Genomic DNA, 49,748 nt, shown 5'->3' on the forward strand with positions numbered 1-49,748 from the left:
GAATCCGAACAATAATACTTTAAGTCCTTAAAAACAGAAAGGTTTCACTCATGACATTTGATGCTATTGATCAGTTGGCAGTAAACACTGTCCGTACGCTCTCAATTGATGCCATTCAGGCAGCCAATTCAGGTCACCCAGGCCTTCCAATGGGAGCTGCACCTATGGCTTACGTTCTTTGGAATCATGTAATGAATGTTAATCCAAAGACAAGTCGTTCTTGGTCTAACCGCGACCGTTTCGTATTGTCTGCAGGTCACGGTTCAGCTCTTTTGTATAGCCTACTTCACTTATCAGGCTACGATGTAACAATCGATGACTTGAAGAACTTCCGTCAATGGGGTTCAAAAACACCAGGTCACCCAGAAGTTAACCACACTGATGGTGTAGAAGCAACTACAGGACCACTTGGTCAAGGTATCGCTAACGCTGTTGGTATGGCAATGGCAGAAGCTCACTTAGCTGCTAAATTTAACAAACCAGGCTTTGATATTGTAGACCACTACACTTATGCTTTGCATGGTGATGGTTGTTTGATGGAAGGTGTCAGCCAAGAAGCTGCTAGTCTTGCAGGTCACTTAAAACTTGGTAAATTAGTCCTTCTTTACGATTCAAATGACATCTCACTTGATGGTCCAACATCAAAAGCCTTTACAGAAGATATTAAAGGTAAATTCGAAGCTTACGGTTGGCAACATATCTTGGTTAAAGATGGTAACGACCTTGAAGCTATTGCTAAAGCTATCGAAGAAGCTAAAGCTGAAACAGAAAAACCATCTATCATCGAAGTGAAAACAATCATTGGTTTCGGTGCTGAAAAACAAGGTACATCAGCTGTTCACGGTGCCCCTCTTGGTGTTGATGGAATTGCTTATGCTAAAAAATCTTACGGTTGGGAATATCCAGAATTCACAGTACCAGAAGAAGTTGCTAAACGCTTTGAAGTTGGTATTAAATTCCGTGGTGAAGCTGCTGAAAACGCATGGGAAACTAAATTCCGTGAATACGAAGCTGCTTACCCAGAATTAGCTGCTGAATACAAAGCTGCATTTGCTAACAAACCAGTTGACGTGAAACTTGACGACTTCGAACTTGGAACTAGCCTTGCTAGCCGTTCATCAAGTCAACAAGCTATCCAACAAATCTCAGCTCAAGTCCCATCATTCTGGGGTGGTTCAGCTGACCTTTCTGCATCAAATAATACAATGGTCAAAGTAGAATCTGATTTCCAACCAGATAACTACCTTGGTCGTAACATCTGGTTTGGTGTTCGTGAATTCGCTATGGCTGCTGCAATGAACGGTATCGCTCTTCATGGTGGTACTCGTGTTTACGGTGGTACATTCTTCGTATTCTCAAACTACCTACTTCCAGCTGTTCGTATGGCTGCTCTTCAACAATTACCAACTGTCTATGTGATGACACACGATTCAATCGCTGTTGGTGAAGATGGTCCAACACACGAACCAGTTGAACAATTAGCTAGCGTTCGTTCTATGCCTAACCTTAACGTTATCCGCCCAGCCGATGGTAACGAAACAAACGCTGCATGGAAACGTGCTCTTGCTGAAACAACTCGTCCAACAATGCTTATCTTAACTCGTCAAAATCTTCCTGTTCTTGAAGGAACAAAAGAATTGGCAGAAGAAGGTTTGAACAAAGGTGCTTACATCCTTTCAGAAGCTAAAGGTGACCTTGACGGTATCCTTATCGCTACAGGTTCTGAAGTGAAATTGGCTCTTGATACTCAAGCTGCTTTGGAAGCTAAAGGTGTTCACGTTCGCGTGGTTTCAATGCCAGCACAAAACATCTTTGACGAACAAGATGCTGCTTATAAAGAAAGCATCCTTCCATCTAACGTTACAAAACGTTTGGCAATCGAAGCTGGTTCAAGCTTTGGTTGGGGCAAATATGTTGGTCTCCAAGGTAAGACTCTTACTATCGATACTTGGGGAGCTTCAGCACCAGGTGCTAAAATCTTTGAAGAATATGGATTCACAGTTGATAACGCTGTTAGCCTTTTTGAATCATTGTAATCCTTAATAAATCATGATAGAAAGTCCTTGCTTTTGGCAAGGGCTTTTTATAATGATTTGACAAATGGTGTAAGAAAGGGTAAGATATTGTAAAGATTATTTGTGTTATTTCAATAGTACAAATGTATTTAATTTGGGAGAGGGGGAGATTTAATGGATGAAAGATGTAGTAAGCTATATTCAGCTATTAAAGTCGCTTATGAAGATATGGTCGTTAGACAGGACGTGAAATTATCTAAAATTTTGCTGTCGGCGTCTAATGAAGTGATTAAGAGTAGAGATGCTGGTTTATGCGCTTTGCATTTGGACCGTGACTTGAATCTTTACAGTGCTCATACTGATTTAACACTCCCACGAGGTGTTGAGGAATTAAAAAAATTAACTCAAAAGTGGGCAGCAGAATATTATGAAAAAAAGGAAGTTTCAAAGTGGATAAAGCCACTTTGAGGAGATTAGGAGGAAAGAAAAAATGATTCGTTTTGAACATGTTTCAAAATTATACGGAGACAAGGAGGCACTTAGTGATTTAAATGTAACCATTGAAAATGGGGAAATTTTTGGTTTGATTGGTCATAATGGCGCTGGTAAAACAACGACTATCAGCATTTTAACGTCAATCATTGATGCGACTTATGGTGAAGTTTACGTGGATGATTTGGCATTGTCTGAACATCGCGATGACATCAAAAAACGTATTGGTTATGTTCCAGATTCACCAGATTTATTCTTGAATTTGACAGCTAGTGAGTATTGGCATTTCTTGGCAAAGATTTACGGCGTTGCTGAAAAAGAGGTTGATGAACGTATTGACCGCTTATCACATTTATTTGATATTGCTGAGCATGTTAATGATTTGATTGAAAGTTTCTCACATGGGATGCGTCAAAAAGTCATTGTGATTGGAGCTTTGATTTCAAATCCTGATATTTGGATTTTGGATGAGCCTTTAACTGGTCTTGACCCGCAAGCTTCTTTTGATTTGAAAGAGATGATGAAAGAGCATGCGCGTGGTGGCAATACCGTTCTTTTTTCAACACATGTCTTGGCTGTTGCAGAGCAATTGTGTGACCGTATTGGGATTTTAAAAGAAGGCAAATTGATTTTTGTTGGTTCTTTGGATGAGCTAAAAGCAAATTATCCTGACAAAGATTTGGAAAGCATTTACCTAGAACTTGCTGGACGCAAGGTGAAAGAGGGGTGAGTGTATGAACTGGTCAACTGTTAGGGAACTCGTTAAGATTAATATTCTTTACTCAAATCCCCAAACTGTAACGGCGGTTAAACGTAAGCAAGAAAAGAATCCGAGAAAAAATTTTTCAACTTATAAAAGTGTGATTCGTCAGCAAATATTTTTAAGTTTGTTCTTTGCGGTGATTTACATTTTTATGTATGCTAATCTTAATTTTAAGCATTATCCTGGTTACTTTTCTTTTTACACAGCGATTTTCTTTATCATGGCAACCTTGAATGCTTTCTCAGCCATGTATAGCATTTTTTATGAGAGCGATGATGTGAAGCTTTATGCTCACTTACCGATTAAATCCAGTGAGCTATATTTAGCAAAAGTGATTTCAAGTTTTGGGATGGGCGTGACGTTTTTGATGCCTTTGTTATCATTATTTTTCATCGCTTATTGGCAAATGGCAGGGCTATTTGTGGCAATTATTGCTACCGTGATTGTTTTTGGAATTCTCTTTACAGCTTCGACAGTATTAGCACTTTATGTGAATAGCTTGGTTGGTGGGGTGATTGTTCGCAGCAATCATCGTAAATTGATTTCAACAGTCTTGATGTCTCTTTCAACGATTGGCGCTGTCGGAACGATTCTTTATATGAATGTTGTCAACAGTAAAAATATGGGAAGTGACAGCTTGACGATTCCTGATCGTCCAATTATTCCTTATTTTAGAGGCTTTTATGATGTGGTTCATGCGCCTTTTAGCTTGGCTGCGCTGTTAAACTTCTATTTACCTTTAGTCGTTCTTTTAGGCTTAATGATTGGTTTGGTTAAATGGGCAATGCCAAATTATTACCAAAGTACTTTGTATGCTAGTCCTAAAAAAGCTAAAACTAAGAAGCAGACGAAAAAAACGTCAAAGAGCTCAGCTTCTTTAACAAAGATGATGCTTCATCATCACCTTTCAACGCTTCAAAATGCAACCTTATTGACGCAAACTTATGTGATGCCTTTGATTTATGTGGTTGTTTTCCTAACACCAATGCTGACTAATGGGTTTACTTTAGCCAAGGTATCTACGGATTATTTTGGTATTGCTTTGTTAGTTGGAGTCATTTTGGGAACAACTTGTGCTATGCCAACAACTTTACTAGGTGTCGGCATTTCACTTGAAAAAGAGAACTATAACTTTTTGAGAAGTTTACCACTTAACTTTAAAGCTTTCCTTGTTCAGAAGTTTGTGGTTTTAGCAGGACTTCAAGCTCTTGTTCCTGCTTGTGTTTACCTAGTCGTTGGCTTAGTTTTCTTACAGTTAAATGTACTTTTGATGCTAGCCTTTTTGGTAGGCTTGTGTGCAATGATTGTTGTCCAAGGTCAATTAATGTACTGGCGTGACTATAGAAATCTGAATCTGCTTTGGCAAGATGTGACCCAACTTTTTAATCGACATTCAGGTCAGTGGCTTGCTTTTGCGATTATGATGGCAGCTTATCTTCTTGGTGGTGGCTTAGCAGTAGGTTTAGTTATTCTTGGCAATATCACACAGCAAATTCTACTGATTAACATGACGCTATCAATTGTTCTTTTGGTCTTAGCGCTTATTTCTCAAATCTTGATTAGTCATAAATTTTGGAAGAAAATCTCACATTAATTTCTAAAATCTCCTGAAATTAAGATGTGAATTAAAGTTAACTAAATACTTAGATAAAACCTTAGAAAAACAGTTCCTAGGACTGTTTTTTTAGTGTATAATAAGCGTATGAAACGTAATTTTGAATCAGTAAAACGCATTGTTATAAAAATCGGGACAAGTTCCCTTGTTATGCCAAATGGCAAAATAAATTTAGAAAAAATTGATCAGCTAGCCTTTGTTATCTCTAGTTTGATGAATAAAGGGATGGAAGTTGTCTTGGTATCATCTGGTGCCATGGGATTTGGACTTAATGTTCTTAATATGGATAAACGTCCAACAGAAATTGCACGACAACAGGCCGTATCAAGTGTCGGTCAGGTGGCCATGATGAGCCTTTATTCGCAAATCTTTTCACACTATCAGACAGAAGTTAGTCAGCTTTTGATTACACGTGATGTTATTGAGTATCCAGAAAGTTTGGCAAACTTCACCAACGCTTTTGAAACTCTTCTTTCAATGGGAATTGTTCCAATCGTTAATGAAAATGATGCTATCAGTGTTGATGAAATGGATCATGCCACAAAATTCGGAGACAATGACCGTTTGTCAGCCATTGTAGCTAAAGTGACTAAAGCTGATTTGCTAATCATGTTGTCAGATATTGATGGCCTTTATGATAAAAATCCAAATGTTTATGAAGATGCTAAACTTCGTGAACATGTTAGTGAAATCACTGATGAAATCATTAAATCAGCTGGCGGTGCAGGTAGCAAATTTGGTACAGGTGGCATGCTTAGTAAGATTAAGAGTGCCCAAATGATTTTTGACAATAATAGTCAAATGATTTTGATGAATGGAGCTAATCCACGCGATATTTTACGTGCCCTTGATGGTGCTAATATCGGAACATGGTTTTCACAATCTAAGTAATTAAGGAGGTCTTGAGATGGGCTATATTGATGAACTAGGGAAAAATGCAAAAATCGCTTCTCAAAGTCTAGTAAAACTTGGAACAGCAGAGAAAAATCGAATCTTGAATCTAGTTGCTAAGGCTTTGTTAGACGAAACAGATTTTATCCTGCAAGAAAATGTGCGTGATGTTGAAAAAGCGCAAGAAAATGGGATTTCACCGGTTATGGTAGACCGTTTGCGTCTTGATGCAAAACGCATTGAAGGCATTGTGGAAGGAGTTCGTCAAGTAGCTGATCTTCAAGACCCAATTGGTCAAGTTGTTCGTGGCTACACCAATCTTGATGGCCTTAAAATTGTGCAAAAACGTGTCCCACTTGGTGTTATTGCTATGATTTTTGAAAGTCGTCCAAATGTCTCTGTCGATGCTTTTAGCCTTGCTTTCAAAACAAGTAATGCCATTATTTTACGTGGTGGTCGTGATGCTATTCATTCAAATACAGCACTTGTAACAGTTATCAGAAAAGCTCTAGCTGGGGAAGGAATTGACCAAAATGTGGTTCAATTAGTCGAAGATACTAGCCATGCTGTTGCTGAAGAATTAATGCAAGCTGTCGACTATGTTGATGTGTTGATTCCACGTGGTGGCGCACGCTTGATTCAAACGGTTAAAGAAAAATCTAAAGTTCCAGTCATTGAAACTGGAGTTGGAAATTGTCACATTTTCGTTGATGAAACAGCTGATTTGGACATGGCGACTAAGATTGTCATCAATGCCAAAACACAACGCCCAAGCGTTTGTAATGCAGCTGAGAGTCTTGTGGTTCATGAAAAAATTGCAGAGCAGTTCTTGCCTCAATTAGAAGAAGCTATTAACAAGGTTCATCCAGTGGAATTCCGTGCAGACCAAAAAGCGCTAGCTATTTTTAAAGACGCAAAGGCAGCAAGTAAGGAAGACTTTGCAACAGAATACAATGATTACATCATGTCTGTTAATGTGGTCTCTTCACTTGATGAAGCCATTGATTGGGTAAATCGTTACACAACGCATCACTCTGAAGCGATTGTGACAAAAGACCTCGAGCACGCCGAACGTTTCCAAGATGAAGTGGATGCAGCAGCAGTTTATGTGAATGCCTCAACACGATTTACAGATGGATTTGTCTTTGGCTTGGGAGCAGAAATTGGAATTTCTACCCAAAAAATGCATGCGCGTGGTCCAATGGGCTTAGAAGCATTAACAAGCACAAAATTTTATATTAACGGTAAAGGACAAATCAGAGAATAATATTTTTCAGATGAGTAAGTACCAAGTGTCTTAAACACGAGATGCTTGGTTTTTCTTTTTATCTCTATCTTTTAAGGAAGAATCTTTCTATTTGTGTTATAATGAAAGGTATGACAAAAGACTTTCATCATATTACTGTACTTCTACATGAAACTGTTGATATGCTTGATATCAAGCCAGATGGAATCTATGTAGATGCAACGCTTGGAGGAGCAGGACACAGTGAATATCTCCTCTCTAAGCTTGGCCCGAATGGTCACCTTTATGCTTTTGACCAAGACCAGACGGCTATTGATAATGCACAAATTCGATTAAAAGATTATATTGAAAAAGGACAAGTCACTTTTATCAAGGACAACTTCCGCAATCTTGCTTCAAATTTAGCAATGCATGGAGTAACTGAGATTGATGGTATTTTATATGACCTTGGGGTGTCAAGTCCGCAACTAGATGAGCGTGAGCGTGGATTTTCTTATAAAAAGGATGCTCCGCTTGATATGCGTATGAACCGTGAGCAAGACTTAACGGCTTATGATGTGGTGAATACTTACGATTACCATGATTTGGTTCGTATTTTCTACAAATACGGTGAAGATAAGTTTTCAAAACAAATTGCGCGCAAAATTGAACAAGCTAGACAAGAAAAGCCGATTGAAACAACGACTGAGTTGGCAGAAATCATCAAATCAGCTAAGCCGGCTAAAGAGCTTAAGAAAAAAGGGCACCCTGCTAAGCAAATTTTCCAAGCCATTCGTATCGAAGTTAACGATGAATTGGGAGCAGCAGATGAATCTATCCAACAAGCGATTGACTTATTAGCGGTTGATGGTCGTATTTCTGTGATTACTTTCCACTCGCTTGAAGACCGTTTGACAAAACAATTGTTTAAAGAAGCGTCTACAGTGGAAGTTCCAAAAGGTTTACCTTTTATTCCAGATGATATGCAGCCAAAACTTGCTCTTGTAAATCGTAAACCGATTTTACCAAGTCAAGAAGAGTTGGAAGCCAACAATCGTTCTCACTCAGCAAAATTGCGCGTGGCTAGAAAGGTTCGTAAGTAATGACTGATAAACATCGTAACGAAGCCATTGCTAAGGCTCTTAAACGTCGTATTCGAAAATTTTCACGCATTGAAAAAGCTTTTTATGGTTCAATTATTTTAACGGCTATTACCATGGCGATTAGTATTATTTACCTTCAAAGCCGTAATCTTCAAGTACAACAGCAAATCACTGATTTAAATAGTCAGATTACTGAAGTACAGACAAATTACGACAATGCTAAACAAGAGGTTAACGAACTGTCAAGTCGTGACCGTGTTGAGCAAATTGCCAAAAATGCTGGTTTAACAAGCCAACAGGATAATATTAAACAGGTGGAGTAGTCTATGAAAAAATTAATGAATCGTTTTTTAGACTATGTGGTAAAGGACAGACGCACACCCGATAAGAATCGCGAGCGTGTTGGTCAAAATCTGATGATTTTGGCAGTCTTCCTTTTCTTTGTGTTTATTATCAATTTCGCGATTATTGTGGGAACAGATACCAAGTTTGGTCATAATCTATCTAAAGAAGCCTCAGATGTTTACCAACAAACAGTGACGGTTCAAGCCAAACGTGGTACGATTTATGACCGTAATGGTGTTGCACTGGCTGAGGATTCGACAACTTATAGTGTTTATGCTATTATTTCGAAATCTTATGTGTCAACAACTGGTGAAAAACTCTACGTTAAAAAATCTCAATACGATAAAGTTGCTGAGATTTTGAATGCCCAAATCGGTATTGATAAAGACGAAGTCTTAAAACAATTGAATCAAAGTGGGCTTTTCCAAGTGTCATTCGGAAGTTCAGGGTCTGGTTTATCATACAGTAAGAAATCAGAAATTGAAACAGCTATGAAGGACGCTGGAATTAAGGGAATTGGATTTGAATCAACACCTGGACGTATGTATCCAAATGGTGTCTTTGCTTCGCAATTCTTAGGACTTGCCCAATTAAAAGAAAACAAAGATGGTAAAACATCAAGCCTTGTCGGAACATCAGGTTTAGAAGCCTCATTAAACGATGTGCTATCAGGGTCAGACGGAAAAGTAACCTATCAAAAAGATAAAAATGGTAACTTGTTACTTGGTACGGAAACGACTGTTAAACGTGCTGTTGATGGAAAAGATGTCTACACAACACTTTCTGAACCATTGCAATCTTATCTTGAGTCACAAATGGATATTTTCCAAAATGATGCTCAAGGTAAATATGCCAGTGCGACAGTGGTTAATGCTAAGACAGGAGAAATCTTAGCAACGACACAACGTCCAACTTATAATGCACAGACAATGGAAGGTTATAATGAAGATAACCTAAAAACATGGAATACCCTTCTATATCAAAGCTATTATGAACCAGGGTCAACCATGAAAGTAATGACACTTGCCTCAGCTATCGATGATGGTATTTTTACGCCAAATGAAGTGATTTCAACAATCAACGGTATTACAGTTGCTGATACAAAAATCAATGACTGGAACGTCAATGAAGGTAATACTTCTGTTCAATATATGACGTATGCTCAAGGGTTTGCTTGGTCAAGTAACGTTGCTATGACAAGTCTTGAACAAAAAATGGGTAATGACAAATGGCTAAACTACTTGTCTAAGTTTAAGTTTGGTTACCCAACACGTTTTGGTATGGTCAATGAAGGTAGTGGCTTGTTACCATCAGACAATGAAGTAACCATTGCCATGAGTGCTTTCGGTCAAGGTATTGGTGTGACACAAGTTCAAATGCTTCGTGCCTTTTCTGCGATTTCTAATAAAGGGGTTATGCTTGAACCACAATTTATTAGTCAAATTTACGACCCAAATAATAATACAGCCCGTAAAGCTTCAGCTGAAATCTCTGGTAAACCTGTCTCAGAAAATGCTGCTAATCAAACACTTGATTACATGGTAACGGTTGGTACAGATTCACAATTTGGTACCTTGTATGATAGCACGGAAGGGGCACCGGTTATTCAAGTCGGTGATTACTCTGTTGCCGTCAAATCTGGTACAGCCCAAATTGCGGCACCTGCCGATCAAGGTGGAGGCTATTTGACAGGTGACAATGACTACATCAACTCAGTTGTTGCCATGGTGCCATCAGATGATCCTGATTTCATCATGTACGTCACTCTTCAACAACCCACAACAACTTTCAAACGTAATTTCTGGAAAGATGTTGTAAACCCTGTACTTGAACGTGCTATGATGATTAAAGATACTTTGACAAGTACAGCTGTGACTGGTACTGATACAGAAACAAAATATCAATTAAAAGATTATATCGGAAAAGCACCTGGTGATACCGCTCAGGAACTTCGTAATAATCTTGTTCAACCAGTTGTTGTTGGGTCAGGTAGCAAAATTAAGAAAATGTCTAAAAAAGTCGGTAGCAACCTTTCACAAAATGAACAAGTGCTACTTTGGACAGGAAAATTAAAAACAATGCCAGACATGTATGGCTGGACGAAAGAAAATGTTGAAAAATTTGCGAAGTGGACTGGAATCAAAGTAACCATTAAAGGCTCTGGTTCAAAAGTCACTAAGCAAAGTGTCGATACCGGAAAAGATATTGACAAAGTCAAAAAAATTAAAATTACTCTAGGAGACTAAACTAAAATGTTTTTAAGTTTAATTGCAGGTATTGTCGCCTTTGCCTTGACAGTATTTGCTATGCCGCATTTTATTCGTATTTACCAATTGAAAAAAATTGGTGGACAACAAATGCACGAGGATGTCAAACAACATTTGGCTAAAGCTGGAACACCAACAATGGGTGGGACAGTCTTTCTAACAGTTGCCATTCTTGTTAGTCTTGTCTTTAGTTTCTTTATTGAAAGACAAGCTGGTGCTTCGATGGGAGCAACCGTAGGAATTTTAATGGTTCTTTTGATTTATGGAATTGTTGGATTTCTTGATGATTTCTTGAAAATCTTTAAACAAATCAATGAAGGTTTGACACCTTGGCAAAAAATGAGTTTGCAAATTATTGGTGGTTTGATTTTCTATTTTGTTCACGTGCGTCCAAGTGGAACAGATGACTTGAATGTCTTTGGATTTGATTTGCACCTTGGCGTTCTTTATGTTGCCTTTGTTCTTTTCTGGATTGTTGGATTTTCAAATGCGGTTAACTTGACTGATGGGATTGACGGTTTGGCTTCAATTTCAGTAGCTATTAGTTTGGCAGCTTACGGTGTTATCGCAGTTGTTCAAAAACAATTTGACGTACTTTTGATTATTGTCACTATGATTGGTGCTTTGTTTGGTTTCTTTGTTTTCAATCACAAACCAGCTAAGGTCTTCATGGGTGATGTGGGAAGCTTGGCACTGGGTGCGATGCTTGCTGCAATTTCAATTGCCCTTCGTCAAGAATGGACATTGCTAATCATTGGATTTGTTTACGTTTTTGAAACAGCTTCAGTAATGCTTCAAGTATCTTACTTTAAATACACTAAGAAAAAATATGGTGAAGGTCGTCGTATCTTCCGTATGACACCATTCCATCATCATTTGGAACTTGGTGGTTTGTCTGGAAAATCAGAAAAATGGTCTGAATGGAAAGTTGATGCTTTCTTGTGGAGCGTCGGAGCTATCGCAAGCATCCTCACATTGATTTTCCTTTATGTCTTATAATAAGAAAAGCGAGTTGAGAAATTCTCAGCTCGTTTTTTTAGTTCTTAAAGCGCATAGTGCTTTGCTTTAATCCCCCTTTTAATGATATAATAGAAAGGAATGAAAAAATTCACCTAGCAGCTCTTAGCTAGGGATGAAACGATAAACAGATATAGAGAAATTTCAAGTAACACTTGATGAGATAAGAAATTGAGGTAAAACATGTCTTTTAACGATTTTAATTTTAAGCCCTACATCCGTGAGGCACTCGCAGAGCTTAAATTCAAAAATCCGACAGAAGTGCAACAAAAATTAATTCCTGTTGTACGTTCAGGTCGTGATTTGGTAGGTGAATCTAAAACAGGTTCAGGGAAAACACACACTTTCTTGCTACCAATCTTTGAAAAATTAGATGAAACAAGCGACAACGTTCAAGTTGTTATCACAGCACCAAGCCGTGAATTGGCAACACAAATCTATCAAGCTACAAAACAAATTGCGGATAAATCTGAAGCAGAAATCCGTGTAGCAAATTATGTTGGTGGGACAGATAAACTTCGTCAAATTGAGAAACTAAAATCATCTCAACCACATATCGTCATCGGAACACCAGGTCGTATTTATGATTTGGTTAAATCTGGCGACCTTGAAATCTACAAGGCACACACTTTTGTCGTTGATGAAGCTGATATGACGCTTGATATGGGATTCCTTGATACGGTTGATAAGATTGCTAGCACATTGCCAAAAGATGTTCAAATTTTGGTCTTCTCAGCAACTATTCCACAAAAACTTCAACCATTCTTGAAGAAATATTTGACAAATCCTGTCATGGAAAAAATCAAGACAACAACAGTTATCGCAGATACCATCGATAACTGGTTGGTATCCACTAAAGGTCGTGATAAAAATGCTCAAATTTTGGAAATCACAAAAGCCCTTAACCCATACCTTGCTATGATTTTTGTGAACACCAAAGAACGTGCGGATGAATTGCACAGCTACCTTGTGTCAAACGGTTTGAAAGTGGCTAAAATCCACGGTGGTATTCCACCACGTGAACGTAAACGTACGATGAACCAAATCAAAAAACTGTCTTACGAATACATCGTGGCAACAGATTTGGCAGCGCGTGGGATTGATATTGAAGGGGTTAGTCACGTTATCAACGATGCGATTCCACAAGATTTGTCATTCTTTGTTCACCGTGTTGGACGTACAGGACGTAATGGTTTGAATGGTATTGCGATTACTTTGTACCAACCAAGTGATGATTCAGATATTCGTGAACTTGAAAAACTAGGTATTAAATTTGTACCGAAAATGCTTAAAAATGGTGAATTCCAAGATACTTATGATCGTGATCGCCGTGCCAACCGTGAAAAATCATATCAAAAACTTGATACTGAGATGATTGGTTTGGTTAAGAAGAAAAAGAAAAAAATCAAACCTGGTTACAAGAAAAAAATTCAATGGAAAGTTGATGAAAAACGCAAACGCGAACGCCGTGCCGCTAACCGTGCTAAAGGGCGTGCCGAACGTAAAGCAAGAAAACAAACTTTCTAATATCAAAAGTAGTCTGAAACAAAAGTTTCAGGCTATTTTTTTAGGTTCAAAAAAAGCATAGAATACCGTGTCAAGAACTTAGCTTGATTTCATGATAGTTTTTCTCTATCGAGGTCATAGAAAATATATATTGGGCAGGCGCCTCTAAGTTTGGTAGACTGTAACAAAGATGATTAGAAAAGAGGAAGAGAGATGAAAAAGACAAACCTTTTAACAGTAGCCTTTTTAGCGGTAGTTGCTTTGGTGCTTTCAGCTTGCTCAACTCAGACGCAATCAGGTGGTAAAAAGCTCATCAAAGTAGCAACCGACTCAGATACAGCACCATTTACTTATAAGGAAAATAAAGCCTTTAAAGGTTATGATATCGATGTGGTAAAAGCTATTTTCAAGGACTCAAAGGAATACAAAGTGGAGTTTGTGACAACAGCTTTTGATTCTATTTTGACGGGTGTGGATGCAGACCGTTATCAAATTGCGGCAAATGATTTTAATTACAATGAAGAGCGTGCGCAAAAATACCTTTTTTCAGATCCAATTTCACATTCCAATTATGCGATTACGAGTGCTGAAGGGACAAGCTATGATAGTTTAGATGATTTATCGGGTAAAAAAACGGAAGTTATTTCAGGGTCAAATTACGCGCAAGTTTTGGAAAAATGGAACAAAGATAATCCAGATAAAGAACCGATTAAAATCAAGTATGCAGCAAGTTCAACTGGTTTAACGACACGTGTTCAACACATTGAAAATGGAACGATTGATTTTATTCTTTATGATGCCATTTCATCAAATTATTTGACTGAAGACCAAGGCTTTAATTTAACAGTAACTAATGTTAAAGAAAAAGTTGGTGGTGAAAACGATGGACTAGAATATCTCTTGTTCGCTGATACTAGTGATGGTAAAGAACTGCAAGCATTCGTTAATAAACGCCTTAAAACTCTAAAAGAAGATGGAACATTAGCTGAATTAAGTCAAACTTACTTTGGCGGTGATTTTGTCTCATCAGTTAAATCTTAAAAGAAGGAGTATTCATGTCTTTTACAATACTTACAACCGGCTTATCTTGGTATGATAAGTTAGTTGAAAAAATACCTGAAGGTCAGCTCTTTAGCTGGCGTGCGGTTTTTTATGCCATTCCTGATTTGCTGGGACATTTGCCGACAACTCTTGGATTGACTTTAGCAGGTGCTTTCTTTGGTTTGATTTTAGCTTTAGTCTTTGCTATTGTGAAAATCAATCGCCCAAAGATTTTGTATCCTATTCAAGCTGTTTTTGTTAGTTTTTTACGTGGAACACCGATTTTGGTTCAGTTGATGCTGACTTATTACGGCATTCCACTCTTTTTAAAATTTCTTAAACTAAAATACGGATTTGATTGGAATATCAATGCCATTCCTGCATCGGTCTTTGCTGTGACAGCATTTGCTTTTAATGAAGCTGCCTACACCAGTGAGACCATTCGTGCGGCCATTCAAGCTGTAAATGTTGGCGAAATCGAAGCTGCACGTAGTCTTGGAATGACTTCATTTCAGGTTTATCGCCGTGTGATTATTCCAAACGCTGCGGTGATTGCCACACCAACTTTGATTAATAGTTTAATTGGCTTAACTAAAGGAACATCACTAGCCTTTAATGCTGGAATTGTTGAAATGTTTGCCCAAGCTCAGATTTTAGGTGGGTCAGATTATCGTTACTTTGAACGATATATTTCGGTCGCTCTGGTTTACTGGATTATCAGTATTATTATCGAACAAATTGGGCGTTTAATTGAGAAAAAAATGGCTATTGATACTCCAAAAATAAGCCAAGATACGATAACAGGAGATATTCGCTAATGATTAAGATTTCAAATTTAACAAAAGCATTCTCTGGTCAGAAGGTTTTAGATGGTTTAGATGTGGCTATTAAAAAGGGTGAAGTCTTGGCCCTTGTTGGAGCATCTGGAGCAGGAAAGTCAACGTTTTTACGTAGTTTGAATTATTTAGAGCAAGCTGACTATGGGAGTATTGCTATTGATGATTTCAAGGTTGATTTTCAAAATATCACCAAAGAAGAAGTGCTTGAGTTGCGTCGAAAACTGGCCATGGTTTTTCAGCAATTTAACCTTTTTGAACGCCGCACCGCACTTGAAAATGTCAAAGAAGGCTTAAAGATTGTCAAAAAACTATCAGATGCTGAGGCAACTAAGATTGCTAAAGAAGAATTAGCTAAAGTTGGTTTGTCTGATCGTGAGAATCATTACCCAAGGCATTTATCTGGTGGGCAAAAGCAGCGCGTGGCCTTAGCGCGAGCACTTGCCATGAAACCTGATGTCCTTCTTTTAGATGAACCTACTTCTGCCCTTGATCCAGAGTTGGTCGGAGAAGTGGAAAAATCAATTGCAGATGCTGCAAAAGCAGGACAAACCATGATTTTGGTGAGCCATGATATGAATTTTGTTTATCAAGTGGCTGATAAAGTTCTCTTTTTGGATAAGGGACGTATTCTTGAAGCTGGTCGACCAGAAGAGATTTTTAAACATCCTAAAGAAGCAAGAACCAAAGAATTCTTTGCAAATTATACAAAAACGTATATTTAAAGACACAGATTTGATATAATAAGAGCTGAAAGTTTTTTTCAGCTTTTTTAGAGCAAAATAGAATACGAGTGCAAGGTGAAATATGTTTTTAGAAATTTTTAGTCTCTATATTCAGGGATTACTTTTATCAATTATCAGTGTTTTTTTAGTTGGTGTTTTTTGGAATTTTTGGCGAGCTAGACGCAAATATGATAAAACAGCCAAAGAACGCCAAGCTTTTTTGTATGATATTTTGATGATATCTATTATGGTCATTCCAGTTCTTTCTTTTGCCTTTATGGCCATTTTATTGATGTTTAAAGCATAATAATTGTGTTTTAGAGATGAGCTTGATAGAATAGAAAAATAATCGATAAAACGAGGTAAAAAATACATGTACGATACATTAATTATTGGTTCAGGTCCTGCAGGGATGACTGCTGGTCTTTATGCCGCACGTGCTAACTTGAAAGTTGGTATTATTGAACAAGGTGCTCCTGGTGGGCAAATGAATAATACATCAGAAATTGAAAACTACCCAGGTTACGATCACATTTCTGGACCAGAATTGTCAATGAAAATGCACGCACCGCTTGAAAAATTTGGTGTGGAAAATATTTATGGTATCGTCAAAAGCATTGAAGATGCTGGCGATGTTAAGCGCGTCATCACTGAAGATGCTACTTATGAAGCTAAGACAATTATTTTGGCGACTGGTGCTAAAAACCGTGCCCTTGGCGTAGCTGGTGAAGAAGAGTACACAAGCCGTGGGGTGTCATACTGTGCAGTTTGTGATGGAGCATTCTTCCGTAACCAAGATTTATTAGTTGTCGGTGGTGGTGACTCAGCTGTTGAAGAAGCTGGTTATCTAACACAATTTGCAAAATCAGTAACCATTATTCATCGTCGCGATGAATTGCGCGCGCAAAAGATTTTGCAAGACCGTGCCTTTGCTAACGAGAAAATCAATTTCATCTGGGATTCCGTTGTTAAAGAAATCAAAGGAAATGATATCAAGGTTTCAGGTGTTGTTGTAGAAAATGTTAAAACTGGTGAAATCAGTGAACATGAGTTTGGTGGTATTTTCATCTACGTTGGTGTTGACCCAGTTTCAAAAATGGTTGAAGGACTTGGTATTACAGATGAAGCTGGTTGGGTTATTACAGATGACCACATGAAGACAGCTATTCCAGGTATCTTTGCCATCGGTGATGTGCGTAAGAAAGAACTTCGCCAAATCACAACAGCAGTTGGTGATGGCGCTATTGCTGGACAAGGTGTTTATCAATATATTGAAAATATGAAATAACAGAAAACCGAGATTTTATCTCGGTTTTTTAGTGGCTGAAAAGGTAGAAAGATTGTGAAAAACTTTTCTGAAAGTCAGATTTTTTTCAAATCTTTGCGCAAAACCTCACAAAGTTTTAGCCAGTCTCTCGTAATTGTGCTATAATATGGGGGATAATTAATCTTTTGACAGATGCTAGCAGAGGTTGTTAAAACCAGATATGATAAGACTAGCATTGGGTCGATATTTTTAAAAAGGGGATACCACATGTATCAAGATGATAGTTTAACTCTCCACACGGATTTGTATCAAATTAACATGATGCAAGTTTATTTCGATAAAGGCATTCACAACCGTAAAGCGGTTTTTGAAGTCTTTTTCCGTAAAGAACCATTTTCAAATGGCTATGCTGTTTTTGCTGGTTTGCAACGTATGGTTGAATACCTTAAAAATCTTCGTTTTACAGAAACAGATATTGCTTACTTAGAAGATTTAGGTTATCCAGCTGATTTCATCGCTTATTTGAAAGATTTTAAATTAGAATTAACCATTCGTTCAGCTCAAGAAGGTGACCTTGTTTTCGCTAATGAACCAATCGTCCAAGTGGAAGGACCTTTGGCACAATGTCAATTGGTTGAAACAGCTTTGCTTAACATCGTAAACTTCCAAACATTGATTGCCACAAAAGCTGCTCGTATTCGTTCAGTTATTAATGACGAACCATTGTTAGAATTCGGTAGCCGTCGTGCTCAAGAAATGGATGCAGCAATTTGGGGAACACGTGCTGCTGTAATCGGTGGTGCTAATGCCACATCAAATGTTCGTGCTGGTAAAATGTTTGATATTCCAGTGTCTGGAACACATGCACATGCTCTTGTTCAAGCTTACGGTGATGACTATGAAGCCTTCATGGCTTACGCAGGCACTCACAAAGATTGCGTCTTTTTGGTTGATACTTATGATACACTTCGTTTGGGTGTTCCAGCAGCTATTCGTGTAGCCAATGAACTTGGCGACAAGATTAACTTCCTTGGAGTTCGTATCGACTCTGGTGATATGGCTTACTTGTCTAAAAAAATCCGCGAACAATTGGATGCTGCAGGTTACCCAGATGCTAAAATTTACGCTTCAAATGATTTGGATGAAAATACCATTCTTAACCTTAAAATGCAAAAAGCCAAAATTGACGTTTGGGGTGTTGGTACAAAACTTATCACAGCTTATGACCAACCAGCTCTTGGTGCTGTTTACAAAATTGTCTCAATCGAAGATGAAAACGGTGTAATGCAAGACACTATCAAATTGTCTAACAACGCTGAAAAAGTGTCTACACCAGGTAAAAAACAAGTTTGGCGCATCACAAGTCGCGAAAGAAATAAAACAGAAGGTGACTACATCACTTTCACTGATACAGATGTTAACCAACTTGATGAAGTTTACATGTTCCACCCAACATACACTTACATCAATAAAACAGTAAAAGATTTCGAAGCTGTTCCTCTCCTTGTTGATATCTTTGATAAAGGTGAATTGGTTTACGATTTACCAACACTTGCTGAAATCCAAGATTATGCTCGCAAAGAATACGACAAACTTTGGGACGAATACAAACGTCTACTTAACCCACAAGATTATCCAGTTGACTTGTCACAAGAAGTTTGGCAAAACAAAATGGATCTTATCGACCGTATTCGCAAAGAAGCTCAACAAAAAGGAGAAGTTAAGTAATGACATTACAAGAAAAAATCATTGCAGAATTGGGTGTTAAACCAAGTATTGACCCTAAAGAAGAAATCCGTGTATCTGTTGATTTCTTGAAAGATTACATGAAAAAACACTCTTTCTTGAAATCTTATGTGCTTGGTATTTCTGGTGGTCAAGATTCTAGCTTGGCAGGACGTTTGGCACAAATCGCTATGGAAGAATTGCGTGCTGAAACTGGTGATGACAGCTACAAATTCATCGCAGTTCGTTTGCCATACGGTGTTCAAGCTGACGAAGAAGATGCACAACGTGCGCTTAAATTCATCAAACCAGATGTTAGCATTGCTGTAAACATCAAAGAAGCTGTTGATGGACAAGTTCATGAACTTGAAAAAGCTGGTATTGACGTTTCTGACTTTAACAAAGGGAACATCAAAGCTCGTCAACGTATGATTACTCAATACGCTGTAGCAGGTGCAAATAGTGGTGCTGTTATTGGTACTGACCACGCTGCAGAAAACATCACTGGATTCTTTACAAAATTTGGTGATGGTGGTGCTGACGTGATTCCACTTTATCGCCTTAACAAACGTCAAGGTAAACAATTATTGGCAGAGCTTGGTGCTGACCCAGCTATCTACGAAAAAATTCCAACAGCTGACTTAGAAGAAAACCGTCCTGGTATCGCTGATGAAGTAGCACTAGGCGTTACTTACAACGATATCGATGATTATCTTGAAGGTAAAACAGTTTCAGCAGAAGCACAAGCTAAAATCGAAAACTGGTGGAACAAAACAGAACACAAACGTCACTTGCCAATCACAGTATTTGACGATTTCTGGAAATAAAACTTCAAAATCAAAAGCCCTATTTGGGCTTTTTGTTTGGTTTTAGTATTATTATTTGAAAATTCCGACACATTCTGTTATGAAAGTTTACACATTTTTTTGAAAGTTTCAAAAAGTTCTACAATTTCTCTTGAAAAATGCCTAATAAGCGCTATAATGGTTATTAGTTAAGTTAGGTTAAGTCAGAAAATATTACATGAGAACTTAGCCACATTATAGGAGGAATTATGTCAGAATTATCATCAACATTTACTGATAAGCTATTTGCTGATTTTCAAGCTGATAGCAAATTGCGTGCTGTTGAAAATGCTGTAACTCACAATGGGTTGTTAAAATCTCTTGAAACACGTCAAAGTGAAATGGAAAACGACCACGCTTTTTCAATTGATTTAACAAAAGATAAAGTTGCTAACCAAAAAGCTTCAGGTCGTTGCTGGATGTTTGCAGCTCTTAATACTTTCCGTCATAAAATGATCTCAGACCTTAACTTGGAAAACTTCGAACTTTCTCAAGCTCACACATTCTTCTGGGACAAATACGAAAAATCAAACTGGTTCTTAGAACAAGTTATTGCAACAGCAGACCAAGAACTTGGTAGCCGTAAAGTAAAATTCTTACTTGATGTGCCACAACAAGATGGTGGTCAATGGGATATGGTTGTTGCTCTTTTTGAAAAATACGGTGTTGTGCCAAAAGCTGCTTACCCAGAATCAATTTCATCAAGCAACAGTCGTGAATTGAACCAATACCTTAACAAATTGTTGCGTCAAGACGCACAAATTTTGCGTGAAGCAATTGCAGCAGGTGCTGATGACAAAGCTGTTCAAGCTAAAAAAGAAGCTCTTCTTCAAGAAGTCTTCAATTTCTTATCTATTAATCTTGGCTTGCCACCACGTACATTTGATTTTGCTTACCGTGATAAAGATAATAACTATCATTCAGATAAAAATATCACACCACAAGAATTCTTCAAAAAATACGTTGGTTTAGATCTTTCTGAATACGTATCAGTTATCAATGCCCCAACAGCTGATAAACCTTATGGTAAATCATACACTGTTGAAATGCTTGGTAACGTGGTTGGTAGCCGTGATGTTCGTTACATCAACCTTGATATGGAACGTTTCAAAGAATTGGCTATCGCACAAATGCAAGCTGGTGAAACTGTTTGGTTTGGTTCTGATGTTGGCCAAATTTCAGACCGTCAAAAAGGTATCATGGCAACAAATGTTTACGATTTTGCAACAGCTATGGATATCAACTTCACACAAGATAAAGCAGGTCGTCTTGATTACAGCGAAAGCTTGATGACACACGCTATGGTCCTTACAGGTGTTGATTTGGACGAAAATGGCAAATCTCTTAAATGGAAAGTTGAAAATTCATGGGGAGATAAAGTTGGTAACAAAGGTTACTTTGTTGCTTCAGATGCTTGGATGGATGAATTCACATACCAAATCGTGGTACGTAAAGAATTCTTGACAGCAGAAGAACGCGCTGCTTATGAAGCTGAACCAATCGTTCTTGCACCTTGGGATCCAATGGGAGCTCTTGCAAGCAAATAATATAAAACTAAAAACGTTAGCTGATATCAGCTAGCGTTTTTTGGCACAATAAAATCACCTCTGACTAAGCAGGGGTGATTTTTTATTATTCGTTACCTTCAGTGCTGCTGTTAGTATCAGTAGATTCGCTGCTTTCTGAGCTAGCTTCTGTTGATGAAGTATCTTCGCTAGATGATTGACTAGATGAAGCTTCTTCAGAAGAGCTTGAGCTTGAACCATAGATGTTGCTGTAGACTGAGCTTGATGATGGTGAATAAGTGTAATTGCTTGAGCCGCTTAAGTAAGCATAGCCGCCGCTTGTGTAAACACCTTTAGGAACTTCAAAGTCTTCGCTTCCGCTACCGTATTTTTCGTTGAGGTAACTTTGCATAGCTTTGTAAACATCAGCTGCAACGTTTAGACCGTTACCGTAAATTGGTGTCATACGGTTTTTATAACCTGTCCAAACAGCCATTGAGTACTGTGGTGTGTATCCGACAAACATTTCATCGGGAGCCATTGTTCCGACAGAACTGTTGTAAATACCTGTTGATTCTTCGATTTCAGCAAGTTCATCATCGGAGTAGTTTGATGTACCTGTTTTACCAGCTTGGTAGATACCTGGGAGAGCAGCTCTCGTACCAGTACCGTATGTCAAAACAGTTTTCATCATTGAAGTCATCAAGTAAGCTGTTGTTTCTTTCATTGCACGGCTACCAGATGCGCTAAATGATTTACTTGTACCATCGTTGAATTCGATTTTGTTGACATATTGTGGTTCGTAGTAAATTCCACCGTTAGCAAATGCGGCATAGGCAGCAGCCATTTTTTCACTACTTGCACCGTATTTTTGGCTAGAATCACTTGTTGAACTTGAAATAGCATTTGAGTAGTAAAGTTGTGGGTAGTAAATGCCAAGACCTTCCAAGAATGATTTAGCTTTATTTAAGCCGACAGATTCAAGGGCTCTAACCGCTGGTACGTTACGTGATTGTTGGATAGCGGTTTGAATGGTCATGTTGCCGTAGTATTGACGGTCCCAGTTATAAATTTGAGTTGAAGTGCCTGGCCAGTAGTATTTGCTATCGCTAGTGACAGCAGCAGTACTTGTGTAGACACCATTTTCAATTGCTGGAGCATAGTCTGTGATTGGTTTCATTGTAGAACCCCAGTCACGGTCAGTTAGAACGGCTTGGTTAGTTCCGAGTGAAACAGTTGTATCTTGGTTACGTGAACCAAGTTGAGCAATAACTTTACCAGTGCTTACGTCAACAACAGTTGAGGCAACTTGTAAGTCTGTATCTGGGTAATAGACATAAGAGTCTGTGTTGTAGATATCCCAGAGGTATTTTTGAGCTTCTGTATCAACGTTTGTGTAAACTTTCAAACCAGCTGAGTAGATATCTTGACCAGTTTTGTCGCTTACTTCTTGGATAACTTCTTTGATGTAGTTATCAAGATAAGGTTCATAACTTGTTGATTCAGTTAGTGTTTGCAGACCATCTGTGACTGGAGTAGCACGAGCTGTATCGTATTCAGATTTTGTAATGTTACCATCTTCATACATTTCAGCAAGAACAGTATCACGACGGTTTTGAGCAGCTTCTGGATTTGTGTAAGGGTCATATTGACTTGGAGCTTGAGGAATACCAGCAAGTAAAGCCAACTGTGCAATAGACAAATCTTTCAAATCTTTACCGTAGTAAGATTTAGCTGCTGTTAGCATACCATAGTTACCGTTACCCATGTACACTTTGTTAATGTAGAAGGTAAGAATTTCTTCTTTGGTATACTTACGTTCCATTTGAAGAGCTAGCCAAGCTTCTTGAGCTTTACGTTTCAAGGTTTGGTCAGATTCACTTGTTGAGAAGTAAGCCAATTTGATTAACTGTTGGTCAAGTGTTGAACCACCTTGTGTGCTAGAGCTTGTAAAGTTATTTAGCGCTGCTCCGAGGATACGGTAAACATCGATACCACGGTGTTTGAAGAAACGTTTATCTTCGATAGAAGTCACTGCATTAACCAAGTTCAATGGAATGCTGTTAGCTGATACGCTCTCACGTTTTTCAGAACCCAAGTCAGCAATTAAAGTTCCATTGGTATCATAAATCAGACTTGAGTTGGTTGATGATAATTTAGCCGCTGTTAGTTTTGGTGTGCTGCTAACATAGAATGCAAAGATTGAGCCACCAATTAGAAAACCAGCAACAACCAAAGACATCAGAGTGATTAAACCGTATTTTAGCACCTTAAGAGCAGTTGCTTTAGATGCAGGATTGCTTGTTCGTCTGTGTTTTGTTGTTTTCTTTTTAATTGTGATCACCGCCTAATATTTTTTGATCGATAATGTCCAAATAAGGAACTTGAGGGAGTGAACTTGTTGTCACCATATACCCATTTTTTCTGATATAATCAAGTGGCATGGATTTGGTGCCGAGGTTGATTTGGTAAAAGTCTACTAGAGCACTAGCAGGTAAGAAATAAGTTTCCTTAAGTGTCGAAAAGTGAAGTAGTACAAAGCAGATGCCGTCTTGCTTTAAGACATGTTCCATGTGCTCAATCTGGTGAGCGTGGAAGTTTTTTAAGGGCATGGAAGTCTTTTGTCGCGTTTCTTTCGCTTCAAAGTCAATGTAGCGTCCTTTGTAGACACCAGAATAATCGGTCGTGGATGCTTGGCGAAAGTAAGCTTCTACAATTTTGGCACGGCTTCTTTTGGGATAATCAACTTTTACAATTTGAATTGGGGTTGGTTTTTTGTGAACGACAGCAATATCACGAGATAAGTAGTAATTATTAGTTTCATTGATTGCTGCTTCAAAACTCATCCCACGATTAGCAAAGTTAATCGTTGATTTTGTGTTCTTCCTAGAAGCTGGGGCTGCTTGTTTTCGAATAAGATGATGAGGGTAATTAACCATAAAACTCCTAACATTCATGCTTAAGTCAATATAAGCACTACTATTATAACATATTTTTAGAAAGGAAACAGGTTATGACTGCAATTCTCGTCACGGGCTATAAGAGTTTTGAACTTGGTATTTTTCAAGAAAAAGACCAACGAATCGAGATTATCAAGAAGGCGATTAGGCATGATTTGATTCGCTATTTTGATGAAGGAGTTGATTGGTTAATCTTTATGGGAAACCTTGGATTTGAATATTGGGCATTACAGGTTGCAAAAGAGCTCCAAGAGGAGTATGATTTTAGTATTGCTACTATTTTTACTTTTGAAAATCATGGTCATAATTGGAACGAAGCCAATCAAGTCAAGTTGAGTGAGTTCAAACAGGTGGATTTTGTGAAGTATTCCTATAAAGAGTATGAAAATCCAAGTCAGTTTAGAGCGTACAATCAATTTTTAGTAGATAATACAGACGGTGCTTACCTTTTTTATGATCCAGAAAATGAAACAAATCTGAAATATCTGGTAGAAGTCATGCGAGAAAAAGGTAACTATCCTATCCAGTATTTAACTTTTGATCGCCTTAATGAATTCCTTGAAGATTGGTAATGAATTTTTAATAATGATTTAAAGGTAAATGCTTGATTTTTCACTAAATTTTCTGTAACATATATCTTGATATGACGTTTTCATATTCGAAGGTTAACTAGAATAGTTTTGTTTGGAGAGAGATAGAATGGCAAGTATTATTTTTAGTCCTAAGGACATTTTTGAACAAGAATTCAAAACCAGCATGCGTGGTTACGATAAAAAAGAAGTAGACGAGTTCCTTGATGATGTTATCAAAGATTATGAATCTTATATTTCTCAACTTCAAGAACTACGTGCTGAAAATGAAAAATTAAAACAAGAATTGGCTGCTAAACCAAAAGCAGCACCAGCAACTTCTTATGTTGCTCCACAGGCTGAGCACGCACGTGTTGCTCAAACTGCAACAAACTTCGATATTTTGAAACGTATTAGTCGTTTGGAAAAAGAAGTTTTTGGTAAACAAATCACTGAATAATAACTTTAGTCGGTTTCGACAAAGTTATTAAATGAGTTTGTATGTGACTTATCTTCCTTTACGAAGGTAAGAAAGATAAATTGCAATTTTTGGATAATCGCGTGGTATTCTAATACCATGAGGAAAGTCCATGCTAGCACTGGCTGTGATGCCGGTAGTGTTTGTGCTAGGTGAATTAATAAGCCTAGGGACATCTTGTGATGTTACGGCGAGTGAAAAGGCTAAGTCTTTGATATGCCTAAATAGCTCTGAAAAGTGCCACAGTGACGTAGTTCTTGAGGAAACTCGAGAAGTGGAACGCGGTAAACCCCTCAAGCTAGCAACCCAAACTTTGGTAGGGGCACGGGATAGTAGGAATCCGAACGATCTATCCTGACTGGAAACAGTAGACAGATGATTATCGAAGGAGATAAGACCTAGTTATCTCTGGAACAAAACATGGCTTATAGAAAATTGCATATAGGTATCTAGCTAGCTTAGGCTAGCTTTTATTTTTGTATTTTAATACTAAATCGAGGCTTGATTTGGTATTTGAAAATTAATTGATTTTTACTAGCTATAAGCCAGTAAAACGTGTTAAACTTATAGATAAGTATTTTGATGAAATAGGAATGTGTGAATGAAAAAAACATTTAATTTAGTGGCGACTGCAGCTGCAGGGCTTGAAGCTGTTGTTGGGCGCGAAATCCGTGATTTAGGGATTGATTGCCAGGTTGAAAATGGTAAAGTACGTTTTCAAGGGGATGTTAGAACGATTATTACAACAAACCTTTGGCTTCGTGCGGCTGACCGTGTCAAAATTGTTGTTGGAGAATTTCCAGCACGTACCTTTGAAGAATTGTTCCAAGGAGTTTACAAATTAGATTGGGAAAACTACTTGCCTTTAGGTGCTAAATTCCCAATTTCAAAAGCAAAATGTGTCAAATCAAAATTGCACAATGAGCCAAGTGTTCAAGCTATCAGTAAAAAAGCAGTTGTAAAAAAACTTCAAAAAGTTTACCACCGTCCAGATGGTGTTCCTTTGCAAGAAAATGGTGCGGAATTCAGAATTGAAGTATCTATTTTGAAAGATAAAGCGACCGTTATGATTGATACAACTGGGGCTAGTCTATTTAAACGTGGTTACCGTGTGGAAAAAGGTGGCGCTCCGATTAAAGAAAACATGGCAGCTGCTATTATTGAATTGTCAAACTGGTACCCAGATAAACCATTTATCGATCCAACATGCGGTTCTGGAACATTTTGTATTGAAGCTGCTATGATTGGGATGAACATCGCACCTGGTTTTAACCGTGATTTTGCCTTTGAAGAGTGGAATTGGGTAGATGCTGATTTGGTTCAAAAAGTTCGTGATGAGGCTGAAGAAAAAGCTAACTACGATATCGAGCTTGACATTTCAGGATTTGATATTGATGGTCGCATGATTGAAATTGCTAAGAAAAATGTAGAAGAAGCAGGGCTTGGCGATGTCATCAAATTGAAACAAATGCGTCTTCAAGACTTGAAAACCGATAAAATCAACGGTGTTATCATTTCTAACCCACCTTATGGTGAGCGATTGCTTGATGACAAAGCAGTCGACATCTTGTATAATGAGATGGGACAGACCTTTGCGCCACTTAAAACATGGAGCAAATTTATTCTGACCAGCGATGAACAGTTTGAACGAAAATACGGGTCACAAGCTGATAAAAAACGTAAATTGTATAATGGTACTCTTAGAGTTGATTTGTACCAATTTTACGGTGAACGTGTTAAACGCTCTGCTATCACGCAAGCAAAAGAAAAGTAAGGAAAAGTGCGCTTAACAACATCGTTAAGCAGTTGAGATTTTATTTAGAGAGGTGACCAGAACGTGTCAGAAAAAAAAGACATGCCATCTTCTGAAGAAAAAGATGGGCTTAACTTTGAAGATGTTAAAAATCTAACCATTGAAGAAGCTGTTCGAAAAGATTCTGAAATGAAAGCTGGAATTACTGAGTCTGATGGCGTTTTAGATAAGTATATTAAACAGCACCGAGATGAAGTAACATCGCAAAAATTTGAAACAAAGTTATCTGATTTTGAAGATTTAGATACAAAAGCTTTGGATAACTTTATTAAAAAACAACGTGAAGAACTTGTTAACAGCGGAATTGTTAGTAAGGACGTTTTTGAGGAAACTGCTGACCCTAAATCAGAAGTTGAATCAGAAGATGTAGCCGAACCAGTCGTTGAAGAGACTGAAGTTAAAGAGGTTGAGGCTGAGCCTGAGTCTGAACAAGTCGAAACTGTTGACACAGAAAAAGAAGCAGCAACAGAAGTAGAGACAACTACTCCGGAAGTTGAAGAAACTGTAGCTACTGTTGAAGAAGCAAAAGAAGAAACTGTAGCTGCTCCTGCTGAAGAGGTTAAAAAAGCAGAAAAAGAAGCAACTTCGATTGCTCTTTCAGCTGATGATAACAAACCAACGTCTAAGAAAAAACGTGTTATCATTGGTGGTTTAGCAGCTCTTGTTGTCGCTATTTTTGGTGCAGGCTATGCGCTACACTACACTAAAGATTCAACAACCACAGTAGCTAGCTCATCAACTTCATCAAGCCAGAAAAAAACGACATCAAGTTCAAATGCTGCAGAAAAAGCTAAAAAAGCCAAAAAAGCATTTGATGATGCTTATGCAGCTTTGTTCACTGATGACACTAAAACGAAGTTGAAAAACAGCGAATTTGACAAGATTTCTGTCCTAAAAGAAAAATTGGATGACCTAAAAGGTACTGATTTTTATGATGCTGCTAAAAAACAATACGATACTGTAGCAGCTCACATTACAGCTATTAAAGCAATCAACGCTTTGTTTGAAAAAGACGTAATTGTTGATGGTAAGAAAGTTTCAGGAACTGTTAAAGCTGATGCCAAATTCGATAGCTTATCTAGTGATGTTTTGAATACAGGTGACGCTAACTTGGATAATTTATTGCAATCAGTGATTACTGATGGTAAAAATCAATTAGCGGCTAAAGCACAATCAAGTAGCCAAGCGCAAGCAGCTGCTAACTCTGCCAGCCAGACAGAAAGCAATGATAAAGCAGCTGAAGCTAAACCAGCAGCGCCTGCATCTGATAATTCAAATCTTCAACGAGATAAGAGTCGTGTTCCTTATAACGACTCAGCGATTGCTGATTCAAATAATCCAGCTTGGACATTTGGTGACGGTGTACTTGAAAAAATCGTTTCAACATCACAAGCTCGTGGTTATTTCTCTGGAAATGACTATATTCTTGAAAAAGTTAATATTATCAATGGTAATGGTTACTATAACATGTTTAGAAAAGACGGAACTTACCTCTTCTCAATTAACTGTAAAACAGGTTATTTTGTAGGTAATGGTTCAGGTCACTCTGACGCTTTGGATTATTAATTTTTTAAAGGCGATTCCTAGAATAGGGCGCCTTTTTTGTTTGTATTTTCAAAGTAATGAAAAAATCTGTGAAAAGATTCAAAAAGTTTGACAGTGATTTTTGTAAGCGCTATAATTAATCTAACTTAAAGATTAAGGGGTGATATTTATGGTAAAAGTAGCCATTGTTACTGGTGCAGGTCAAGGAATTGGATTTGCTATTGCAAAACGTCTTCACGCAGATGGATTTAAGATTGGAATCTTGGATTATAACCGAGAAACGGCTGAAAAAGCTGTTCAAGAACTTTCGCCACAGGATGCTTATGCTGTTGTAGCAGATGTTTCTAAACGTGAAGAAGTTGCTAAGGCTTTTGAACAGGTTGTTGAGCATTTCGGAGATTTGTCGGTAGTTGTTAATAACGCAGGTGTTGCGCCGACAACACCCTTAGATACTATCACAGAAGAAGTCTTCGAACGTACTTTTGCCATTAATGTCGGTGGTACTATTTGGGGTGCTCAAGCTGCTTTGACTGAGTTTAAAAAATTAGGTCATGGCGGTAAAATTATCAATGCTTCTTCACAAGCTGGTGTCGTTGGTAATCCAAATCTAACGATTTATGGTGGTAGTAAATTTGCCATTCGTGGTATCACACAAACCTTAGCGCGTGATTTGGCAGATTATGGTATTACGGTAAATGCTTATGCACCAGGTATTGTTAAAACACCGATGATGTTTGATATTGCTCATGAAGTTGGTAAAAATGCTGGTAAAGATGATGAATGGGGCATGCAAACTTTTGCTAAAGATATTACCCTTAAACGTTTATCTGAACCAGAAGATGTAGCTAAAGCTGTTAGTTTCCTAGCAGGACCAGATTCTGATTACATCACTGGGCAAACCATTATTGTTGATGGTGGTATGCAATTCCACTAAGACATCTATAAAGCCCAAAAAAGACAGGGAAAATCATTTCTCTGTCCTTTTTGGTGTAAAAAAAAGCCAGCTTGTTAGCTGACTTAAAAGAATTAGATGACGTGACGTTCAAATGGATCGTCTGAGATACCATCTTTAAGAATAAGTTTTGCCCATTCTTTTGCTGTAAATAGACTGTGGTCTTTGTAGTTACCACAAGACTCGATAGTAGTACCTGGAACGTCATCCCATGATGTTACAGTAGCGATTTCTTCTAAACTTGATTTGATGACTTTGGCAATTTCAGTGGTGTTGTGTTTGCCCCACATAATCAAATGGAAACCAGTACGGCAGCCAAATGGTGAACAGTCAATCATTCCGTCGATACGTTCACGGATAAGTTTAGCGAGCAAGTGTTCGATTGTGTGCAATCCAGCAGTTGGAATAGCATTTTCATTTGGTTGAACAAGACGAATATCAAAGTTTGTAATCACATCACCTTTAGGACCAACTTCCTCAGAAATAAGACGGACATAAGGTGCTTTAACAATTGTATGGTCAAGTTCGAAACTTTCTACAGTTACTTCTTTTTTAGACATAATAGACTCCTTTTTTATTCCTCTAATAATCATATCATAAATTTTAGTAAAACGCTTTACAATTTTAAATTGTGAAAAAACTCGATTTATGGTAAACTTGAAAGTAGCTTTCTATAGATGAAATCTAAAATTTTTATTGAGGTAAAAACATGGCAAATATTATTATCTTGGTTGTTTTTGCCCTCATTGGTTTGATAGTTGGTTATGCACTGATTTCCATCAGACTTAAGTCTGCGAAAGAAGCTGCAGAACTCACTCTTTTAAATGCAGAACAGGATGCTGTGAATCTACGTGGCAAGGCTGAATTAGAAGCTGAGCACATTAGAAAATCAGCTGAGCGAGAAACGAAAGCTCATCGCAAAGAATTACTGATCGAAGCAAAAGAAGAGGCTAGAAAATATCGAGAAGAGATTGAAAAAGAATTTAAATCTGAAAGACAAGAGTTAAAACAAATGGAGACTCGTTTAACAGAACGAGCGTCTTCTCTTGATCGCAAGGATGAAAATCTAACCAGCAAAGAAAAAGTGTTGGATAGTAAAGAACAAAGTCTAACCGATAAATCTAGACACATTAATGAGCGTGAAAAACAAATCGGAGAACTCGAAGAACAGAAAAAAGCGGAACTAGAACGTGTAGCTTTGATGACGATTGCAGAAGCGCGTGAAATTATTTTGACGGAAACTGAAACTAATTTGACGCATGAAATTGCCACTCGTATTAAAGATGCTGAACGTGAGGTTCGCGATAAGTCTAACAAGCTCGCCAAAAACATTCTCGCTCAAGCCATGCAACGAATGGCTGGTGAATACGTTACTGAGCAAACCATTACAACTGTTCATCTTCCTGATGATAGTATGAAAGGTCGTATTATTGGTCGTGAAGGACGTAACATTCGTACCCTTGAAAGTTTGACAGGGATTGATGTCATTATCGATGATACACCTGAAGTGGTGGTCCTTTCAGGATTTGATCCAATTCGTCGCGAAATTGCTCGCATGACATTGGAAGCTTTGATTCAAGATGGTCGTATTCACCCAGCTCGTATTGAAGAATTGGTTGAAAAGAACCGCTTGGAAATGGATAACCGCATTCGTGAATATGGTGAAGCTGCTGCTTTTGAAATCGGTGCAGTAAACTTGCATCCTGATTTAATTAAAATTATGGGACGTTTGCAATTTAGAACGTCATATGGTCAAAATGTTCTTCGCCACTCAGTTGAAGTTGGTAAGATGGCTGGTATTCTTGCTAGTGAACTTGGCGAAAACGTTATGCTTGCTCGTCGTGCAGGATTCTTGCATGATATGGGTAAAGCCATTGACCGTGAAGTCGAAGGTAGCCACGTTGAGATTGGTGCAGAATTTGCTCGTAAGTACAAAGAAAACCCAATCGTGGTTAACGCAATTGCAAGTCACCACGGCGATGTAGAACCTGAAAGTGTCATTGCTGTCATCGTGGCAGCTGCCGATGCTCTTAGCTCAGCTCGTCCAGGTGCTCGTAATGAGTCTATGGAAAACTACATCAAACGTCTACGTGATTTGGAAGAAATTGCCAAGAGCTTCGATGGCGTTCAAAACAGCTATGCCTTGCAAGCTGGACGCGAAATTCGTATCATGGTGCAACCAAATAAAATTTCCGATGATGAGGTAACAATCATCGCACACAAAGTTCGTGAAAAAATTGAAAATAACCTTGATTACCCTGGTAATATTAAAGTTACAGTTATTCGTGAACTACGTGCAGTCGATTACGCAAAATAATGAAATAGACAAGAAGAAGTACGTTTTAGATGTGCTTCTTTTTAATGTGAAGGAGCTTGTAAATTCCCTTGAAATATAGCCTTATCTTTGATATACTAGACTGTAGTCTAATTGATAAAAAGCAAGTCTTAACTTGTAGTCTATAATAAGGAGAGTGGCATGACCGAACGTGGTTTGTTAATTGTTTTCTCAGGACCTTCTGGGGTTGGTAAGGGAACAGTTCGCCAAGAAATTTTTTCAACACCTGATCATAAATTTGAGTATTCTGTTTCTATGACAACGCGCCAAAAGCGTCCAGGAGAAGTTGATGGCGTTGATTATTTCTTCCGAACTCGTGAAGAATTTGAAGAGCTTATTAAAAATGGTCAAATGTTGGAATATGCTGAATATGTAGGCAACTACTACGGCACACCACTGACTTACGTTAATGAAACGCTCGATAAAGGAATCGATGTATTCCTTGAAATCGAAGTTCAAGGGGCTCTTCAAGTTAAGAAAAAAGTTCCAGATGGTGTCTTCATTTTCTTGACTCCACCAGATTTGGACGAATTAAAAGATCGTTTGGTCGGTCGTGGTACTGATAGCGAAGAAGTTATCCGCCAACGTATCGAACGTGCTAAAGAAGAGATTGCTTTGATGCGTGAATACGATTATGCTGTTGTTAATGATGAAGTGCCTTTGGCAGCTGAACGTGTTAAACGCATTATCGAAGCAGAACATTTCCGTGTTGATCGTGTTATTGGACGTTACAACGACATGATTAAAGACATTGACTAAAAGAGAGAAGAGAGAAAAAAGCTATGATGTTAAAACCTTCTATTGACACTTTGCTTGATAAAGTGCCATCAAAATACTCACTTTGCATTCTTCAAGCTAAACGCGCTCACGAACTTGAAGCTGGTGCAAAACCAACTCAAGAATTCAAATCAGTAAAAGCTACTTTGCAAGCTCTTGAAGAAATTGAATCTGGTAACGTTGTTATCCACCCAGATCCAGAAGCAAAACGTGCTGCTGTACATGCTCGTATCGAAGCAGAACGCTTGGCGAAAGAAGAAGAAGAACGTAAAATCAAAGAACAAATCGCTAAAGAAAAAGAAGAAGGAGAAAAAATCTAAGGTATTTTATCTTAGATTTTTCTTGTAATAAATCATTGTGATAAAGTAAACAAGTATTTTAAAAGCTTACTTATCGCGATGATTATTCTTTTTTTCGTTAGGATATTTTTTGAGTTTATTTAGAAAGGATAGTTATGACAAAAATCGCTCAGGTCATTGTTGATGTGCCGTTAATGCAGACCGATAAGCCTTTCTCATATCTCGTGCCAGAAGACATGCAAAATCAAGTCATGTTAGGCTCACGGGTGCATGTCCCTTTTGGTCGTGGCAATCGTCTTTTGCAAGGCTTTGTTGTCGGATTTTCTGAGGGCATTGACGATAATATCAGTGATTTAAAGGCTATTTGCGAGGTATTGGATTTTGAACCAGTTTTAAATGAAGAGCAGCTTGCTTTAGCAGACCAAATGCGTCATACTGTTTTTTCTTATAAGATTTCAATTTTGAAATCAATGATTCCTAATTTGCTCAATTCAACATACGATAAACGTTTGGTGCCGACAGACAAGCTGTCTGATGAAGAGCGATTGGCTTTATTTGGCGATAAAGACAGCAGGCTTCACTCAAGCTTATCTGAAGAAGAAGCTAAAAAAGTTGCTAGACTGGTTCAAGCAGGAAAAATTTCAGTTGATTATCTTGCTAAAGATAAGAAAAATATCAAAACTGAAAAATTCTATCAAGTTAATTCTGACCAGTTAGCTCAAGCAGAAATTTCAGCAAGAGCTAAGAAGCGTTTGTTGTTACGTGATTACTTGCTTGAGCATCCTGAAACAGGAAAATTGACAGACTTGTACCAGCTCTTTTCACGTGATGTTGTCAAATTCTTTGTGGAAAATCATCTGCTAACTATTTTAGAAAAAGAGAAGAAACGTTCGGACGTATACTTTGACGTTGCAACGACGGATTTTCTTGAGTTAAATGCAGAACAAGCTGCTGTGGTTGAAAAGGTGACTAGTCAAATTGGCAAGGAGTCTAAACCTTTCTTGTTAGAAGGCGTGACTGGTTCAGGTAAGACCGAAGTGTATTTGCACATTATTGATAAAGTCTTGAAACTTGGTAAAACAGCGATTGTTTTGGTGCCTGAAATTTCTTTGACGCCTCAGATGACTAACCGCTTTATTTCACGTTTTGGTAAGCAAGTGGCGATTATGCACTCGGCTTTGTCTGATGGTGAAAAATTTGATGAATGGCGAAAGATGAAATCGGGTCAAGCTCGCGTTGTCGTAGGTGCTAGATCTGCTATCTTTGTTCCAATGGAAAATATTGGCGCAATTATCATCGATGAAGAGCATGAGGCAACTTACAAGCAAGAATCGAATCCGCGTTACCATGCGCGCGATGTGGCTTTGCTTCGTGCGAAATATCATAAGGCCGTTTTGTTAATGGGGTCTGCAACGCCAAGTATTGAGAGCCGTGCGCGTGCTAGCCGTAACGTTTATCAGTTTTTGCAGTTAACTCACCGTGCCAATCCTTTGGCTAAGATTCCAAAAGTTGACATTGTTGATTTTCGTGATTATGTTGGTCAGCAGGAAGTTAGCAACTACACGCCTTATCTACTGGAAAAAATTGCAGATCGATTAGCGAAAAAAGAGCAAGTGGTGCTTATGCTAAATCGTCGTGGCTATTCAAGTTTTGTCATGTGTCGTGATTGTGGCTATGTGGATGAGTGTCCAAATTGTGATATTTCCTTGACGCTTCATATGGATACCAAGACTATGAATTGTCATTATTGTGGTTTTGAAAAAGCCATTCCGCATACTTGTCCAAATTGTCATAGTCGTAGCATTCGTTATTACGGGACTGGGACTCAGAAAGCTTATGATGAATTGGCAGAAGTTTTCCCGCAAGCTCGTATCTTGCGAATGGATGTCGATACCACACGACAAAAAGGAGCGCATCAGCGGATTCTGGATAAATTTGGTAATCATGAGGCTGATATTTTGTTAGGAACACAGATGATTGCTAAAGGACTTGATTTTCCGAATGTTACTTTGGTAGGTGTGTTAAATGCGGATACGTCACTAAATCTGCCTGATTTTAGATCGTCTGAGCGAACTTTCCAACTGTTGACTCAGGTTGCAGGGCGTGCTGGACGTGCTGAAAAAGAAGGAGAGGTCTTGATTCAGACCTACAACCCACAGCACTACGCCATCAAATTAGCCCAGAAGCAAGATTATGAAGCTTTTTATGCTTATGAGATGGGCATTCGTAAGCAATTATCTTACCCACCATATTATTTTACGGTTGGCCTAACTCTGTCACACAAGGATGAGCAGACCGTTGTGCGTAAGTCTTTTGAGTTGCTTCAAATTTTGCGTCAGCATTTATCTGACAAAATTAAAATTCTCGGTCCAACGCCTAAGCCGATTGCCAGAACGCACAATCTTTATCATTATCAAATCATTGTCAAATATCGCTTTGAGGACCACTTGGAAAGTGTCTTGAATCAGATTTTAGACATGACTCAATTACCTGAAAATAAGGACTTGCGACTGGTAATAGACCATGAGCCACAAAATTTTATGTAGGCTCTCACTATGCTATAATAAAGAAAAAATTTAAGTAATAAAATCCTTTGAGAGGAAGAAAAATGACAAAATTAATTTTTATGGGAACACCTGATTTTTCAGCGACTGTTCTAGAAGGTTTACTAGATGATGCTAACTACGATGTTTTAGCGGTTGTGACACAACCAGACCGCGCGGTTGGTCGTAAAAAAGAAATCAAAATGACACCTGTTAAAGAAGTTGCTTTGGCACACAATTTACCAGTTTATCAGCCTGAAAAAATGTCTAGTTCAGATGAAATGGCTGAGCTTATGACTTTAGGGGCAGATGGTATTGTAACAGCTGCTTTTGGTCAATTCTTACCAACAAAATTGCTTGATTCTGTTGATTTCGCAGTTAATGTGCATGCCTCACTTCTTCCTAAATACCGTGGTGGCGCACCAATTCACTACGCTATCATCAACGGTGACAAAGAAGCAGGTGTGACAATCATGGAAATGGTTAAGAAAATGGATGCTGGTGACATGATTGCTAAAGCATCAACACCAATTACTGACGAAGATAACGTTGGGACAATGTTTGAAAAACTAGCCGTTATTGGACGTGATTTACTTTTGAAGACATTGCCAGATTACATTGCTGGAAATATCAAACCAGAACCACAAGATGAAAGTAAAGCGACTTTCTCACCAAATATCACACCAGAAGAAGAACGTATCGACTGGAATAAATCAGCGCGTGAAGTCTTTAATCACATTCGTGGTTTGTATCCATGGCCTGTTGCGCACACCCTTCTTGATGGCAAACGTTTCAAAATCTATGAAGCAAGCTTGGCAGAAGGTCAAGGACAACCAGGTCAAATCATTGAAAAAGGCAAGAAAACTTTGGTTGTGGCAACTGGAGACGGTGCGATTTCTCTTAAAACAGTTCAACCAGCAGGGAAACCACGCATGAGCGTTGTGGATTTCTTAAATGGTGTTGGACGTAAACTTGAAGTAGGTGACCTTATTGGCGAATGATTGGAAGAAACAAGCACGTGGCTTAGCGCTAGTCGTTCTTGAAAATGTCTTTGAAGAAGGAGCGTATTCAAATATTGCTCTCAATCAGGAACTTAAACAGACTCAGTTGTCACAAAAAGATAAGTCTTTGGTGACAGAAATCGTCTATGGTACAGTAGCACGAAAGATTACCCTAGAATGGTATTTAGCTCACTATATCGAAGACCGTGACAAATTGGATCCTTGGGTTTATTATCTTTTGATGTTGAGTCTTTATCAATTATTGTACCTTGATAAAATGCCTGCTCATGCTGTGGTTAATGATGCAGTTAACATTGCTAAAAATCGTGGCAATAAAAAAGGTGCTGAAAAATTTGTCAATGCGGTTTTGCGACGTTTGACTAAAGATGACCTCCCAAATCCTGAAAGCATTAAACGTAAAAACAAACGTTATTCAGTTCTTTATTCTTTACCAGTCTGGTTGGTTAAAAAGTTAATTGACCAATTCGGTGAGGACCGTGCAAAAGCTATTATGCAAAGCTTGTTTATTCGAAATAAAGCAAGTATTCGAGTGACAAATCCTGAAAAATTGGCTGAGATTAAAGCTGCAACAGGCGCAGAACCATCTACTTTATCGCCAGTTGGTTTGGTTAAAACATCAGGTCACTTTGCTGGAACAGACTATTTTGCCCAAGGTGATATCACGATTCAAGATGAATCTAGTCAATTGGTGGCCCAAACTCTTAATATTCAGGGCGATGAAAATATCTTAGATGCTTGCGCGGCTCCAGGTGGAAAGACCACTCATATGGCTTCTTATCTGACAAGTGGTCATATCACAGCATTAGATTTATACGACCACAAGCTTGATTTGGTAATGGATAATGCCAAACGACTACATGTGGCTGATAAAATTTCTACACAAAAAATGGATGCCACGACAGTTCACGAACATTTTGCACCAGACACTTTTGATAAAATATTAGTTGATGCACCATGTTCAGGAATTGGTCTTATCCGCCGTAAACCTGATATTAAGTACAATAAAGAAAATCAAGATTTCACGGCTTTACAGGAAATTCAATTGCAAATTCTTGATAGCGTTTGTCAAACATTGCGTAAAGGTGGTATAATAACTTATAGCACTTGTACGATTTTTGATGAGGAAAACTTCCAAGTCATTAACAAATTTTTAGAAACTCATCCAAATTTTGAACAGGTAAAACTGAGTCATACGCAAGAAGATATTGTAAGAGATGGTTGTATTGCGATTACCCCTGAACAATATCAGACAGACGGGTTCTTTATTGGACAAGTTAAACGTATCTTGTAATCTCAAGGAGGAAACTGACACAGTCAGAAGGAAAACTATGAAAATTTCACTTGTAACTGATATCGGACAAAGACGTTCAAATAATCAGGATTTTATTAATAAATTTGATAACGAAAAAGGTATCACTTTAGTCATCCTAGCAGATGGTATGGGAGGTCATCGTGCTGGTAATATTGCTAGTGAAATGACCGTTACTGACCTTGGACGTGAATGGATTACTACCGATTTTACTGAATTAAGCCAAATTCGTGATTGGCTGATTACTGCGCTTGAAGCAGAAAATCAAAGAATTTATGAACTGGGTCAAACCGATGAGTATAAAGGTATGGGAACAACCGTTGAAGCTTTAGCGATTGTTGATAACAATGTTATCTTTGCTCACGTTGGTGATTCACGCATTGGCTTGCTTCATAATGGTGAATACGAATTGTTAACAAGCGATCACTCTCTTGTTAATGAATTGGTTAAAGCTGGTCAATTGACAGAAGAAGAAGCTGCTAATCACCCACAAAAAAATATTATCACGCAATCTATTGGACAAGCTAATCCAGTTGAACCTGATTTAGGGGTTCAAGTTCTTGAAGAAGACGATTATCTTATCATTAACAGTGATGGTTTAACAAACATGATTACCAATGACGAAATTGTTAGCATTTTGAGCCAAGATAAAAATCTTGACGATAAAAATAATGAGTTAGTCACTCTTGCTAACGAACGTGGAGGTCTTGATAATATCACCATTGCTCTTATCCACGCCGAAAGTGAGGAAGCTTAATGATTCAGATTGGCAAATTATTTGCTGGTCGTTATCGGATCCTCAAATCTATCGGACGGGGTGGAATGGCAGATGTTTATCTTGCCAAAGATCTAATTCTTGATAATGAAGAAGTGGCTATCAAAGTCCTTCGAACTAATTATCAAACAGATCAAATTGCCGTTGCTCGTTTCCAACGTGAAGCGCGTGCCATGGCAGAGCTAAACCATCCAAATATCGTTTCGATTCGTGATATTGGAGAAGAAGACGGACAGCAATTCTTAGTAATGGAATATGTTGATGGTTCGGACTTGAAAAAATATATTCAAGACCATGCCCCGCTTTCTAATAATGAAGTTGTTAGAATCATGGAAGAAGTCTTGTCTGCGATGACTTTGGCTCATCAACAAGGAATTGTTCACCGTGATTTGAAACCACAAAATATCTTGTTAACCAAAGACGGAACGGTTAAAGTTACCGACTTTGGTATCGCAGTAGCCTTTGCAGAAACAAGTTTAACACAGACAAACTCAATGCTTGGTAGTGTACACTATTTATCACCTGAACAAGCGCGTGGTTCAAAAGCCACTGTTCAAAGTGATATCTACGCTATGGGGATTATGTTGTTTGAAATGTTGACTGGTCACATCCCATATGATGGTGATTCAGCTGTTACAATTGCTCTTCAGCATTTCCAAAAACCACTTCCATCAATCATTGATGAAAATAAAAATGTTCCTCAAGCTTTGGAAAATGTTGTCATTAAAGCAACTGCAAAACGTTTGAGTGACCGTTACGCCTCAACTTTTGAGATGAGCCGTGATTTAATGACTGCTCTTTCATATAACCGCAGTCGTGAACGCAAACTTGTCTTTGAAGATACAGAAAATACGAAGACACTTCCAAAAGTAACAACTTCAACACCTGTTCCCTCAACTACAGAACAATTGTTGAAAAAACAAAAAGCGGCTAAAGTTAATCGTGAAGCTGCGGATAATAAAATTGCAAAAGCGAAAACGAAGAAGAAAAAATCACATCGTATGTTTGGTACTTTAGTGAAAATTTTCTTTGCGGTCGTAGTAGTTGCAATTGCTATTTTTACTTACTTGACGCTAAGCACACCAGCTTCAGTCAACGTTCCAGATGTAGCAGGAACAAGTTTAGCAGATGCTAAGACAAGTTTAACTTCAGCTGGACTTAAAGTTGGTGATATTCATAAAGTAGCTAGTGATACTGTGCAAAAAGGTCATGTTATTAAGACTGACCCAACAGCAGGTTCATCTAAAAAAGAAGGTGCCAAAGTTGACATTTATGTGTCAAAAGGAACATCAGGCTTTAAGATGAAAGATTATACTGGTCAAAACTATCAGGAAGTTATCAAAGAACTCAAAGATAAGCACGGTATTTCAAGTGATAAGATTGATGTTGAATGGATAACAGGTACTAACTATGACGGTGGTACTATCATTAGTCAAACACCTGGAAAAGGTACAAAAGTAGCTAGTGAAGATAAGATTACTTTCAAGGTTGCAGCAATCGTTATGCCAAACCTTATTGGTTATACTTATCAAGATGCAATTGCTGAATTGACTGCACTTGGCTTATCAAGCTCACATATTACAGTATTCCAAGCAGATGCTACTTCATCAACCGGATACTCTCAAGTCAAAACACCATCTGCCTCTGCAGTTGTTGTGGCACAAGATCCTTACTTTGGCGCAGCTATTGAAGGAAATGTGAAACTTTACTTCTCAGCTGGAAGTGAATCTCAGTCTTCAGAAGTCGCACCATCTCAATCTGTTCCTGAGTCATCTGAGACAAGTGAAACTAGTGAGTCAAGTTCTTCAAGTAGCAGCAGTAGCAGCACTGAAGAAAGTTCACAAACCGACTCATCATCAGTTGAACAATAAGATATTATAAGAACACCTAAATAGGTGTTCTTTTTTAGTCAAAATCGAGCAATTTCCGCTTCTTTTTGGTAAAATACAGAAAAAGAAAGGGTATGATATGAGGAAAGTTCAATTTTTTGTCATTGTCGAAACTATTTTATTAGTCATGGGCTTAATGACAATTATGGCCAACAATTTATCGAGTTTTATCTTAATTTTAGTTTTAATTCTTTTGGCATTACGTTTTTATAATCAAGACAAGCGCAATAATTTATTGTTAACAGTAGGATTGGTTCTTTTATTTTTGATTTTGATGCTTAATCCATACATTATCATGGCGGTTGTGCTTGGGGTTGTTTATGTGGTCATTAATCACTTTTCGCAAGTTAAGAAGAAAAATCGCTTTGCTTTGGTTCGTTTTCGTGAGGAAGACTTGAAAGCAAAACCAATTCGTAACCAATGGATTGGTGCTGATATGCATGACAGTGATTTTTATGCCTTTGATGACATCAACATGGTTCGTTTAACAGGCAGTGACACTATTGATTTAAGCAGTGTCATCGTAACTGGTAAGGATAATGTGGTAATTATTCGCAAAGTTTTTGGTCCAACAAAGATTTTAGTTCCTATTGATGTTGCGGTTAAATTGGATGTTAGTGCGATTTATGGCAGTGTTCGTTATTTTGATTTTGAAGAATATGACCTGCGAAATGAATCTTTAAAATTATGGCATCCTAAAGATGAAGAATGTTTGAAAGCTGTTAAGGTGATTGTTAATGTTTTAGCAGGAGATGTTGAGGTGGTGCGTAAATGAAAAAACATCATTTTTTACTTTTGATTCTTTATGCAAGTATTATCATCATTTCAATTGTTGTTGTTGTCCTAGATAGTTTAGAGTTGCATTTGAAAAGTTTGATAACAGATTTTTGGATGGGAGAACGTTTTGTTTTTTCAATTGTCTTTCTTATCTTAGCTGTTACTATTTTGTTATTACTACTTTGGGTTATTTTGGATGATAATAGTAAACGAAGTATTAACCAAAATCTGCGCCGCATTTTAAATAATCAAGAGGTATCTCTTGATGAAGATACAGAAATCAACACGAATTTGTCACGCTTGTCTAAAAAGATGACACACTTAACAAATAGTCTTCAAAATACTGAGAATAGTCGTATTCAAAATGGACAAGAAATTGTGGAGCAAGAACGTAAACGTATTGCTCGTGACCTTCATGACACGGTTAGTCAAGAACTGTTTGCTTCTTCGATGATTCTTTCTGGGGTATCTGCTAACCTTGATCAAATTGAAAGAGACCAGCTGGAGTTTCAGCTAACAGCTGTTGAAAGTATGTTGCAAAATGCTCAAAAAGATTTGCGTATTTTGTTGCTACATTTAAGACCTACAGAACTGGAAAATAAAACCCTTTCGGAAGGTTTTGACATCCTCTTGAAAGAATTAACAGATAAGAGTAGTATAGAAGTTGTTTATAAGAAAAATATCGGAAAACTGCCTAAAAAGATTGAAGATAACGTTTTTCGAATTGCTCAAGAATTTATCAGTAATACGCTTAAACATGCCAAGGCAACACGTTTAGAAGTTTACCTCAATCAGACAGAGACAGAATTACAATTAAAAATGGTTGATAATGGTGTCGGTTTTGATATGGATGAACGTCATGATTTAAGTTATGGTCTTAATAACATTGAAGAACGTGTTGATGACATGGCAGGGACAATGACACTATTGAGCCAAAAAGGAAAAGGAGTATCAATGGATATCCGCTTGCCTTTGGTTAAGGGAGAAAACAAGGAGAAAGAAGATGACCCAGAAAATTAGAGTTATCCTAGTTGATGACCACGAAATGGTACGTCTTGGTTTGAAAAGTTTTTTTAACTTGCAACCTGACGTTGAAGTTGTTGGCGAAGCAGGCAATGGCATTGAAGGGATAAAACTTGCTTTAGAGTTAAAACCAGATGTGGTAGTAATGGATTTGGTAATGCCTGAAATGAGTGGCGTTGAAGCGACCTTAAAACTCTTAAAAGAGTGGAAAGAAGCTAAAATCCTTGTTCTGACATCTTATCTTGATAATGAAAAAATCTACCCAGTTATTGAAGCAGGTGCTAAAGGTTATATGTTAAAAACATCTAGTGCCGCTGAAATTCTTAATGCTATCCAAAAAGTGGCGCGTGGTGAATTAGCAATCGAGACAGAGGTTGATAAGAAAATCAAAGCCCACGATCAGAAACCAGAATTGCATGAAGATTTGACAGCGCGTGAACGAGATATTTTAAGACTTCTTGCTAAAGGTTATGACAATCAGACCATTGCTGATGAATTGTTTATTTCACTAAAAACAGTTAAAACACACGTTTCAAATATCTTAGCTAAGCTAGAAGTAGATGACCGCACACAAGCAGTTGTCTATGCCTTTAAGCATCATTTAGTACCGCAAGATGAGGATTAATGTTATAATAAAAACATAGCTTTTCTTTGGTTTCAAAGTTAGAAAGGAAAATGGGACAAAAGTCTAAGGACTTTTATGGAAAATGAGATTTTAGTGACCATTTCCTTTCCCATAATGATACAGATGGATGTAAAAACAAAATACAAGGCTAAAAAAACGAAGATTGTTTTCTTTGATATTGATGATACCTTACGTGTCAAAGTCACAGGTTATATGCCAGAATCAATCAAGTATGTTTTTAAAAGTTTGAAAGAAAAAGGCATTATGACAGGAATTGCGACGGGACGTGCACTTTATGGCGTTGTTCCCGAAATTCGTGATTTAAATCCTGATTATTTTGTCACAATCAATGGAACTTATGTTGTTGACAAGAAAGAAGCAAAGATTGTTAGCGACCCACTTCCACGTGATTTAGTTGAAAAGTATGTCAATTGGGCTAAGGCAGAGGGCATTGAATATGGTTTTACTGGTAAGGATAAACCAGTCGTGTCAAAACGTTGTGACTTGATTGATGATGCGATGAAACCTATTTATGGTATTTGTGATGTTGAGCCAGATTTTTATTTAACAAATGATGTTTATCAAATGTGGACATTTGCTGAAAATAATGCTGACTTGCAATTGCCAGAAGACTTAGCTAGTGAGATTCGTTTGGTACCTTGGCACGAACACTCATCTGATGTTGTTAAGGTTGGCGTTTCTAAAGCTTCAGGAGTTGCCCATGTTTTAGAAAGTCAAAACTTAAAACCACTCAATGCCATGATGTTTGGAGATGGTCCAAATGATATGGAAATCTTTGATTATGTTGGCTTGAAAATTGCTATGGGCAATGCCGTGCCTGAACTCAAAGAAAAAGCAGATTTTGTAACAAAAACAGTAGAAGAAGATGGCATTTTATATGCTTTGGAGGAACTCGGTTTGGTAGAAAAACAATTAAATTTCCCACAAGTTGATTTATCAACAGTTGAAGGTCCAGTTGCGACAATAAAAACAAATCATGGTGACATGAAAATCAAACTTTTCCCTGATCATGCACCAAAAACAGTAGCGAACTTTGTTGCTTTGTCAAAAGATGGTTACTATGACGGTATCATTTTCCACCGTATCATTCCTGAATTTATGATTCAAGGTGGTGACCCAACTGGTACTGGTATGGGTGGACAATCTATCTACGGCGATAGTTTTGAAGATGAATTCTCAGAAGAACTTTACAATGTTCGTGGAGCTCTTTCAATGGCGAATGCTGGTCCAAATACAAACGGAAGCCAGTTCTTTATCGTTCAAAATAGCAAAATTCCATACGCTCAAAAAGAACTAGAACGTGGAGGTTGGCCAAAACCAATCGCAGAACTTTATGCTGCTAAAGGTGGAACACCTCACCTTGACCGTCGTCACACAGTCTTTGGACAAATCATGGACGAAGAATCATACAAAGTTCTTGATGAAATTGCAAACGTTGAAACTGGCGCACAGGACCGACCAGTTGAAGATGTAGTTATTGAAACAATTGAGGTAGTAGATTAATGAGAATTGGCGACAAAATCACTGGAACAATAACAGGTATAAAACCTTATGGTGCCTTTGTCGCATTGGATAATGGGACTACAGGCCTTATTCATATCTCAGAAATTAAAACAGGCTATATTGAAAATATTTACCAACTGCTTAAAGTTGGTGAGAAAGTCTTGGTACAAGTGGTTGATTTTGATGAATTTACGCAAAAAGCTAGCCTTTCTTTGCGTACTCTTGAAGAGGAAAAACATCATCTTCACAGACGCCATCGTTTTTCAAATAGTCATTTAAATATTGGTTTTCAACCATTAGCAGACAATCTGCCAAAATGGACAAAAGAAAGCCTAGAATTGCTAACAAAAGATTAATAAAATGCTGAGACGAAGTGCTCAGCATTTTTTATATCATAATCATAAGAAAACAAGGTTAGAGCAGACCTCTAGCCTTGTTGAAGTTTTGATAATTTTTTAGTCACCAAAGTCGTAAAGAGAAGTTGAAAGGTAACGTTCGCCGTTGTCAGGAAGAAGGGCTAAGACTTTTTTACCTTTACCAAGTTCTTTGGCTTTTTCAATAGCTGCAAAGATGGCTGCGCCTGATGAGATACCAGCAAGGAATCCTTCTTTCCCACCAAGGTTACGGCTTGTTACAATAGCATCGTCTGATGCGACGCGAATGACAGCATCATAAGATTTAGTATCAAGGGTATCTGGGATAAAGCCAGCTGAAATTCCTTGAATTTTGTGTGGACCAGGTTTTTCACCAGAAAGAACAGCAGATTCATCAGCTTCAACTGCATAGACTTTGATGTCTGGGTTTGCTTTTTTAAGAGCGTGAGAAACACCAGAAACAGTTCCTCCAGTACCAACACCAGCTACGAAAGCATCAAGACCTTTTGGACCGAAAGCTTCAATGATTTCAGCTCCTGTTGTTGCTTCATGAACAGCTGGGTTAGATGGATTAGCAAATTGAAGTGGTACCCAACCATTTTTCTCTGCAGCGACTTCTTTGGCTTTAGCAATAGCCCCTTTCATTCCTTCGCTTCCTGGTGTCAAAACAAGTTCAGCACCATAAGCTTGGATAATTTTACGACGTTCAAGGCTCATTGTTTCAGGCATTACAATAATGACTTTGTATCCTTTAGCTGCACCGACCCAAGCAAGACCAATACCAGTATTACCTGATGTCGGTTCAACAATTGTATCACCAGGTTTGATTGTACCAGCTTTTTCAGCGTCTTCAATCATACGAAGAGCAATACGATCTTTAACAGATGAGCCTGGGTTAAATGATTCAATTTTGACGTAAACATCAGCAGCATCTTCAGGAACAATGTTGTTAAGTTTGATAATAGGAGTATTTCCAATTAATTCAGTAATTGAGTTATAAATTTTTGCCATAAATGATTCTCCTTGAATTAAAATTTATAGGTCAAGTATATGCTCAAATTGGCTGTTTGTAAAATATATAATTCTTATCATGGTGATAGGGAAATCTTATCACAAGTCAACTTCGACAATTTTTGAACCAGATTTTTCAAAGGAAACCTTACCTTGATAAAATTCAACAAGACGGTCACTAACCTCTGTTACATTTTCTGGGTCAAGGTAGATGTGAGTTGTTACATTTTCTAGAAATTCGGTGTCAAATTCTTGAAGATTTTCAGCTTGCAAGAAGTTGGAGAATGTTTGGTATTGTGGGTAAGAAAGGGTGAGTTTTAGCCCTTCTTGTTCCTTAACTTCTACGATACCAATCTCTTTAAGAGCATTAGCAACGCTGCCAGCGTAAGCACGAATTAGCCCGCCAGCACCAAGTTTAATACCACCAAAATAACGTGTAACAACGGCGACAACATTGGTTAAATCTTGTTTTTCCAAAACAGTTAGCATCGGTACACCAGCTGTTCCGCTAGGCTCACCATCATCGCTAGAACGCTTGATTTCGGCATTTTCTCCAATAATCATAGCTGAACAAGAATGAGTTGCTTTATAATGTTCTTTTTTGATTTGAGCAATGAATTCTCGTCCTTCTTCTTCGGTTTCAACGCGTTTTAATTGGCAAATAAAGCGAGATTTTTTAATTTCTTCCTCGCAAACGCCATCGTTTTTGATTGTTTTATAGTTCATACCCAAATTTTACAAGATTTTTTGGTATTTAGCAAAATTTTCGAATAAATAGGTATGACAGAGTTAAATGATCACTATGGAAGAATTTTTACAGAAAGTCAGTTAACAGATGACTTGAAAAAAGAAGCAAAAGTCCTTCCTTCGGTTAAAAGAGAAAAAGGGCAAATGATTTGCAATCGCTGTGGAAGTGTTATGTCACCAAATCATACCCTCCAAACAGGCCGAATTTATTGTAGAGAATGCTTAGTTTTTGGCAGAAATACTAGTGATGCTAAGCTTTATTATTTTCCTCAGAAGCCTTTTTTAAAGACTCAGTCTTTAAAGTGGCAAGGAAAACTAACTCCTTATCAAGATGAAGTTTCCAAAGGCATGCTTGCAGGTATTTCTGAAAAACGCGATTTATTGATTCACGCCGTAACTGGTGCGGGCAAAACCGAAATGATTTATCAATCTTTAGCCAAAGTTATTGATAATGGTGGAAGTGTCTGCTTAGCGAGTCCACGGATTGATGTTTGTTTAGAACTTTATAAACGTTTATCACGGGATTTTTCTTGCCCGATTACGCTTTTACACGGTGACTCTGAGCCGTATAAACGTTCTCCACTAGTAATTGCAACGACCCATCAACTTTTAAAATTTTACCGAGCATTTGATTTATTAATCATCGACGAAGTTGATGCCTTTCCCTTTGTTGACAATAAAATGCTTTATCACGCTGTCAATCAATCGCTAAAAGATGATGGCGTTAAACTCTTTCTAACAGCGACTTCTACAGATGAATTAGATAAAAAAGTCAAAAAAGGAGAGTTGACAAAATTGCATTTAGCAAGACGTTTTCACGCCAATCCCCTGGTGGCTCCAAAAATGGTTTGGTTAAGTCGAGTGTTAATCGCACTGAAAAAGAAAAAACTTCCTCCTAAACTAATCTCTCTTTTAAAAAAGCAAAGGCAAAGCCAGTTTCCACTTCTCATATTTTTCCCAAATATTGAACAAGGTAGAGAATTTACAAGCATTTTACAGATGATTTTTCCTGATGAAAAGATAGGTTTTGTGTCAAGTAAAACCGAAAATCGGCTGGAATTAGTTGAGAAATTTAGACAAGGAAAATTAACCATACTAGTGACGACAACCATTCTAGAACGTGGGGTAACCTTTCCGTGTGTCGATGTTTTTGTCCTACTTGCAAATCACAAATTGTACAGCAAAAGTGCACTTGTTCAGATTTCTGGTCGAGTTGGTCGAGCAGCCGAGAGACCGACAGGAGAGCTATTGTTCTTGCATGATGGCGTAACAAAAGCTATGAAAAAAGCCATTTCTGAAATAAAAGAAATGAATCATAAAGGAGGATTTTAATGAAATGTTTGCTTTGCGGACAAGAATTTTCTGAGAAGGAAAATTTTTTAGGAATTATTACAATGCGTAAGACCAGTTATTTGACTTGCAAAGAGTGTCAGGAAAACTTTGAAAAAATTGGTGATGACCACTGTCCAACGTGCTACCGAAAAGGCAGTAAAGAGCAGTGTGATGATTGCAAGAAGTGGGCAAAAGAAAATCATAAAGTTTCGAACCGAGCACTGTATACCTATAATGAAGCCATGAAAGAATATTTTTCAAAATATAAATTTCAAGGAGATGCTATGCTAAGTCATGTTTTTGCAAAAGAACTTAAACAAGTCTTGAAGAACTACAAGGACTATACAATTATTCCTGTACCACTCAGCAAAGAACGAATGACAGAAAGACAATTCAATCAAGTTACAGCGATTCTAGATGCTGCTAAGGTTTCTTACTATGATATTTTAGAGAAGAAAGATATTAAAAAGCAATCTGAAAAAAGCAGAAAAGAAAGACTGACAAGTGACTGTCCGTTTAGGATTAAATCAGGCAGCCAGATACCAGATAAAGTATTAGTTATTGATGATATTTACACAACGGGAGCAACTTTAAAAGGAATTTATCACTTATTTTATGAAAAAGGAGTAAAGATTGTAAAAAGTTTAACAATTGCACGGTAAATGCTTGCAAATTTTCATGAAAGCAGTATAATAAAAGAGTAAAGAAAGCGCTTTATAGCGAGAAAGAGGTGTTTTTATGATTAAATATAGTGTTCGTGGAGAAAACATCGAAGTAACAGATGCAATCCGTAACTATGTCGAATCTAAACTCGGAAAAATTGAAAAATACTTCAATGCTGAACAAGAATTAGATGCTCGTGTTAATCTAAAAGTTTACCGTGAAAAAACTGCGAAAGTTGAAGTAACAATTTTGGTTGATTCAATTACTCTTAGAGCTGAAGACGTTTCACAAGATATGTATGGATCAATCGATTTGGTAACTGACAAGATTGAACGTCAAATTCGTAAAAATAAGACTAAAATTGCTAAAAAACATCGTGAAAAAGTTCCAGCTAGCCAAATTTTCACAAGTGAGTTTGAAGCTGAACCTGTAGAAGAAGGACCAGCAGTAAACGTCGTTCGTACAAAACACGTTAGCTTGAAACCGATGGATCTTGACGAAGCGCTTCTTCAAATGGACCTTTTGGGACATGATTTCTTTATCTACACAGATGCTGAAGATGGTGTAACAAACATTCTTTATCGTCGTGAAGATGGTGAACTTGGTTTAATCGAAGCCAAATAACCCGTAGAAAAATCCGCTAAAAAAGTTAGCGGATTTTTCAATTTAGCTATTGACATAGGAAGCGATAGATGATAAATTATTATAGTTGCTGCTTGAGAGCGAGCCTTTCAAGAGACTTAAGTTAATAACAAAAAAACTTAAAAAAGTTATTGACAAAAGTAAACGGCAATGCTAAACTAATATAGCTGTTGTTCGAGAGGGCAGCGGTAACAAATTTGAAAAGAGCTTGAAAATTTCTTAAAAAAAGATGTTGACAAAGGGTTTCAAATTTGATAGAATATAGAAGTTGTCTCGAGTGAGACAAAGACCTTTGAAAACTGAACAATACGAACCAAACGTGCGGGTTACGGAAGTAACCTGTCAAAAAACGATAAATCTGTCAGTGACAGAATGAGAACAAGATTAAATGAGAGTTTGATCCTGGCTCAGGACGAACGCTGGCGGCGTGCCTAATACATGCAAGTAGAACGCTGAAGACTTTAGCTTGCTAAAGTTGGAAGAGTTGCGAACGGGTGAGTAACGCGTAGGTAACCTGCCTACTAGCGGGGGATAACTATTGGAAACGATAGCTAATACCGCATAACAGCATTTAACCCATG

At 37.8% G+C, this 49,748-nt stretch carries 45 protein-coding genes, 1 rRNA gene and 1 other RNA gene; 42 read left to right on the plus strand and 5 right to left on the minus strand.

The window, feature by feature from the left end; genetic code table 11:
• The first annotated feature begins 50 nt into the window (after window positions 1-50).
• The 19 genes from tkt to pepC all read left to right on the plus strand — a co-directional run bounded on the left by tkt (window position 51) and on the right by pepC (window position 21,225).
• Complete coding sequence (gene tkt / locus BMX18_RS08015) at window positions 51-2,036, plus strand: transketolase (protein WP_074869981.1); 1,986 nt, start codon at window positions 51-53, stop codon at window positions 2,034-2,036.
• Between the two features lie 153 nt (window positions 2,037-2,189).
• Window positions 2,190-2,483 (plus strand): bacteriocin immunity protein, encoded by a 294-nt coding sequence (locus tag BMX18_RS08020; protein ID WP_039695918.1) that lies wholly within the window; start codon window positions 2,190-2,192, stop codon window positions 2,481-2,483.
• A 22-nt stretch (window positions 2,484-2,505) separates the two neighbouring features.
• Window positions 2,506-3,237: an ABC transporter ATP-binding protein gene (locus tag BMX18_RS08025; protein WP_093815992.1), complete on the plus strand. Its 732-nt coding sequence runs from the start codon at window positions 2,506-2,508 to the stop codon at window positions 3,235-3,237.
• Window positions 3,238-3,241: 4 nt separating this feature from the next.
• On the plus strand, window positions 3,242-4,864 hold the full coding sequence (locus tag BMX18_RS08030) for an ABC transporter permease (protein ID WP_074869978.1): 1,623 nt from the start codon (window positions 3,242-3,244) through the stop codon (window positions 4,862-4,864).
• Between the two features lie 108 nt (window positions 4,865-4,972).
• Window positions 4,973-5,776 carry a glutamate 5-kinase gene (gene proB, locus BMX18_RS08035; protein ID WP_039695915.1) on the plus strand — a complete coding sequence of 268 codons (804 nt, stop codon included), beginning with the start codon at window positions 4,973-4,975 and terminating at the stop codon, window positions 5,774-5,776.
• Between the two features lie 16 nt (window positions 5,777-5,792).
• Window positions 5,793-7,043 (plus strand): glutamate-5-semialdehyde dehydrogenase, encoded by a 1,251-nt coding sequence (locus tag BMX18_RS08040; protein ID WP_093815994.1) that lies wholly within the window; start codon window positions 5,793-5,795, stop codon window positions 7,041-7,043.
• Window positions 7,044-7,153: 110 nt separating this feature from the next.
• Complete coding sequence (gene rsmH, locus BMX18_RS08045) at window positions 7,154-8,104, plus strand: 16S rRNA (cytosine(1402)-N(4))-methyltransferase RsmH (protein ID WP_039695993.1); 951 nt, start codon at window positions 7,154-7,156, stop codon at window positions 8,102-8,104.
• On the plus strand, window positions 8,104-8,427 hold the full coding sequence (gene ftsL / locus BMX18_RS08050; protein WP_039695913.1) for a cell division protein FtsL: 324 nt from the start codon (window positions 8,104-8,106) through the stop codon (window positions 8,425-8,427). The genes rsmH and ftsL overlap by 1 nt, the downstream gene beginning before the upstream one ends.
• 3 nt (window positions 8,428-8,430) lie before the next feature.
• Window positions 8,431-10,695: a penicillin-binding protein PBP2X gene (gene pbp2X, locus BMX18_RS08055; RefSeq protein ID WP_074603658.1), complete on the plus strand. Its 2,265-nt coding sequence runs from the start codon at window positions 8,431-8,433 to the stop codon at window positions 10,693-10,695.
• Window positions 10,696-10,701: 6 nt separating this feature from the next.
• Window positions 10,702-11,715 carry a phospho-N-acetylmuramoyl-pentapeptide-transferase gene (mraY, locus tag BMX18_RS08060; RefSeq protein ID WP_074603656.1) on the plus strand — a complete coding sequence of 338 codons (1,014 nt, stop codon included), beginning with the start codon at window positions 10,702-10,704 and terminating at the stop codon, window positions 11,713-11,715.
• Window positions 11,716-11,916: 201 nt separating this feature from the next.
• The gene (locus BMX18_RS08065; RefSeq protein ID WP_074565088.1) at window positions 11,917-13,260 is read left to right on the plus strand and encodes a DEAD/DEAH box helicase; all 1,344 of its coding nucleotides are present in this window, start codon (window positions 11,917-11,919) and stop codon (window positions 13,258-13,260) included.
• Window positions 13,261-13,452: 192 nt separating this feature from the next.
• A complete protein-coding gene (locus BMX18_RS08070; protein ID WP_093815996.1) occupies window positions 13,453-14,280 on the plus strand; it encodes a transporter substrate-binding domain-containing protein in 828 nt (275 codons plus the stop codon).
• A gap of 14 nt (window positions 14,281-14,294) precedes the next feature.
• Complete coding sequence (locus BMX18_RS08075; protein WP_093815998.1) at window positions 14,295-15,098, plus strand: amino acid ABC transporter permease; 804 nt, start codon at window positions 14,295-14,297, stop codon at window positions 15,096-15,098.
• Entirely contained in the window at window positions 15,098-15,841 is a 744-nt protein-coding gene (locus BMX18_RS08080) for an amino acid ABC transporter ATP-binding protein (protein WP_074561298.1), read from the plus strand. The genes BMX18_RS08075 and BMX18_RS08080 overlap by 1 nt, the downstream gene beginning before the upstream one ends.
• An 82-nt stretch (window positions 15,842-15,923) precedes the next feature.
• Window positions 15,924-16,148 carry a DUF4059 family protein gene (locus BMX18_RS08085; RefSeq protein WP_039695906.1) on the plus strand — a complete coding sequence of 75 codons (225 nt, stop codon included), beginning with the start codon at window positions 15,924-15,926 and terminating at the stop codon, window positions 16,146-16,148.
• 66 nt (window positions 16,149-16,214) lie between these two features.
• On the plus strand, window positions 16,215-17,129 hold the full coding sequence (gene trxB, locus BMX18_RS08090) for a thioredoxin-disulfide reductase (RefSeq protein WP_074565082.1): 915 nt from the start codon (window positions 16,215-16,217) through the stop codon (window positions 17,127-17,129).
• Between the two features lie 246 nt (window positions 17,130-17,375).
• Window positions 17,376-18,836 (plus strand): nicotinate phosphoribosyltransferase, encoded by a 1,461-nt coding sequence (locus BMX18_RS08095; RefSeq protein WP_074561296.1) that lies wholly within the window; start codon window positions 17,376-17,378, stop codon window positions 18,834-18,836.
• A complete protein-coding gene (gene nadE, locus BMX18_RS08100; protein ID WP_074561295.1) occupies window positions 18,836-19,660 on the plus strand; it encodes an ammonia-dependent NAD(+) synthetase in 825 nt (274 codons plus the stop codon). Before BMX18_RS08095 ends, nadE begins: the two co-directional genes overlap by 1 nt.
• A 227-nt stretch (window positions 19,661-19,887) precedes the next feature.
• Window positions 19,888-21,225, plus strand: a complete 1,338-nt coding sequence (gene pepC, locus BMX18_RS08105) for an aminopeptidase C (protein ID WP_093816000.1) — start codon at window positions 19,888-19,890, stop codon at window positions 21,223-21,225.
• An 85-nt stretch (window positions 21,226-21,310) separates the two neighbouring features.
• Here pepC and pbp1a read toward each other — a convergent pair whose 3' ends face one another.
• Both pbp1a and recU read right to left on the minus strand, forming a co-directional pair.
• Entirely contained in the window at window positions 21,311-23,527 is a 2,217-nt protein-coding gene (gene pbp1a / locus BMX18_RS08110) for a penicillin-binding protein PBP1A (RefSeq protein ID WP_093816002.1), read from the minus strand.
• Complete coding sequence (gene recU / locus BMX18_RS08115) at window positions 23,514-24,122, minus strand: Holliday junction resolvase RecU (RefSeq protein WP_014334359.1); 609 nt, start codon at window positions 24,120-24,122, stop codon at window positions 23,514-23,516. Before recU ends, pbp1a begins: the two co-directional genes overlap by 14 nt.
• A 74-nt stretch (window positions 24,123-24,196) precedes the next feature.
• On the opposite strand from recU, the gene BMX18_RS08120 reads away from it, so the two are divergent.
• The 6 genes from BMX18_RS08120 to BMX18_RS08145 all read left to right on the plus strand — a co-directional run bounded on the left by BMX18_RS08120 (window position 24,197) and on the right by BMX18_RS08145 (window position 29,482).
• Window positions 24,197-24,715, plus strand: a complete 519-nt coding sequence (locus tag BMX18_RS08120) for an SLOG family protein (RefSeq protein WP_074869957.1) — start codon at window positions 24,197-24,199, stop codon at window positions 24,713-24,715.
• A 127-nt stretch (window positions 24,716-24,842) separates the two neighbouring features.
• Window positions 24,843-25,172, plus strand: coding sequence for a cell division regulator GpsB (gene gpsB, locus BMX18_RS08125; RefSeq protein ID WP_006531162.1), 330 nt, complete (start codon window positions 24,843-24,845; stop codon window positions 25,170-25,172).
• A gap of 85 nt (window positions 25,173-25,257) precedes the next feature.
• Window positions 25,258-25,623: RNase P RNA component class B (gene rnpB / locus BMX18_RS08130), an RNA gene on the plus strand.
• Between the two features lie 168 nt (window positions 25,624-25,791).
• Window positions 25,792-26,964: a THUMP domain-containing class I SAM-dependent RNA methyltransferase gene (locus BMX18_RS08135; RefSeq protein WP_093816004.1), complete on the plus strand. Its 1,173-nt coding sequence runs from the start codon at window positions 25,792-25,794 to the stop codon at window positions 26,962-26,964.
• Between the two features lie 63 nt (window positions 26,965-27,027).
• Window positions 27,028-28,569, plus strand: a complete 1,542-nt coding sequence (locus tag BMX18_RS08140) for a cell division site-positioning protein MapZ family protein (protein WP_093816006.1) — start codon at window positions 27,028-27,030, stop codon at window positions 28,567-28,569.
• Window positions 28,570-28,717: 148 nt separating this feature from the next.
• On the plus strand, window positions 28,718-29,482 hold the full coding sequence (locus BMX18_RS08145) for a (S)-acetoin forming diacetyl reductase (protein ID WP_093816008.1): 765 nt from the start codon (window positions 28,718-28,720) through the stop codon (window positions 29,480-29,482).
• A 92-nt stretch (window positions 29,483-29,574) separates the two neighbouring features.
• On the opposite strand, the gene BMX18_RS08150 is transcribed toward BMX18_RS08145, so the two are convergent.
• On the minus strand, window positions 29,575-30,060 hold the full coding sequence (locus BMX18_RS08150; RefSeq protein ID WP_039695895.1) for an S-ribosylhomocysteine lyase: 486 nt from the start codon (window positions 30,058-30,060) through the stop codon (window positions 29,575-29,577).
• Window positions 30,061-30,209: 149 nt separating this feature from the next.
• Between BMX18_RS08150 and BMX18_RS08155 the strand changes: the two genes are divergently transcribed.
• The 13 genes from BMX18_RS08155 (at window position 30,210) to BMX18_RS08215 (ending at window position 44,754) form a co-directional block, all read left to right on the plus strand.
• A complete protein-coding gene (locus BMX18_RS08155) occupies window positions 30,210-31,817 on the plus strand; it encodes a ribonuclease Y (RefSeq protein WP_039695894.1) in 1,608 nt (535 codons plus the stop codon).
• A gap of 159 nt (window positions 31,818-31,976) precedes the next feature.
• Window positions 31,977-32,594: a guanylate kinase gene (gene gmk, locus BMX18_RS08160; RefSeq protein ID WP_003063524.1), complete on the plus strand. Its 618-nt coding sequence runs from the start codon at window positions 31,977-31,979 to the stop codon at window positions 32,592-32,594.
• Between the two features lie 23 nt (window positions 32,595-32,617).
• The gene (rpoZ, locus tag BMX18_RS08165; RefSeq protein ID WP_014334364.1) at window positions 32,618-32,932 is read left to right on the plus strand and encodes a DNA-directed RNA polymerase subunit omega; all 315 of its coding nucleotides are present in this window, start codon (window positions 32,618-32,620) and stop codon (window positions 32,930-32,932) included.
• Window positions 32,933-33,066: 134 nt separating this feature from the next.
• Window positions 33,067-35,457: a primosomal protein N' gene (locus tag BMX18_RS08170; RefSeq protein ID WP_093816010.1), complete on the plus strand. Its 2,391-nt coding sequence runs from the start codon at window positions 33,067-33,069 to the stop codon at window positions 35,455-35,457.
• 62 nt (window positions 35,458-35,519) lie between these two features.
• A complete protein-coding gene (gene fmt / locus BMX18_RS08175) occupies window positions 35,520-36,455 on the plus strand; it encodes a methionyl-tRNA formyltransferase (RefSeq protein WP_074626747.1) in 936 nt (311 codons plus the stop codon).
• Window positions 36,445-37,767, plus strand: coding sequence for a 16S rRNA (cytosine(967)-C(5))-methyltransferase RsmB (gene rsmB, locus BMX18_RS08180; protein WP_093816012.1), 1,323 nt, complete (start codon window positions 36,445-36,447; stop codon window positions 37,765-37,767). The genes fmt and rsmB overlap by 11 nt, the downstream gene beginning before the upstream one ends.
• A gap of 37 nt (window positions 37,768-37,804) precedes the next feature.
• Window positions 37,805-38,542 (plus strand): Stp1/IreP family PP2C-type Ser/Thr phosphatase, encoded by a 738-nt coding sequence (locus BMX18_RS08185; RefSeq protein WP_074482688.1) that lies wholly within the window; start codon window positions 37,805-37,807, stop codon window positions 38,540-38,542.
• Entirely contained in the window at window positions 38,542-40,431 is a 1,890-nt protein-coding gene (gene pknB, locus BMX18_RS08190) for a Stk1 family PASTA domain-containing Ser/Thr kinase (RefSeq protein ID WP_039695889.1), read from the plus strand. The genes BMX18_RS08185 and pknB overlap by 1 nt, the downstream gene beginning before the upstream one ends.
• A 97-nt stretch (window positions 40,432-40,528) precedes the next feature.
• Window positions 40,529-41,224 carry a cell wall-active antibiotics response protein LiaF gene (liaF, locus tag BMX18_RS08195; protein ID WP_039695888.1) on the plus strand — a complete coding sequence of 232 codons (696 nt, stop codon included), beginning with the start codon at window positions 40,529-40,531 and terminating at the stop codon, window positions 41,222-41,224.
• Window positions 41,221-42,246, plus strand: a complete 1,026-nt coding sequence (locus BMX18_RS08200; protein WP_074565066.1) for an envelope stress sensor histidine kinase LiaS — start codon at window positions 41,221-41,223, stop codon at window positions 42,244-42,246. Before liaF ends, BMX18_RS08200 begins: the two co-directional genes overlap by 4 nt.
• Window positions 42,230-42,874 (plus strand): response regulator transcription factor, encoded by a 645-nt coding sequence (locus tag BMX18_RS08205; protein WP_006531177.1) that lies wholly within the window; start codon window positions 42,230-42,232, stop codon window positions 42,872-42,874. Before BMX18_RS08200 ends, BMX18_RS08205 begins: the two co-directional genes overlap by 17 nt.
• 123 nt (window positions 42,875-42,997) lie before the next feature.
• Window positions 42,998-44,398 (plus strand): Cof-type HAD-IIB family hydrolase, encoded by a 1,401-nt coding sequence (locus BMX18_RS08210; protein WP_093816020.1) that lies wholly within the window; start codon window positions 42,998-43,000, stop codon window positions 44,396-44,398.
• On the plus strand, window positions 44,398-44,754 hold the full coding sequence (locus BMX18_RS08215) for a S1 RNA-binding domain-containing protein (protein WP_020916316.1): 357 nt from the start codon (window positions 44,398-44,400) through the stop codon (window positions 44,752-44,754). Before BMX18_RS08210 ends, BMX18_RS08215 begins: the two co-directional genes overlap by 1 nt.
• A 99-nt stretch (window positions 44,755-44,853) precedes the next feature.
• Here BMX18_RS08215 and cysK read toward each other — a convergent pair whose 3' ends face one another.
• Both cysK and BMX18_RS08225 read right to left on the minus strand, forming a co-directional pair.
• Entirely contained in the window at window positions 44,854-45,783 is a 930-nt protein-coding gene (gene cysK / locus BMX18_RS08220; protein WP_074561282.1) for a cysteine synthase A, read from the minus strand.
• A 99-nt stretch (window positions 45,784-45,882) separates the two neighbouring features.
• The gene (locus BMX18_RS08225; protein WP_074869926.1) at window positions 45,883-46,509 is read right to left on the minus strand and encodes a YigZ family protein; all 627 of its coding nucleotides are present in this window, start codon (window positions 46,507-46,509) and stop codon (window positions 45,883-45,885) included.
• A 54-nt stretch (window positions 46,510-46,563) separates the two neighbouring features.
• Here BMX18_RS08225 and BMX18_RS08230 point away from each other — a divergent pair, with 54 nt between their 5' ends.
• From BMX18_RS08230 to BMX18_RS08245, 4 genes are all read left to right on the plus strand, one after another.
• Window positions 46,564-47,862, plus strand: a complete 1,299-nt coding sequence (locus BMX18_RS08230) for an ATP-dependent helicase ComFA (RefSeq protein ID WP_093816014.1) — start codon at window positions 46,564-46,566, stop codon at window positions 47,860-47,862.
• Window positions 47,862-48,524: a ComF family protein gene (locus BMX18_RS08235; RefSeq protein WP_093816016.1), complete on the plus strand. Its 663-nt coding sequence runs from the start codon at window positions 47,862-47,864 to the stop codon at window positions 48,522-48,524. Before BMX18_RS08230 ends, BMX18_RS08235 begins: the two co-directional genes overlap by 1 nt.
• Window positions 48,525-48,600: 76 nt before the next feature.
• A complete protein-coding gene (gene hpf / locus BMX18_RS08240; protein ID WP_039695883.1) occupies window positions 48,601-49,149 on the plus strand; it encodes a ribosome hibernation-promoting factor, HPF/YfiA family in 549 nt (182 codons plus the stop codon).
• A 402-nt stretch (window positions 49,150-49,551) separates the two neighbouring features.
• A 16S ribosomal RNA gene (locus BMX18_RS08245) occupies window positions 49,552-49,748 on the plus strand; the annotation flags it as partial.

The organism is Streptococcus sp. 45 (genome assembly GCF_900108865.1).
In the GTDB taxonomy this organism is placed as follows: domain Bacteria; phylum Bacillota; class Bacilli; order Lactobacillales; family Streptococcaceae; genus Streptococcus; species Streptococcus ruminicola.

What these genes read in the sequence shown, in the direction of transcription:
- gmk (WP_003063524.1), top strand. Translation starts at nt 31,977, where the DNA reads ATGACCGAACGTGGTTTGTTAATTGTTTTCTCAGGACCTTCTGGGGTT.
- BMX18_RS08120 (WP_074869957.1), top strand. Translation starts at nt 24,197, where the DNA reads ATGACTGCAATTCTCGTCACGGGCTATAAGAGTTTTGAACTTGGTATT.
- BMX18_RS08040 (WP_093815994.1), top strand. Translation starts at nt 5,793, where the DNA reads ATGGGCTATATTGATGAACTAGGGAAAAATGCAAAAATCGCTTCTCAA.
- pknB (WP_039695889.1), top strand. Translation starts at nt 38,542, where the DNA reads ATGATTCAGATTGGCAAATTATTTGCTGGTCGTTATCGGATCCTCAAA.
- mraY (WP_074603656.1), top strand. Translation starts at nt 10,702, where the DNA reads ATGTTTTTAAGTTTAATTGCAGGTATTGTCGCCTTTGCCTTGACAGTA.
- trxB (WP_074565082.1), top strand. Translation starts at nt 16,215, where the DNA reads ATGTACGATACATTAATTATTGGTTCAGGTCCTGCAGGGATGACTGCT.
- nadE (WP_074561295.1), top strand. Translation starts at nt 18,836, where the DNA reads ATGACATTACAAGAAAAAATCATTGCAGAATTGGGTGTTAAACCAAGT.
- BMX18_RS08145 (WP_093816008.1), top strand. Translation starts at nt 28,718, where the DNA reads ATGGTAAAAGTAGCCATTGTTACTGGTGCAGGTCAAGGAATTGGATTT.
- recU (WP_014334359.1), bottom strand. Translation starts at nt 24,122, where the DNA reads ATGGTTAATTACCCTCATCATCTTATTCGAAAACAAGCAGCCCCAGCT.
- cysK (WP_074561282.1), bottom strand. Translation starts at nt 45,783, where the DNA reads ATGGCAAAAATTTATAACTCAATTACTGAATTAATTGGAAATACTCCT.
- hpf (WP_039695883.1), top strand. Translation starts at nt 48,601, where the DNA reads ATGATTAAATATAGTGTTCGTGGAGAAAACATCGAAGTAACAGATGCA.
- rpoZ (WP_014334364.1), top strand. Translation starts at nt 32,618, where the DNA reads ATGATGTTAAAACCTTCTATTGACACTTTGCTTGATAAAGTGCCATCA.
- BMX18_RS08205 (WP_006531177.1), top strand. Translation starts at nt 42,230, where the DNA reads ATGACCCAGAAAATTAGAGTTATCCTAGTTGATGACCACGAAATGGTA.
- BMX18_RS08150 (WP_039695895.1), bottom strand. Translation starts at nt 30,060, where the DNA reads ATGTCTAAAAAAGAAGTAACTGTAGAAAGTTTCGAACTTGACCATACA.
- BMX18_RS08210 (WP_093816020.1), top strand. Translation starts at nt 42,998, where the DNA reads ATGGATGTAAAAACAAAATACAAGGCTAAAAAAACGAAGATTGTTTTC.
- tkt (WP_074869981.1), top strand. Translation starts at nt 51, where the DNA reads ATGACATTTGATGCTATTGATCAGTTGGCAGTAAACACTGTCCGTACG.
- BMX18_RS08020 (WP_039695918.1), top strand. Translation starts at nt 2,190, where the DNA reads ATGGATGAAAGATGTAGTAAGCTATATTCAGCTATTAAAGTCGCTTAT.
- pepC (WP_093816000.1), top strand. Translation starts at nt 19,888, where the DNA reads ATGTCAGAATTATCATCAACATTTACTGATAAGCTATTTGCTGATTTT.
- proB (WP_039695915.1), top strand. Translation starts at nt 4,973, where the DNA reads ATGAAACGTAATTTTGAATCAGTAAAACGCATTGTTATAAAAATCGGG.
- BMX18_RS08135 (WP_093816004.1), top strand. Translation starts at nt 25,792, where the DNA reads ATGAAAAAAACATTTAATTTAGTGGCGACTGCAGCTGCAGGGCTTGAA.
- BMX18_RS08200 (WP_074565066.1), top strand. Translation starts at nt 41,221, where the DNA reads ATGAAAAAACATCATTTTTTACTTTTGATTCTTTATGCAAGTATTATC.
- BMX18_RS08085 (WP_039695906.1), top strand. Translation starts at nt 15,924, where the DNA reads ATGTTTTTAGAAATTTTTAGTCTCTATATTCAGGGATTACTTTTATCA.
- BMX18_RS08230 (WP_093816014.1), top strand. Translation starts at nt 46,564, where the DNA reads ATGACAGAGTTAAATGATCACTATGGAAGAATTTTTACAGAAAGTCAG.
- BMX18_RS08075 (WP_093815998.1), top strand. Translation starts at nt 14,295, where the DNA reads ATGTCTTTTACAATACTTACAACCGGCTTATCTTGGTATGATAAGTTA.
- liaF (WP_039695888.1), top strand. Translation starts at nt 40,529, where the DNA reads ATGAGGAAAGTTCAATTTTTTGTCATTGTCGAAACTATTTTATTAGTC.
- BMX18_RS08170 (WP_093816010.1), top strand. Translation starts at nt 33,067, where the DNA reads ATGACAAAAATCGCTCAGGTCATTGTTGATGTGCCGTTAATGCAGACC.
- ftsL (WP_039695913.1), top strand. Translation starts at nt 8,104, where the DNA reads ATGACTGATAAACATCGTAACGAAGCCATTGCTAAGGCTCTTAAACGT.
- BMX18_RS08065 (WP_074565088.1), top strand. Translation starts at nt 11,917, where the DNA reads ATGTCTTTTAACGATTTTAATTTTAAGCCCTACATCCGTGAGGCACTC.
- BMX18_RS08185 (WP_074482688.1), top strand. Translation starts at nt 37,805, where the DNA reads ATGAAAATTTCACTTGTAACTGATATCGGACAAAGACGTTCAAATAAT.
- BMX18_RS08235 (WP_093816016.1), top strand. Translation starts at nt 47,862, where the DNA reads ATGAAATGTTTGCTTTGCGGACAAGAATTTTCTGAGAAGGAAAATTTT.
- pbp2X (WP_074603658.1), top strand. Translation starts at nt 8,431, where the DNA reads ATGAAAAAATTAATGAATCGTTTTTTAGACTATGTGGTAAAGGACAGA.
- BMX18_RS08215 (WP_020916316.1), top strand. Translation starts at nt 44,398, where the DNA reads ATGAGAATTGGCGACAAAATCACTGGAACAATAACAGGTATAAAACCT.
- BMX18_RS08025 (WP_093815992.1), top strand. Translation starts at nt 2,506, where the DNA reads ATGATTCGTTTTGAACATGTTTCAAAATTATACGGAGACAAGGAGGCA.
- BMX18_RS08030 (WP_074869978.1), top strand. Translation starts at nt 3,242, where the DNA reads ATGAACTGGTCAACTGTTAGGGAACTCGTTAAGATTAATATTCTTTAC.
- BMX18_RS08155 (WP_039695894.1), top strand. Translation starts at nt 30,210, where the DNA reads ATGGCAAATATTATTATCTTGGTTGTTTTTGCCCTCATTGGTTTGATA.
- gpsB (WP_006531162.1), top strand. Translation starts at nt 24,843, where the DNA reads ATGGCAAGTATTATTTTTAGTCCTAAGGACATTTTTGAACAAGAATTC.
- rsmH (WP_039695993.1), top strand. Translation starts at nt 7,154, where the DNA reads ATGACAAAAGACTTTCATCATATTACTGTACTTCTACATGAAACTGTT.
- BMX18_RS08070 (WP_093815996.1), top strand. Translation starts at nt 13,453, where the DNA reads ATGAAAAAGACAAACCTTTTAACAGTAGCCTTTTTAGCGGTAGTTGCT.
- fmt (WP_074626747.1), top strand. Translation starts at nt 35,520, where the DNA reads ATGACAAAATTAATTTTTATGGGAACACCTGATTTTTCAGCGACTGTT.
- BMX18_RS08095 (WP_074561296.1), top strand. Translation starts at nt 17,376, where the DNA reads ATGTATCAAGATGATAGTTTAACTCTCCACACGGATTTGTATCAAATT.
- BMX18_RS08080 (WP_074561298.1), top strand. Translation starts at nt 15,098, where the DNA reads ATGATTAAGATTTCAAATTTAACAAAAGCATTCTCTGGTCAGAAGGTT.
- BMX18_RS08225 (WP_074869926.1), bottom strand. Translation starts at nt 46,509, where the DNA reads ATGAACTATAAAACAATCAAAAACGATGGCGTTTGCGAGGAAGAAATT.